General features: G+C 74.7%; 40 protein-coding genes, 2 tRNA genes, 1 other RNA gene and 1 pseudogene (1 of these 44 running past the window's edge). 30 read left to right on the forward strand and 14 right to left on the reverse strand.

The genetic code is table 11. The features are described 5' to 3' along the window. Window positions 1-668, reverse strand: a 668-nt coding sequence (locus tag ASF82_RS02890) for an SDR family oxidoreductase (RefSeq protein ID WP_082514260.1), incomplete at its 3' end; no start/stop codon positions are given. Window positions 669-722: 54 nt separating this feature from the next. On the opposite strand from ASF82_RS02890, the gene ffs reads away from it, so the two are divergent. From ffs to recR, 4 genes are all read left to right on the forward strand, one after another. Continuing rightward, window positions 723-819, forward strand: an RNA gene (ffs, locus tag ASF82_RS15110) — signal recognition particle sRNA small type. A 585-nt stretch (window positions 820-1404) separates the two neighbouring features. After that, a complete protein-coding gene (locus ASF82_RS02895; protein ID WP_156369896.1) occupies window positions 1405-12423 on the forward strand; it encodes a hypothetical protein in 11019 nt (3672 codons plus the stop codon). A 144-nt stretch (window positions 12424-12567) separates the two neighbouring features. Next, the gene (locus tag ASF82_RS02900; RefSeq protein ID WP_056053134.1) at window positions 12568-15000 is read left to right on the forward strand and encodes a DNA polymerase III subunit gamma and tau; all 2433 of its coding nucleotides are present in this window, start codon (window positions 12568-12570) and stop codon (window positions 14998-15000) included. 3 nt (window positions 15001-15003) lie between these two features. Then, window positions 15004-15603 (forward strand): recombination mediator RecR, encoded by a 600-nt coding sequence (gene recR / locus ASF82_RS02905; protein ID WP_056053137.1) that lies wholly within the window; start codon window positions 15004-15006, stop codon window positions 15601-15603. 24 nt (window positions 15604-15627) lie between these two features. On the opposite strand, the gene ASF82_RS02910 is transcribed toward recR, so the two are convergent. Further along, the gene (locus tag ASF82_RS02910; protein WP_056053140.1) at window positions 15628-16434 is read right to left on the reverse strand and encodes a DUF1206 domain-containing protein; all 807 of its coding nucleotides are present in this window, start codon (window positions 16432-16434) and stop codon (window positions 15628-15630) included. Between the two features lie 134 nt (window positions 16435-16568). Between ASF82_RS02910 and ASF82_RS02915 the strand changes: the two genes are divergently transcribed. From ASF82_RS02915 to ASF82_RS02955, 9 genes are all read left to right on the forward strand, one after another. Further along, a complete protein-coding gene (locus ASF82_RS02915; RefSeq protein WP_056053143.1) occupies window positions 16569-17834 on the forward strand; it encodes an aspartate kinase in 1266 nt (421 codons plus the stop codon). Between the two features lie 73 nt (window positions 17835-17907). Continuing rightward, the gene (locus ASF82_RS02920; protein WP_056053146.1) at window positions 17908-18978 is read left to right on the forward strand and encodes an aspartate-semialdehyde dehydrogenase; all 1071 of its coding nucleotides are present in this window, start codon (window positions 17908-17910) and stop codon (window positions 18976-18978) included. 67 nt (window positions 18979-19045) lie between these two features. Then, window positions 19046-19729: an SGNH/GDSL hydrolase family protein gene (locus tag ASF82_RS02925; protein ID WP_056053149.1), complete on the forward strand. Its 684-nt coding sequence runs from the start codon at window positions 19046-19048 to the stop codon at window positions 19727-19729. Between the two features lie 115 nt (window positions 19730-19844). Continuing rightward, on the forward strand, window positions 19845-21326 hold the full coding sequence (locus tag ASF82_RS02930; RefSeq protein WP_082514261.1) for a malate:quinone oxidoreductase: 1482 nt from the start codon (window positions 19845-19847) through the stop codon (window positions 21324-21326). A gap of 49 nt (window positions 21327-21375) precedes the next feature. Next, window positions 21376-22488 carry an Rv2578c family radical SAM protein gene (locus tag ASF82_RS02935; protein WP_056053152.1) on the forward strand — a complete coding sequence of 371 codons (1113 nt, stop codon included), beginning with the start codon at window positions 21376-21378 and terminating at the stop codon, window positions 22486-22488. Between the two features lie 126 nt (window positions 22489-22614). Continuing rightward, window positions 22615-23892, forward strand: coding sequence for a sensor histidine kinase (locus ASF82_RS02940; protein WP_056053155.1), 1278 nt, complete (start codon window positions 22615-22617; stop codon window positions 23890-23892). Further along, a complete protein-coding gene (locus ASF82_RS02945; protein ID WP_056053158.1) occupies window positions 23889-25031 on the forward strand; it encodes a hypothetical protein in 1143 nt (380 codons plus the stop codon). Before ASF82_RS02940 ends, ASF82_RS02945 begins: the two co-directional genes overlap by 4 nt. Then, window positions 25018-25767 (forward strand): response regulator, encoded by a 750-nt coding sequence (locus ASF82_RS02950; protein ID WP_082514262.1) that lies wholly within the window; start codon window positions 25018-25020, stop codon window positions 25765-25767. Before ASF82_RS02945 ends, ASF82_RS02950 begins: the two co-directional genes overlap by 14 nt. Then, window positions 25767-26372, forward strand: a complete 606-nt coding sequence (locus ASF82_RS02955) for a thymidine kinase (protein WP_056053161.1) — start codon at window positions 25767-25769, stop codon at window positions 26370-26372. Before ASF82_RS02950 ends, ASF82_RS02955 begins: the two co-directional genes overlap by 1 nt. A gap of 207 nt (window positions 26373-26579) precedes the next feature. Here the strand turns inward: ASF82_RS02955 and ASF82_RS02960 are convergent. From ASF82_RS02960 to ASF82_RS02970, 3 genes are all read right to left on the reverse strand, one after another. Then, window positions 26580-26653: transfer RNA gene (locus ASF82_RS02960), tRNA-Pro, on the reverse strand. A gap of 106 nt (window positions 26654-26759) precedes the next feature. After that, window positions 26760-27710 (reverse strand): metallophosphoesterase, encoded by a 951-nt coding sequence (locus tag ASF82_RS02965; protein ID WP_056055693.1) that lies wholly within the window; start codon window positions 27708-27710, stop codon window positions 26760-26762. Further along, window positions 27707-30268 (reverse strand): transglycosylase domain-containing protein, encoded by a 2562-nt coding sequence (locus tag ASF82_RS02970; RefSeq protein WP_082514263.1) that lies wholly within the window; start codon window positions 30266-30268, stop codon window positions 27707-27709. The genes ASF82_RS02965 and ASF82_RS02970 overlap by 4 nt, the downstream gene beginning before the upstream one ends. Window positions 30269-30318: 50 nt before the next feature. On the opposite strand from ASF82_RS02970, the gene ASF82_RS15880 reads away from it, so the two are divergent. Both ASF82_RS15880 and ASF82_RS02975 read left to right on the forward strand, forming a co-directional pair. Further along, window positions 30319-30480 carry a hypothetical protein gene (locus ASF82_RS15880; protein WP_185231838.1) on the forward strand — a complete coding sequence of 54 codons (162 nt, stop codon included), beginning with the start codon at window positions 30319-30321 and terminating at the stop codon, window positions 30478-30480. After that, on the forward strand, window positions 30480-30950 hold the full coding sequence (locus ASF82_RS02975) for a RidA family protein (RefSeq protein ID WP_056053167.1): 471 nt from the start codon (window positions 30480-30482) through the stop codon (window positions 30948-30950). Before ASF82_RS15880 ends, ASF82_RS02975 begins: the two co-directional genes overlap by 1 nt. A gap of 48 nt (window positions 30951-30998) precedes the next feature. On the opposite strand, the gene acs is transcribed toward ASF82_RS02975, so the two are convergent. Further along, complete coding sequence (gene acs / locus ASF82_RS02980; RefSeq protein WP_082514264.1) at window positions 30999-32981, reverse strand: acetate--CoA ligase; 1983 nt, start codon at window positions 32979-32981, stop codon at window positions 30999-31001. Window positions 32982-33374: 393 nt separating this feature from the next. Here acs and ASF82_RS02985 point away from each other — a divergent pair, with 393 nt between their 5' ends. From ASF82_RS02985 to ASF82_RS03050, 14 genes are all read left to right on the forward strand, one after another. After that, window positions 33375-34499, forward strand: coding sequence for a TadA family conjugal transfer-associated ATPase (locus ASF82_RS02985; protein WP_082514265.1), 1125 nt, complete (start codon window positions 33375-33377; stop codon window positions 34497-34499). Between the two features lie 59 nt (window positions 34500-34558). Further along, window positions 34559-35503 (forward strand): type II secretion system F family protein, encoded by a 945-nt coding sequence (locus ASF82_RS02990; RefSeq protein ID WP_056053171.1) that lies wholly within the window; start codon window positions 34559-34561, stop codon window positions 35501-35503. Window positions 35504-35629: 126 nt separating this feature from the next. Continuing rightward, the gene (locus ASF82_RS15885; protein ID WP_056053175.1) at window positions 35630-35941 is read left to right on the forward strand and encodes a DUF4244 domain-containing protein; all 312 of its coding nucleotides are present in this window, start codon (window positions 35630-35632) and stop codon (window positions 35939-35941) included. 36 nt (window positions 35942-35977) lie between these two features. Next, window positions 35978-36289: a TadE family type IV pilus minor pilin gene (locus tag ASF82_RS03000; protein WP_235491147.1), complete on the forward strand. Its 312-nt coding sequence runs from the start codon at window positions 35978-35980 to the stop codon at window positions 36287-36289. 25 nt (window positions 36290-36314) lie between these two features. Further along, window positions 36315-36677, forward strand: a complete 363-nt coding sequence (locus ASF82_RS03005) for an Rv3654c family TadE-like protein (protein ID WP_082514266.1) — start codon at window positions 36315-36317, stop codon at window positions 36675-36677. A 155-nt stretch (window positions 36678-36832) separates the two neighbouring features. Next, a complete protein-coding gene (gene topA / locus ASF82_RS03010) occupies window positions 36833-39784 on the forward strand; it encodes a type I DNA topoisomerase (protein WP_056053181.1) in 2952 nt (983 codons plus the stop codon). Then, window positions 39784-40410 carry a dTMP kinase gene (gene tmk, locus ASF82_RS03015; protein ID WP_056053183.1) on the forward strand — a complete coding sequence of 209 codons (627 nt, stop codon included), beginning with the start codon at window positions 39784-39786 and terminating at the stop codon, window positions 40408-40410. The genes topA and tmk overlap by 1 nt, the downstream gene beginning before the upstream one ends. Beyond that, complete coding sequence (locus ASF82_RS03020; protein ID WP_056053187.1) at window positions 40407-41549, forward strand: DNA polymerase III subunit delta'; 1143 nt, start codon at window positions 40407-40409, stop codon at window positions 41547-41549. The genes tmk and ASF82_RS03020 overlap by 4 nt, the downstream gene beginning before the upstream one ends. Window positions 41550-41563: 14 nt before the next feature. Continuing rightward, on the forward strand, window positions 41564-42241 hold the full coding sequence (locus ASF82_RS03025) for a TetR family transcriptional regulator (RefSeq protein ID WP_056053190.1): 678 nt from the start codon (window positions 41564-41566) through the stop codon (window positions 42239-42241). Between the two features lie 60 nt (window positions 42242-42301). Then, window positions 42302-42374 (forward strand) — tRNA-Thr (locus ASF82_RS03030). Between the two features lie 111 nt (window positions 42375-42485). Then, window positions 42486-43490 (forward strand): Gfo/Idh/MocA family protein, encoded by a 1005-nt coding sequence (locus tag ASF82_RS03035; RefSeq protein WP_056053192.1) that lies wholly within the window; start codon window positions 42486-42488, stop codon window positions 43488-43490. Between the two features lie 10 nt (window positions 43491-43500). Further along, window positions 43501-45069 (forward strand): D-alanyl-D-alanine carboxypeptidase/D-alanyl-D-alanine-endopeptidase, encoded by a 1569-nt coding sequence (locus ASF82_RS03040; RefSeq protein ID WP_082514428.1) that lies wholly within the window; start codon window positions 43501-43503, stop codon window positions 45067-45069. Window positions 45070-45141: 72 nt separating this feature from the next. Next, the gene (locus ASF82_RS03045) at window positions 45142-45729 is read left to right on the forward strand and encodes an isochorismatase family protein (protein ID WP_056053195.1); all 588 of its coding nucleotides are present in this window, start codon (window positions 45142-45144) and stop codon (window positions 45727-45729) included. Further along, window positions 45726-46793 (forward strand): Gfo/Idh/MocA family oxidoreductase, encoded by a 1068-nt coding sequence (locus ASF82_RS03050; RefSeq protein WP_056053198.1) that lies wholly within the window; start codon window positions 45726-45728, stop codon window positions 46791-46793. The genes ASF82_RS03045 and ASF82_RS03050 overlap by 4 nt, the downstream gene beginning before the upstream one ends. A 68-nt stretch (window positions 46794-46861) precedes the next feature. Here the strand turns inward: ASF82_RS03050 and ASF82_RS03055 are convergent, their stop codons facing one another. The 8 genes and pseudogenes from ASF82_RS03055 to ASF82_RS03090 form a co-directional block, all read right to left on the reverse strand. Further along, a complete protein-coding gene (locus tag ASF82_RS03055) occupies window positions 46862-48805 on the reverse strand; it encodes an ABC transporter ATP-binding protein (RefSeq protein WP_082514267.1) in 1944 nt (647 codons plus the stop codon). 183 nt (window positions 48806-48988) lie between these two features. After that, window positions 48989-50335: an MFS transporter gene (locus tag ASF82_RS03060; protein WP_056053201.1), complete on the reverse strand. Its 1347-nt coding sequence runs from the start codon at window positions 50333-50335 to the stop codon at window positions 48989-48991. Between the two features lie 224 nt (window positions 50336-50559). After that, window positions 50560-51177, reverse strand: a pseudogene (gene ribA, locus ASF82_RS03065) (GTP cyclohydrolase II); the annotation flags it as partial. Between the two features lie 56 nt (window positions 51178-51233). Beyond that, window positions 51234-52235: a bifunctional diaminohydroxyphosphoribosylaminopyrimidine deaminase/5-amino-6-(5-phosphoribosylamino)uracil reductase RibD gene (gene ribD, locus ASF82_RS03070; protein ID WP_082514429.1), complete on the reverse strand. Its 1002-nt coding sequence runs from the start codon at window positions 52233-52235 to the stop codon at window positions 51234-51236. A gap of 29 nt (window positions 52236-52264) precedes the next feature. Beyond that, entirely contained in the window at window positions 52265-52966 is a 702-nt protein-coding gene (locus ASF82_RS03075; protein WP_082514430.1) for a GNAT family N-acetyltransferase, read from the reverse strand. 2 nt (window positions 52967-52968) lie between these two features. Beyond that, entirely contained in the window at window positions 52969-54015 is a 1047-nt protein-coding gene (gene trpS, locus ASF82_RS03080) for a tryptophan--tRNA ligase (RefSeq protein ID WP_082514268.1), read from the reverse strand. Window positions 54016-54040: 25 nt separating this feature from the next. Beyond that, on the reverse strand, window positions 54041-54886 hold the full coding sequence (locus ASF82_RS03085) for an exodeoxyribonuclease III (RefSeq protein ID WP_056053214.1): 846 nt from the start codon (window positions 54884-54886) through the stop codon (window positions 54041-54043). Between the two features lie 10 nt (window positions 54887-54896). Further along, window positions 54897-56015, reverse strand: a complete 1119-nt coding sequence (locus ASF82_RS03090) for a YihY/virulence factor BrkB family protein (RefSeq protein WP_056053217.1) — start codon at window positions 56013-56015, stop codon at window positions 54897-54899. Between the two features lie 131 nt (window positions 56016-56146). Between ASF82_RS03090 and ptsP the strand changes: the two genes are divergently transcribed. Beyond that, window positions 56147-57671, forward strand: partial view of a phosphoenolpyruvate--protein phosphotransferase gene (ptsP, locus tag ASF82_RS03095; RefSeq protein ID WP_082514270.1) — the 5' portion only. The gene runs 125 nt beyond the window's last position; only the first 1525 of its 1650 coding nucleotides appear in the window; its start codon is at window positions 56147-56149; its stop codon lies off the right edge, out of view.

Consider the following 57671-nt stretch of genomic DNA (forward strand, 5'->3'; position numbering starts at 1 on the left):
GTGGCGAGCGCGTCGGAGACGGGCGTCTCGCCGGAGACGAGCTCGAACTGCGTCTTCACCGCCGTGCCCTCGAGGATCGCGGTGGCGATGACCTCGGCGACGTCGGCCCGGGGCACGGTGCCGCGCTCGACCGTCGTACCGACCGTGACCTGGCCGGTGCCGGCGTCGTCGGTGAGGCCGCCGGGGCGCACGATGGTCCAGTCGAGGCCGTCACGGGCGCGGAGGTCGGCGTCGGCCTCGCTCTTCGCGCGCATGTACACCTGGTACACGGCGTCGTCGTCCTCGGCGGGCAGCTGGGCCTTCTCCGGGTCGAAGTCGTCGGTGCCGATGGCCGAGACCATCACGTAGCGCGAGACGCCCGCGGCCTCGGCGGCGTCGGCCAGCAGGACGGCCCCGTCACGGTCGATGGTGAGCTTGCGCTCGGCCCCGCTCCCGCCTCCGCCGCCCGCGGCGAACACGACGGCGTCGGTCCCGTCGAGGTGACCGGCGAGGGTCTGCACGTCGGTCTGCTCGAGGTCGAGCACGAGGGCACGGGCCCCCGCCGCCTCGAGGTCGGCCGTGTGGTCGGGGTTGCGGACGATGCCGACGGGGTCGTGCCCGGCGTCGGCGAGGCGGCGTTCGAGGAGCTGGGCGATCTTGCCGTGCCCTCCGGCGATGACGATTCTCATGCCCCCATCGAACGCCCCGTGTCGCCGGAGCCGCTCAGGAGCCGCTAAACTTCTCGAGGCTCCCCACGTGGCGTCATCCAGGCCAACTCCCCCAGGGCGGAAACGCAGCAAGGGCAACCTGGCTCTGGCGGGTGCGTGGGGAGTCCTTGCTTTTTCACGCGCCGCCGCCCCTGCGGCGCGACGGGGCGCGGTGCGGGGGCGCGACGGGATCAGCGGGTCGCGAACCTGAGGGGGGCGTCGCCGCCCCTGCGGCGCGGCGCGGGGGACATTGCGGGGTGTGCAAAGAGCGCGGAGGGCCGGACGTGGTGGGGCAGACCGCTCGGTCGGGGGACACCTGGCCCCCGGGATGGGGGCAACGGAGGGATGTTCAGCTTCGCGCCGTCTGCATAGGATGACGTCACGACGAGACCCACCACCTCGTCGGCACGGCTCACCACCGTGCCGGTCCGCCCCTCACCAGGGCGGTCCGCCGACCGTGCGGCACCGCAGCCGCCCGACCGTCAGGATCAGGACGATGAGCCCCTCACCACGGCACGTCAGCAGCACCCGCAGGCGAACGACCCCGCGCACCCCGCGCTAGGCCGCTCGCCTCTTCGTCGTGCCCGCAGGGGCTCATCGGCGACGGCCCGGACACCCGAACACCCGAACCACAACTGAACACACGCACCCCTCCCGTCTCACCAGCGGGGGGTCCGGATCAGGCGGCGGGTCAGTCCCGCCAGGAAGAGGCACGCACATGCGACGTCATGTGGCGGAGCGCAGCACCCGCGAGCGCACCCTCAGCAAGGCCCTCGGGCTCAGGATCGCGGCGACCGCGGCCATCGCGGCCGTCGTCGGCGCCCTCGCGGTCGTCCCGGCGCAGGCCGCGACGACCGACGTCAGCGAGGCCGAGGCCTCGCTGCTGAGCGGCTCGGGCATCGTCGGCCTCGACAGCATCGTGCAGCTCCAGGGCGCCTACTCCGCCACCGGTGCGGCCGGCTCGGGCGGGGTGGTGAACAGGGGCCTCTCGGTCGAGGCGCTCAACGCCCTCCAGGTGGGCCTCGGCCCGGTCGACCTCCTCGGGCCGAACGGCATCCTCAAGCTCGGCGTCGCCGGGCAGTACGCGAGCACGACGCCGACCGGCGCCTACGCGAGCGCCGGGGCCGTCGGCGCGAACGGGGCCATCGCCGTCGGCAGCGGCGCTCCCGGCACCGGGGCGTCGCTGAACCTCACGCCCCTGCTCGGTCGCGTGCCGGCCGCGAGCGGCGTCGTCAGCGACGTCACCCTCGGCCTCGGCGCGCTCTCCTCGTCGATCACCGAGACGCGCACCGCCGCCGGCTCCGACGTCAGCACCGCGTACCAGGTCGCGGGCGCCCGCTACACGATGACGAGCCCCGCGGTCTCCGCGCTCACCGGGCAGCTGCAGGCCAGCCTCCGCGGCGTCAGCACGGGCATCAACGGAGCCACGAGCGGCACCGGGCTGGCCGGTGCGACCACCGGTGTGGTGGCCCCGTTGACCTCGGCCCTCAGCACCCTCGGGCTCGGGGGAGCTGTCAGCCTCGACGGCACGGCCGTGACCGCCACCGCGACCGTCGACCTCGACTCCACCGTCGCCGCCGAGCTCGCGAAGCCGCTGACCTCCGGCCCCGTGACGATCACCCCGAGCACCGGCCAGGTGGTCATCGACGTGGGTGCGCTGAACGACCTCGGTCCGAACAGCGAGCTGCTGACGACCCAGCGGGTCACGGCCATCACGAACGGCATCGCCGACATCCTGGACGTCCAGCTGCCGACCAACCTCACGGCGGCCGTCGACCGGGCCGTCAAGGCCACCGCCGTCCGCGTCGGCCTGACCACCGACGTCCTGCTGAAGACCGGGATCCTGCCCCCCGTGCGCGTCGCGGGCCTGACCGCGACCGTCGACACGACCATCGGCCAGCTCCTCGCCGGCACGACCCCCGCCTCCGCGGTCTCGGTCACGGGCACCGGCGCCCTCGACACCGTCCTCGTCCGGCCCCTCCTCCGCGGGGTCGTCGTGCCCGTCGTGACCGGCACGCTGCTGCCCGCCGTCGGCGCGGTCTACTCGCCCCTCGTCACCGGCGCGGGGCTCACGGCCACGACCTCGGCGATCACCACGGTGACCAGCGCGACGCTGCTCGCCCTGTCGCCCCTGACGGCCGTGCTCGGCCAGCTCGCCGGCGTCACGATCAACGCGCAGGACGCCCCCGGCTTCCGCGACCCCCGCGGCACCGACGCCGGCTCGCGCAGCGTCCACGCCGTCCGCCTCACCGTCCTGCCCGCGCTCGCGGGCGGGCTCCGCGTCGACCTCGCGACGTCGACGGCCCGTGCCGCCGCGTTCGTCGGCCTCACCGTGCAGACCCCCGCCCCCGGCCAGCAGTTCGTCGTCGCGGCGACGCCCGGGGCCACCCGCACCGTGACGCTCACCGGCACCGGCGAGCCCGGCGCGACCGTGCGCGTCAGCGTGCCCGCCCTCGTCGCGGGCGCCCCGGCCCTCACCGGCACCGCGCCCGTGGCGGGCGACGGCACCTGGAGCGTGCCCGTCGCCGCCGTGCCCGCCGGCCAGCACCAGGCGACGGTCACCCAGACCGTCGGCGGCACCGTGACCGGCACGCAGACGCGCGCCTTCGTGGTCGTCGCGCAGCAGCCCCTCGTCGTCACCAGCCCGACCGCCGGCCGGGTCTACACGGTGCTCGACGGCGCGTCGACGACGCCCGTCGTCGTGGCGGGCACCGGCACCCCCGGCGCCGCGGTCGCGATCGACCTCGGCGGCGGGCGCACCGCGACCGCCACCGTCGGCCCCGACGGCAGCTGGACGACCACCGTCGACGGCGTCCCCGTCGGCTCGTACACCACCTCCGTCACGCAGTCGCTCGGCGGCGACACCTCCGCCGTCGTCACCCGTGCGTTCAGCGTGCAGGCGGGCACCGCGCTCGCCCTGACCGCCCCGACGCCCGGCACCGTCCTGCGCGTGCCCGGTGCCGACTCCACCCGTGACGTCACCGTGAGCGGCACGGGCCAGCCCGGCGCGACCGTGACGGTCACCCTGCCCGGCGACCGGACGCAGGCCGCGACCGTCGCGGCCGGCGGCACCTGGTCGACGGTCTTCACCGCCCTGCCCGTCGGGGCCTACCCGGTCTCCGCCACGCAGACGGTGGGAGGCGCCACCAGCGCCCCGCTGACCACGGACGTCACGATCGAGGCCGCCGAGGGCGTCGCGATCACCTCGCCCGACGACGGCGCCGTGATCACCCTCGCCGACGCCGGCTCCGTCACCCCGGTGACCGTGACCGGCACCGCCGAGCCCGGCGCCCCCGTCCGCGTCGACCTCGGCGACGGACACCTCGCGACCACGACCGCGGACGCCGACGGCGACTGGACCGTGACGATCCAGAGCGTGCCCGTCGGGCCGCAGCGCACCGTCAGCGTGACGCAGACCGTCGCGGGCGTCGTCTCGAGCCCCGTCACCCGGGCGCTCACCGTCACGGCGGGCGCGCCCCTCGTGGTCGACGCCCCCACGCCCGGCCAGGCGTACCGGGTGCCCGCCGCGGGCTCGGTCACCACCGTGCCCGTCTCCGGCACCGCCGCGGTCGGCGCCACCGTCTCGCTGTCGCTCGGCACCGGACTGCCGACGCAGACCGTCGTCGCCGTCGACGGCACCTGGGCGACCACCTTCGAGGCCGTCCCCGTCGGCGGCCGCACCCTGACGGCGACCCAGTCGATCGGCGGCACGACGTCGCCGGCGCAGACCCGGCCGATCTCCGTGGTCGCGGGCGCCCCGCTCCTGATCGACTCGCCGACCCCCGGCACGGTCGTCGCCGTGGCCGAGGCGGGCGACGTCGCGGACGTCGTCGTCACCGGCCGCGCCGACCCCGGCGCCGCGGTGCAGGTCGGCCTGGGCGCCCTCCTCGCCTCCACCGTCGCCGACCCGACCACGGGAGCGTGGACGGCGACGATCACCGGCGTGCCCGAGGGCACGTACACGCTCGGCGCGACGCAGGTCGTGGGCGGCGTGACGTCGCCCCGCGTGACCCAGCCGCTCACCGTCGAGGTCGGCGAGCCGATCGAGATCACCGGCCCCGCCGACCAGACCGTCTACTACGTGCCGGGCGCCACCGGCACGGCGACCGTCCCGGTCACCGGCACGGCCGAGCCCGGGGCCGCCGTGCTCGTCGACCTCGGCGGCGGACGCACCGCGCCGGTCACCGCCACCGCGGTCGGCACCTGGAGCGTCGACCTGGCCGGCGTGCCGATCGGCAGCTACGAGGTCGCGGCCACGCAGACGGTGAACGGCAGCACGTCGTCGGCGACGACGCGAGTGATCGTGGTGGAGCAGGGCGGCTTCGTCGTCATCACCGCCCCCGCGACCGGCAGCCGCCTCACCGTGGCCGACGCGGCCGGCAGCACCTCGGTCGTCGTCCGCGGCACCGGCGTCGCCGGCGTCCCCGTCACCGTCACGGTGTCGGGCGGGGTCGTCGGGCCCGTCACCCGGGACGGTGCGCTGTGGGAGGCGACCGTCACGGGCCTGGCCGTCGGCACGCACACGGTCGAGGCCCGGCAGGTGCAGGGCGGTCAGACGCTCTCGGCGGCCCCCACCACGTTCCAGGTGGTCGCGGCGGAGCCCCTCGTCGTCGTCTCGCCCGCCGACGGCGACGACCCCGTGCGGATCGTCGGCCCGGGCACCGCGTCGGTGCCCGTCACGGGCACGGCGGCGCCCGGCGCTGTGGTCGCCCTCTCCGTCACCGACGCCGACGGCGAGCCCGTCGGCGACGCCCCCGCCCCGGTCACCGCCGACGGCGCCGGCGCGTGGAGCGCCGTGCTCACCGGGCTGCCGGTGGGGCCGCTCACCGTCAGCGCGACCCAGACCGTCGGCGGCTCGACGTCGACCACCCCGGAGACCGTCGTCGTGCGCATCGAGCGCGCGGACGACCTCGTGATCGACACGCCCCTCGGCGACCCCGACTACGTCGTGCTCGACGCCGCGGGGGTGTCCGACGTCCTCGTGCAGGGCCGCGCCGCGGCCGGGGCGACGGTCGAGGTCAGCCTCGACGGCGCCCTCGTCGGGCGGACCGTCGCGGACGGCGTCGGCGCGTGGAGCCAGCTCCTGCAGGCCGTGCCGGTCGGCGACCACGAGGTCACCGCCACCCAGCTGCTCGGCGGCACGAGCCAGGGCGCCGGCCCGGCGACCTTCTCGGTCGTCGCGTCGCCCCTCGCCGTGACGACGCCCGACGTCGTGACCCTGGCCGACGAGCTCGCCACGACCGACGTCACCGTCCGCGGCACCGCCGCCCCTGGGGCGTCGGTGGCGGTCAGCCTCGACGGCGTCACCGTGACGGTGACCGCCGCCGGCGGAGCCTGGTCGGCCGACTTCGACGACGTGCCCGTGGGCACGCACCAGATCACGGCCGTCCAGTCCCTCGGCGGCCGCACCTCCCTGCCGCAGACGGCGCAGCTGACCGTGCAGGCCGGCGCGCCCGTCACCGTCGACGCGCCCGTCGCCGGCTCCGTGGTCGAGGCGTTCGGCTCGCAGCTGCCGGCCACCGTCACGGTCACCGGCCGGGCCGAGCCCGGCGCGACGGTCGACGTCGCCCTCGGCGGCGTCGTCCGCCAGGTGGTCGCCGACGACGGCACCTGGTCGACGACCTTCCCCGTCGGGGCGGGCAGCGCCACCGTCACCGCCGTGCAGACGGTCGGCGGCACCACGTCGACCGTCCCCGCGACGACGACGTTCCAGGTCGTGGCCCTGGCCGACCTCGACGTCGTCGAGCCCGGCGGCGACCCGATCGTGGTCGTCGACGACGAGGCGACGGTGAGCGTGCCCGTCTCGGGCGCCGCGGCGCCCGGCGCGACCGTCACCGTCGTGCTCGACGGGACGGCCACCGCGACCGTCCAGGCCGACCCCGCGTCGGGCGACTGGTCGACCGTGCTCGAGGGCGTCCGCACCGGAGTCCACGAGGTCGTCGTGACCCAGTCGCTCCGCGACCTGGTCTCGGCCCCCGAGACCGTCGAGTTCACCGTCGAGGCCGGAGCTCCGCTCGTCGTCCTCGACCCGCAGCGCGACGCGACGGTCACCGTCCCCGACGCCGCCGCCCGCGCGGTCGTCACCGTGACCGGCACCGCCCAGCCCGGAGCCCGCGTCCGGGTCGACCTCGGCGACGACCGGGTCGTCTCGACCGACGCCGACGACGCGACCGGCGCCTGGTCGGTCGACGTGGCCGGCGTCCCGGTCGGGGTGCACGTGGTCAGCGTCACCCAGACGGTCGGCGGCACGACCTCCGCCGCCGACGAGCGCACCCTCACGGTCGCGGCCGCCCCGCCCGTCACCATCGCCACCCCGCAGGCCGGCGTCCCCGTCGTCCTGGCCGAGGCCGGCTCGGTGACCGACGTCACCCTCAGCGGCACCTCGGCGCCGGGCGTCGACGTCGTCGTGCAGCTGGGCGACCTGCCCGCCCGCACGGTCACCGCCACCGGCACCGAGGGCGGCCCCGGCACCGGCACCTGGACGCTCCTCGTCGAGGACGTCACCGTGGGCGACCGCGAGATCAGCGTCGTCCAGGTCGTCGGCGGAGCCACGTCGACCCCGGTCACGCAGCTGCTGCAGATCGTGGCCGGGGCCCCCGTCGTCGTCGCCGAGCCCACGGGCGCGGACGACGTCGTCGTGATCGACGCCGACGCCACCGCCTCGGTGGTCGTCTCGGGCACGGCCCAGCCGCAGGCCGTGGTCACGGTGACCCTGGCCGGCACCACGGTGCCGACCCGGGCCGACGGCGAGGGCCGCTGGTCGGTCACCGTGCCGGGCGTGCCCGTCGGCGACCAGGTCGTCAGCGTCGTCCAGACGGTCGGCGGCACGACCTCGACGCCCGTGACCGTCGACCTCACCGTCCGCGCCGCGGGCGACCTGGTCGTCGAGCGGCCGGCCGACGAGCTCGTCGCCACCCTCGTCGACCCCGCCGGCGTCGTCGACGTGCCCGTCTCGGGCACGGCCGAGCGCCTCGCCACGGTGCGGGTCAGCCTCGGGGGCGACCGCGTCGTCGAGGTGCAGGCCGACGACCAGGGCGCGTGGAGCACGGTCGTGCCCGGCGTCCCCGCCGGCCGCTACGAGCTCGTCGTCACGCAGACGGTGGGAGGCGCGACCTCGGCCCCCGAGACCCGCCCCGTCCTCGTCGCGGTCGCCGACGCCCTCGTCCTCGACGAGCCGGTCGACGGCACCGTCGTGCCGCTGATCGCGGCCGGGGACACCACCGACGTCACCGTCTCGGGCTCCGCGGACCCGGGGGCGACGGTCACCGTCGACCTCGGCGTGGCAGGCACCCGGACGGTCGTCGCCGACGACGTCGACGGCTCCTGGTCGACGACCTTCCCGGGCGTCGGCGTCGGCGAGTACGCCGCCACCGTCACCCAGACGGTCGACGGCCGCGTCTCCGCCGCCCTCACCGCCGACGTCTCCGTCGTCGTGGCCGCCCCCGTCGTGGTCACGGTGCCCGACGTCGACGCCTCGTACACCGTCCCGGCGGCCGGCGGCACCGCCGACGTCGTCGTGGTCGGCACCGCCCAGCCCGGCGCCTCGGTCGAGGTCGTCGTGGTCGACGACGACGGCACGAGCCACACCGGCACCGGCACGGTCGGCGTCGACGGCGGCTTCACCGTCACCGTCCCCGGGGTCCCCGTCGGGGAGCACACCGCGAGCGTCGTCCAGACGGTGCCCGCGGGCAGCTCCGACCCCGTGACCCGCGACTTCTCCGTCGTCGTCGCCGACGGCGTCGTCCTGACCGCGCCCGAGGCCGGCACGCCGTTCGTCGTCATCGACGCCGCGGCCACGACCGACGTCGTCGTCAGCGGCACCGCCGAGGGCGACGCCGAGGTCACGGTGACCGTCGGCGGCCTCCCGCCGGTCGTCGTCACCGCCGACGCCGAGGGGGCGTGGACGGCCACCGTGCCCGACGTGCCCGTCGGCACGACCACCATCTCGGTCGTGCAGCGGTTCGGCGGGGTCGTCACGACGCCCGTCACCCAGCCGCTCGTCGTCGCCGCGGCCGCCCCGGTCGTCGTGGCCGCGCCGGCCCCCGCCGAGCAGGTGGCGGTCCTGACCGCCGCCGACCTGGCCGACGTGACGGTGAGCGGCAGCGCTCAGCCGGGCACCGTCGTCCGGGTCGACCTCGGGGGCGGCCGCGTGCTGACCGCCGACCTCGGCCAGTCGACCACCTGGTCGGTCCGGTTCGCGGACCTGCCGGTGGGCGCCTACCGGGCCTCGGTCACGCAGTCGCTCGACGGGGCCGTCTCGGCGCCCGTCACCCGCGACTTCTCCGTGGTGCCCGCAGCGGCCCTCCTGGTCGAGTCGCCGGCCGACGGGGAGGTCGTCACCGTGCCCACGGTCGACGGCACCGCCGACGTGACCGTCTCGGGCCGTGCGCAGGCCGGGGCGACCGTCCGCGTCGACCTCGGCGACGGGCTCGTCCGCACCGTGCGGGCGTCCGGCGACGGCACCTGGTCGGCGATCGTGGCCGGCGTCCCCGCCGGCGACCGCACCGTCTCGGTGACCCAGACGGTCGGCGACCGGACCTCGGCGCCCGACCGGCGACTCCTCAGGGTCGTCGCCCTCGCCCCGGTCGTGGTCTCGGCCCCGGCCGCCGGCGCGGTCGTCACCACCGCCGACCCGTCGGGCACCGCCGACGTCGTGGTGAGCGGGACGGCGGCGCCCGGCGCGACCGTCACCGTCGACCTCGGCGACGGCCTGGCCGAGGTCGTCACGGCCGACCCGACGACGGGCGCGTGGAGCGTCACCGTCGCCGACGTCCCGGCCGGCGACCGCACCGTGACCGTCAGCCAGGTCCGTGACGGGGTCACGAACGCCCCCGTCGCGCAGGCCCTCACCGTGGCGCTCGCCGAGCCCGTCTCGGTCGACCAGCCCGTCGACGGCGACACCGTCGTCGTGCTCGCCCCCGGCGACACGGCACCGGTGACCGTCCGCGGCGAGGCCCAGCCCGGGGCGACGGTCACCGTCGACCTCGGCGACGGCCGCAGGGTCGACCTCCTGGTCGGCGCCGACGGCAGCTGGACCACCGGGCCCGTCGACCTCCCCGTCGGCGGCACGACGGTCACGGTCACGCAGACGATCGACGGCTCGACCTCCGCTCCCGTGGTGGTCGACCTGACGGTCGCCGTCGCGGCGCCGGTCGTCATCGCGACGCCGCCCGCGGGCACGGTCGTGACGGTGCCCACCGCGGGCGCGACCACCACGGTCGTCGTCGCCGGCTCCGCCCAGCCGGGCGCGTCGGTCACGGTCGACCTCGGCGACGGCCTCGTCGGCACGGGGACGGTCGGCGTCGACGGCTCCTTCTCGGTGCCCGTGGCCGGCGTGCCCGTCGGCGACCGCGTGGTCAGCGTCACGCAGACCGTGCCGGCCGGCACGACGGCGCCCGTCGAGCAGCCGCTCACGGTCGTCGTCGCCGCCGCCGTCGTGGTCGAGACGCCGCGGGCCGACCGGCCCGTCGTGGTCGTCGACGACGCCGCGACCACCGACGTGCTGGTCTCCGGCACCGCCGAGCCGGGCGCGAGCGTCGTGGTCGGTCTCGACGGCGACCGGAGCCAGACGGTCTCGGCCGACTCGACGACCGGTCGGTGGGCGACCACCTTCCTCGCGGTCGGCGTCGGCACGCACGTCTTCTCGGTCTCCGAGCGGCTCGACGGGGTGCTCACCGCACCCGTGACCCGCACGCTGGTCGTGCAGGCCGCGACGCCCGTCACGGTGACGGCGCCCCTCGACGGCAGCATCACGACAGTAGCGACGGCCGCCTCCACCGCCGACCTGACCGCCGGAGGCGCGGCGCAGCCGGGTGCACCGGTGCGCGTCTCGCTCGACGGCGGCGACCCCGTCACCGTGACGGCCGGGGCGGACGGCCGGTGGGCCCTCGCCCTCCCGGGCCTCGCGGTCGGGCCCCACGAGCTGACGGTCGTCCAGACCGTCGGCGGGGTCGACTCGCAGCCGGCGACCTCGCAGTTCGAGGTCGTGGTCGCGGCGGTCGTGGTCATCACGTCGCCGACCACCGACGAGCGCTTCGTCGTCGACGGGGCCGGCACGGCGGCCGTGGTCGTGCGCGGCCAGGCCGAGCCGGGCGCGCCCGTGTCGGTCTCGCTCGACGGCGACGACCCGGTGACGGTCACCGCCGACGCGCGCGGCGCCTGGCAGGTGAGCGTCGAGGTCCGCCCCGGCGTGCACGTCGCCTCGGCCAGCCAGGTCGTCGCGGGCGGGGCCACGGCCCCGGTCGAGGTCCGCTTCGTGGTCGACCCGGCGCCCACCGTGCCGGTCGCGCCCCTGGTCGTCACCTCGCCGGCCGCCGGCCAGCTCGTGGTCGACGCCGACGGCGACGGCACCGTCGACCTCGCGGTCACGGGCACCGGCCAGCCGGGCGCGGTCGTGACCGTCGACCTCGGCGCCGGCGTCGGGGCGACCGGCCAGGTGAGCCCGGAGGGCGACTTCACCGTCGTCGTCCCGGGCGTCCCGGTCGGGTCGCAGGTGATCACGGTCGAGCAGTCCGAGGGCGGCGTCGTCGTCGGCAGCGTCACCGTGCCCGTCACGGTGGCCCCGGCCGCCACGGTCGCGCCGCTGCGGATCGGCTCGCCCGCCCAGGGCGACGTCGTGCCGGGAGGCACCGACGGCGTCGCGGACGTGGTCGTCCGGGGCACCGGTCAGCCCGGCGCGGCCCTCTCGCTGGTGCTCGACGGCGGCGACCCCGTCGCCCTCGAGGTCTCCGAGGGCGGCACCTGGGAGCTGCCCCTCGTCGGGCTGGCCTCGGGCCAGCACGCCGTCGCGGTGACCCAGACCGTGGGAGGCGCGACCTCGGCCCCCGAGACCGTCTCGTTCTCGGTGGCCCCGGCCGCCGCGGTCGGCACCCTGACCATCACGGCCCCGGCCCCCGACGAGCTGATCCGCGACGCGGACGGCGACGGGCTCGAGGACGTCGTGGTCTCGGGCACGGGCCAGCCGGGCGCCGTGGTCGTCGTGGAGGTCGCCGGCCGCGACCAGAGCGTCGTGGTCGACGAGGCCGGCCGGTGGACGCTGCCCTTCCGGGCGGTGCCCGTCGGGGCGACCCGGGTGATCGCCACCCAGGTGGTCGACGGGGCGACGAGCGTCGTCTCGCAGGGCCTCGTCATCGCGGCGGTCGCGCCGGTCGTCATCGACGACCCGGCGGCGGGAGCGCAGCTCCCGGCCGGCGCCGCGGGCACCGCCCCGGTGACGGTGTCGGGCTCGGCCGAGCCGGGCGCGCTCGTCACGGTCGTCCTCGACGACGACCGGACGGCGACCGTGACGGCCGACCCGGCCACCGGAGCCTGGACCGTCGCGTTCGCGGACGTGCCGGTCGGCGACCACGTGGTCGCGGCGGCGCAGACCGTCGACGGCGCCACGGGCGACCCCGTGACGACCGGCTTCAGCGTCGTCGCGGCGGACGAGCCGGCACAGCCGGGCACGCCGGGCCAGCCCGGTCAGCCCGGCACGCCGGGGCAGCCCGGGTTCCCGGGCCTGCCCGGGCAGCCGGGCACGCCGGGCACGCCGGGTCAGCCCGGGGCCCCGGGGCAGCCGGGCACGCCCGGCCAGCCCGGCGCCTCGCCCGCGCCGACCGTGGCGGGGTCGTCCGGCCTCGCCTACACCGGACAGGACGCCCTCGGGTGGGCGTCCGCGGGTGCCGGCCTCCTCCTGCTCGGCCTGGGGCTGCTCACCGCAGCCCGGGTGCGCCGGGCCGTCCGGTCGAGGAGGGCGTAGCACCCCGCGTGCCCCGTCCCGTTCGGGTCGGGACGGGGCACGCCCCGACGGCCCCCGTGCAGCCCGCACGGGGGCCGTCGCCGTGCCCGGCGGGCGGTCGCCCGGCCGGGTCGCCCTGTCGGTGGCGGCGGCTACTCTTGGGGGGTGGTCACCGCCCTGTATCGCCGTTACCGGCCAGAGAACTTCGCCGAGCTGATCGGGCAGTCGCAGGTGACGGACCCGCTCCGCACGGCGCTCCGCACCGACCGCGTCAACCACGCGTACCTGTTCAGCGGCCCGCGCGGCTGCGGCAAGACGACGTCCGCCCGCATCCTCGCCCGCTGCCTCAACTGCGCCGAGGGCCCCACCGACACCCCGTGCGGCGTCTGCCCCTCCTGCGTCGAGCTCGCGCGCGACGGCGGCGGATCGCTCGACGTGATCGAGATCGACGCGGCGAGCCACAACGGCGTCGACGACGCCCGCGACATCCGTGACCGCGCCGTCTTCGCTCCGGCCCGCGACCGCTTCAAGATCTTCATCCTCGACGAGGCGCACATGGTGACCCCGCAGGGGTTCAACGCGCTGCTCAAGGTCGTCGAGGAGCCGCCGGAGCACGTCAAGTTCATCTTCGCGACGACGGAGCCCGACAAGGTCATCGGCACGATCCGCTCGCGCACGCACCACTACCCCTTCCGCCTCGTGCCCCCGGCGCAGATGCTCGAGTACGTCCAGGAGCTCAGCGCGAGCGAGCAGGTCGCCGCCGCCCCCGGCGTGCTGCCCCTCGTGGTCCGGGCCGGGGGAGGCTCGGTGCGCGACACCCTGTCGCTGCTCGACCAGCTGATGGCGGGCAGCGACGACGGCGGCATCGACTACGAGCGCGCCGTGGCGCTGCTCGGATACACCCACGCCTCCCTGCTCGACGACGTCGTCGAGGCCCTCGGCGCCCGTGACGGCGCGGCGGCCTTCGCCGCCGTCGACCGGGTCGTGCAGACCGGCCAGGACCCCCGTCGCTTCGTCGAGGACCTCCTCGAGCGCCTCCGCGACCTCATCGTGGTCGGCGCGACCGTCGAGGGGGCCGCCGCCGTGCTGCGCGGAGTCACGCCGGAGGAGCTCGACCGGCTGACGGCCCAGTCGCACGCGTTCGGCGCCGCGGAGCTCTCGCGCTCGGCCGACGTGGTGAACCGCGCCCTCACCGACATGACCGGGGCGACCTCGCCCCGCCTGCACCTCGAGCTGATGATCGCGCGCGTGCTCGTGCCGGAGTCCGACGAGACCACCCGCGGCGCCCTCGCCCGGGTCGAGCGGCTGGAGCGCCGGGTCGGCGTCGACGGGGGAGCGGAGGCCCCGCGGGCCGCGGCGCCCGCGTCGTCGCAGCCCACCGCCCGCGGCACGGCCTCGGCAGCGCCGCGAGCGTCCGCGCCCGGCCAGGTCGAGTCGGCGCCCGCCGCGTCGTCCTCGGCGTCGACGTCCTCGGCGTCGTCGCCCGCCTCGGCGGCCGAGGCCTGGTCGTCGGTGGCACCCGCGGCCGCACCCGCCGCGCGGGAGGGCGCCGGCGCCGCGGCGAGCGAGCCGGCACCGCCGAGCGCTCCGCACTCCGCGGCCTGGGCCCAGGCCCCCGCCGTCGAGAACGCGGTGCCGCCGGAGCCCGAGCGCGCCTCGTCGCCGGTCGGGCCGGTCAGCCTCCAGCAGCTGCGCGACGCCTGGCCGGAGATCGTCGAGGTCGTCGAGAAGTCGAAGCGGACGGCGTGGATGGTCGTCGTCACGGCCACCGTGCAGGCCTTCGCCGACGACGTGCTGACGCTGACCTTCCCGAGCGCGCACGACGTCGAGAGCTTCAAGAAGCCCCAGGGCGCCGGCGACGGCGTGAGCGAGCACCTGCGACGCGCCATCCAGCACGTGCTCGGCGTCAAGGTGAAGTACATCGCCCGGGTCGAGGGCCCGACCGACGCCCCGGGCGCCCCCACGGGTGCGTCGGCGACGCCCGTGGCGTCCGCGCCCGTCGACGCGCCTGCTCCCGCTCCTGCTGCCGCCGCTCCTGCTGCCGCCGCTCCCGCCCCCGCCGCTCCGGTCGAACCTCCGGCTCGCCGCCAGGCGCCCGTCGCCGCGCCCGCGCCGACCCGCTCCGCGGAGCCCGTCGAGGCGCCCGCCGCCCCGGCACCGACGGCTCCGACGGCCGCGGCGGCGCCGCCCCGCCGCCCCGCCGCGGCTCCGACGCGGGCGACGTCGTCCGACCCGGTCACCGGCTGGGACGTCGCCCCGATCCCGCAGTCGGCTCCGCCGGAGCCCGACGAGCCCGAGCACATCACCGAGGAGCCCCCGGGAGGCGTGCCCACCGTCGACGCCGCGCCCCCGCCCGCCGAGGCCGCCGCTGCGCGCACGGCGCCGGCCGCCTCGGGCACCGGGCCGGTCCCCGAGGGCCGACCCGCGACTCCCGCCGGTCCGCCCGCGGCCGCCCGCCGCGCCGCCGCCGGCGACCCGCGCCGCGGCATCCCGAACGGCTCGCGCTACGGCGAGGCCGTCGTGCGCGAGATCCTCGGGGCCCAGTTCATCGAAGAAGAGACGGTCGCCCCCCGCGTCACGCCTCAGAGAAGCGAGTAGCCCGTGTACGAGGGAATCGTCCAGGAGCTGATCGACGAGTTCGGCCGCCTCCCGGGCATCGGGCCGAAGTCGGCCCAGCGCATCGCCTTCCACATCCTGCAGAGCGAGTCGTTCGACACGACGCGGCTCTCCGAGCTGCTGGTGGACGTCAAGACGAAGGTGCGGTTCTGCGAGGTCTGCGGCAACGTGACCGAGCAGGAGACCTGCGTGATCTGCCGCGATCCGCGTCGGTCGCCCGCGACGATCTGCGTCGTCGAGGAGGCGAAGGACGTCCAGGCGATCGAGCGCACCCGCGAGTTCCGCGGGCTGTACCACGTGCTCGGCGGGGCGATCAGCCCCATCGACGGCGTCGGGCCCGACGACCTGCGCATCCGGCAGCTGGTGCAGCGCCTCGCCGACGACACCGTCCAGGAAGTCATCATCGCGACCGACCCGAACCTCGAGGGCGAGGCCACCGCGACGTACCTCTCGCGGATGCTCGCCCCGTTCGGGCTCCGCGTCACCCGGCTCGCCTCGGGCCTGCCCGTGGGCGGCGACCTCGAGTACGCCGACGAGGTCACCCTCGGTCGTGCCTTCGAGGGGCGCCGGGTCGTCGGCGAGTAGCCGGCGGCCGATCGCGCCCGGCGATCAGAGCCGGGCGCGGCGGGCCCGGACGAAGCTGTAGAGGCCGAACGCCACGAGCCCGACCGCGACGGCCGTGAGCACGACCGTGCCGAACGGCAGCTCGGCCAGCGACCGCAGGGCCCCGTCGAGCCCGCTGGCCTCCTCGGGGTCGGAGGTGATCGCCGCCACGGCGAAGAGCACGCCGACGACGGCCAGGGCGACGCCCTTCGCGACGTAGCCGGCCACGCCGAGCCCGACGGTCGCCCGCCCGGCGCTGCCCGACGGCACGACGAGGTCCTGGCGGAACTTCTGCTTGACCCCCTTGACCACGAAGTAGACGCCGACGGCGACGATCGCCAGGGCGAGCACGACGAGGAGCACGACGCCGCCGGGCGTCGCGATCAGGCGTGCGCTCAGCGACTCGGTCTGGTCGGAGCTGTCGGAGGAGCCGCCCCGGGCGAAGGTGAACGCGGTTGCGCCGACGGCCAGGTACGCGACGCCCTTGCCGCCCTCCTTGGCCCGCGCGCCCCACGCCTCCCCGTCCGTCCCGCGCACCAGCGCGGCCTCGAGCAGCTGGAACAGGCCGAGGGCCCAGAGGCCGACGACGATCACCCAGAGCACGACGGCCCCGGCGGGCTGAGCGGCGAGCTGGCCGAGGGCGCCGCCCTGGTCGGCCTCGCCCCCGCCGCCGAAGGCGATGCCCACGGCGATGCCGCCGATGAGCACGTGCAGGACGCCGTTCATGGCGAAGCCCACGCGGGCGAGGGTCTGGAGGGCGCGGCTGTCCTGGACCCGCGAGGCGGCTCCGCGGGCGTCGTCGGTGTCGGGCATGCCCCCACCGTACGGGGAGCGCGGCGTCGCGGGCCGCGCGACGTCACACGGCGCCCGCGCCGTTAGGATCGGACCACGCCCGCGCGGGCCCCGCCCGCCGCGAGCGGCCCCTCGTACCCGTCCCTGGAGTCCCCGTGAGCTTGATCGTGCAGAAATTCGGCGGGTCGTCCGTCGCCGACGCCGAGAGCATCAAGCGCGTGGCCAAGCGCATCGTCGAGACCCGCAAGGCGGGCAACGACGTCGTCGTGGCCGTCAGCGCCATGGGCGACACGACCGACGAGCTGCTCGACCTCGCGCACGAGGTCACGCCGATCCCCGGGGGCCGCGAGCTCGACATGCTGCTCACCGCGGGCGAGCGCATCAGCATGGCCCTGCTCGCCATGGCCATCCGCAGCCTCGGCGTCGAGGCCCGCTCGTACACCGGCAGCCAGGCCGGCATGCTCACCGACGCGCAGCACGGCAAGGCCCGCATCGTCGACGTGACGCCCGGCCGCATCCGCGACGCGCTCGACGCCGGGTCGGTCGCGATCGTCGCGGGCTTCCAGGGCTTCAACCGCACGACCGGCGACATCACCACCCTCGGCCGGGGCGGCAGCGACACGACGGCCGTGGCGCTCGCCGCGGCGCTCGACGCCGACGTCTGCGAGATCTACACCGACGTGGACGGCATCTTCACCGCCGACCCCCGCGTCGTGCCCAAGGCCCGCAAGCTCGACCGCATCACCAGCGAGGAGATGCTCGAGCTCGCCGCCGCGGGGTCGAAGGTGCTGTACATCCGGGCCGTCGAGTACGCCCGGCGGCACGGCGTCACCCTGCACGTGCGCTCGTCGTTCCACAACGGCGAGGGCACGCTGGTCGTCAACCCGAAAGAGGGAGAGAACGTGGAAGAGCCCATCATCAGCGGCGTCGCCGGAGACCTCAGCGAGGGCAAGATCACGGTCGTCGGCGTGCCCGACGTGCCCGGCAAGGCCGCGCAGATCTTCCGCACCGTCGCCAAGACCGGCGCCAACATCGACATGATCGTGCAGAACATCTCGGCGGCGTCGACCAGCCGGACCGACATCTCGTTCACGCTGCCGAAGTCCGAGGGCGCGACCGTCCTCCAGGCGCTCGAGTCCGACCGGGCCGAGATCGGCTTCGAGTCGCTGCAGTACGACGACCAGATCGGCAAGCTCGCGCTCGTCGGCGCGGGCATGCGGACGAACGCCGGCGTCTCGGCCCGTCTCTTCACGGCCCTCTTCGAGGCCGGCATCAACATCGAGATGATCTCGACCAGCGAGATCCGCATCTCGGTCGTCACCCGGGCCGACACGCTCGCCGACGCCCTCCGCGTCGTCCACACCGCGTTCGAGCTCGACGGCGACGTCGAGGCCGTCGTCTGGGCCGGCACCGGTCGCTGACCGCGCCGCCCGGCCCAGCCCACGCCTCCGCCCCGCCCCCGTCCCCGCACCACCCGTCACGAAGGAGCACGACATGTCCGACACCCTGAGCGAGCGGGGGCTGCGCGTCGGCGTGGTCGGTGCCACCGGCCAGGTCGGCAAGGTCATGCGGACGCTGCTCGACGAGCGGGACTTCCCGCTCCGTGAGATCCGCTTCTTCGCGACGGCGCGCTCCGCCGGCACGACGCTGTCGTTCCGCGGCGTCGACGTCGTCGTCGAGGACGTCGAGACCGCCGACCCGACGGGCCTCGACATCGCGCTCTTCTCCGCCGGCGCCACCGGCAGCCGGGCGCACGCCCCGCGCTTCGCCGCCGCGGGCGTGCTCGTCATCGACAACTCGAGCGCCTTCCGGATGGACCCGGAGGTGCCGCTCGTCGTCAGCGAGGTGAACCCGCACGCGATCGACCAGGCCGTCAAGGGCATCATCGCCAACCCGAACTGCACGACGATGGCCGCGATGCCCGTCCTCAAGGTCCTCGACGCGGAGGCGACCCTCGAGCGCCTGATCGTCAGCACCTACCAGGCGGTCAGCGGCAGCGGCCTCGCCGGCGCCGACGAGCTGCTCGGCCAGGTGCGCGCCGCCCTCGAGGGCGACACGGCCGGCCTCGTCCACGACGGAGGCGCGGTGCAGATGCCGGAGCCCGCCGTCTACGTGCGCCCCATCGCCTTCGACGTCATCCCGCTCGCCGGCTCGATCGTCGACGACGGCCTCGACGAGACCGACGAGGAGAAGAAGCTGCGCAACGAGAGCCGCAAGATCCTCGAGCGCCCCGACCTCCGCGTCAGCGGCACCTGCGTGCGCGTGCCGGTCTTCACGGGCCACTCGCTGTCGATCAACGCCGAGTTCGCCGACGCCCTCACGGCGGCCCGCGCAAAGGAGCTCCTCGCCGACGCCCCCGGCGTCGTCCTGACCGACGTGCCGACGCCGCTCCAGGCGGCGGGCTCCGACCCGTCGTACGTGGGCCGCATCCGGCAAGACGAAGGGGTGCCCGGCGACCGCGGCATCGCCCTCTTCATCAGCAACGACAACCTCCGCAAGGGCGCGGCCCTGAACGCGGTGCAGATCGCGGAGATCGTCGCGGCCCGTCGCCTCGCCGCCGCCTGAGCCCGGCAGGGGAGCGCGGGAGGCGCGGGGCACCGAACCCGCGCCTCCTGCGCTCCGAACAGCGAGCGTGACCCGTCTCGCCCGCTCCCTCGTCGCCGTCGCGGCGTCCCTCCTCGTCCTCACCGGCTGCGCGCCCGACCCCGCGGCGCCGTCGGCCGGCGACGGCCGGGCCGGCGTCCCGGAGGGAGACGGGCCGGTCGTCTCCTTCTACGGCGACTCGTACACCCTGGGCACCGGCGCGAGCGATCCGTCGAAGCGGTGGTCGACCGTCGTCAGCGCCGAGCGCGGCTGGCGGGAGCACAACGAGAGCGTGAACGGCCTGGGCTTCGTCAACAACCGGACGTCGTTCGAGGGCGGCGACCTGCCGGGCCAGGTGATCGCGGCCGACCCCGACATCGTGATCGTCACCATGGGGCTCAACGACGCCTTCTCGTACGACAGGAGCGCCGACGAGATCCACGAGCAGATCGGCGTCGACCTGCACCGCCTCGACGACGCCCTGCCCGAGGCGCGCATCGTCGTCGTCGAGCCGTTCTGGTACACCGACGAGCGGCCGGAGAGCGTCGACGTCATCGCCGGGTGGGTGCGGGAGGCAGCCGACGAGATCGACGCCGACCAGGTGCCCGGAGCCTCGCGGTGGCTGACCGGCCACCCGGAGTGGATGGCAGCCGACGGGCTGCACCCGAACGATGACGGCTACGCCGAGCTGGCGCGGCGCATGGACGAGGCGCTGACCGGGCTCGGGCTCTGACCGGGCTCGGGCACCGACCGGCGGGGTCGTCGGCGGTCGTTCGACGTCGAGAGGCCTGCGCTGGCTCCCCGGGGCCGCTCGCCCCGCCGTGCGCGCGTCGGCCTAGACTGACGCCGTGACCGATGCACCGAAGCCAGTCGACGTCGCCCTGATCGGGGCGGGCATCATGAGCGCCACCCTCGGCGCGATGATCAAGCAGCTCGAGCCGACGTGGACGATCCAGATCTACGAGGCCCTCGGCGAGGTGGCCCAGGAGTCGAGCAACCCCTGGAACAACGCGGGCACCGGCCACTCCGCACTCTGCGAGCTGAACTACACGCCCGAGCGCTCCGACGGCACGATCGACATCAGCAGTGCCGTCAAGGTCAACGAGCAGTTCCAGGTCTCGCGGCAGTTCTGGTCGCACCTCGTCGCCGAGGGCGCCCTGCCCGACCCGTCCGCGTTCATCTCGTCGACGCCCCACATGAGCTTCGTCTGGGGCGAGAAGAACGTCGAGTACCTGCGCAAGCGCCACGAGGCCCTGCGCGACCACCCGCTCTTCCGCGGTCTCGAGTTCAGCACCGACGCCTCCGTCATCCGGTCGTGGGCCCCCGTGCTCATCCCCGGCCGCTCGAAGGGGCAGCCGATCGCCGCGACCCGCATCGAGGCCGGCACCGACGTCGACTTCGGGGCGCTGACCCGGCTGCTCATCGAGCACCTCGAGGCGAACGACGCCCGCCTCGAGCTCGACCACCGCGTGACGGGCCTGAAGAAGCTCGGCGACGGCACCTGGCGCATCAAGATGCGCAAGCAGGTCGGCGGCACGCCCACGACGGTCGACGCCCGCTTCGTCTTCGTGGGGGCCGGGGGAGGCGCGCTGCACCTCCTGCAGAAGTCGGGCATCGACGAGATCAAGGGCTTCGGCGGCTTCCCGGTCAGCGGCGAGTTCCTCCGCACCGACGACCCCGAGGTCGTCGCGAAGCACCGGGCGAAGGTCTACGGCAAGGCCGCCGTCGGGTCGCCGCCCATGTCGGTGCCGCACCTCGACACCCGCATCGTCGACGGCGAGGCGAGCCTCATGTTCGGGCCCTACGCCGGCTTCAGCCCGAAGTTCCTCAAGAACGGCTCCGTGCTCGACCTCGTGATGTCGATCCGGCCGCACAACCTCTACCCGATGATCCGGGCGGGCCTCGCCAACCTCGGCCTCGTGAAGTACCTCGTCGGCCAGCTGGCCGCGAGCAAGGAGACCAAGTTCGAGGCGCTGCGCGAGTTCATGCCCGACGCCGACCCGGCCGACTGGTACCGCATCACCGCGGGCCAGCGCGTCCAGGTGATCAAGCGCGACGCACAGAAGGGCGGGGTGCTGCAGTTCGGCACCGAGGTCGTCGCCGCGGCGGACGGCAGCATCGCCGGCCTCCTCGGTGCCTCGCCGGGCGCCTCGACGGCCGTGCCGATCATGCTCGACGTGCTGGAGCGCTGCTTCCCCGACCGCATCGCGGGCTGGACCCCGGTGCTCCGGCGGCTCGTGCCGACCTACGGGGAGTCCGTCGCGACGGACGAGCAGCGGGCCGCCGCCACCCTCGGCGCGACCGCGGAGGCGCTGCGCATCCACGCCTGACCCCGTCGCCGGCGTCCCGGCCCGATCGAACGTGTGTTCTAATGGACGCATGCGGTGGAGCGGGCAGGCGATGGCGACGGAGAGCGACTCGGCCCTGCCCGGGCTCGCCAAGCTGTCGAACCTCGTGGCCTCGGTCACGACGCCGGAGTTCGCGGGCGTCACCTTCCACGAGATCCACGCCAAGAGCGCGCTGAACCGCGTGCCCGGCGGAGACAGCGCCCTGCCCTTCGGCTGGACGGTCAACCCGTACCGGGGCTGCAGCCACGCCTGCGTCTACTGCTTCGCGCGGCCGACCCACGAGTACCTCGACCTCGACGGCGGCGACGACTTCGACCGCCAGATCGTGGTCAAGATCAACGTGGCCGAGGTCCTGGCCCGTGAGCTCGCCCGGCCGTCCTGGCAGCGCCACCCGGTCGCGCTCGGCACGAACACCGACCCGTACCAGCGGGCCGAGGGGCGCTACCGCCTCATGCCGGGCATCATCGCGGCGCTCGCCGACTCGGGCACGCCGTTCAGCATCCTCACGAAGGGCACCCTCCTCCGCCGCGACCTGCCGCTGCTGGCGGAGGCGGCGGAGCACGTGCCGGTCGACATCGCGATGTCCGTCGCCGTCCACGACGACGAGCTGCAGCAGTCGATCGAGCCGGGCACGCCCACGACCGCGGCGCGCCTCGCCACCGTCCGGGCGGCGACCGACGCGGGCCTCCGCTGCTCCGTCTTCATGATGCCGGTGCTGCCGTACCTCACCGACACGCGCGAACACCTCGCCACGGCGCTCGAGGCCGTCCGCGACTCCGGGGCCACCACGGTGCTCTACAGCGCGCTGCACCTCAAGCCCGGGGTCAAGGAGTGGTTCTTCGCCTGGCTCGAGCGCGAGCACCCGGAGCTGCTGAGCAAGTACCGCGAGCTCTACGCGCACGGCACCTACGCGCCCACGGGGTACCGCCGCTGGCTCGCGGGGCGGATGCGGCCCCTGCTGGCCCAGCACGGGCTGCAGCGCGGCGAGGCCGACCCCTCGACCGGCACGACCCGGTCGCGGGCGCTCGACGACGCGGAGCAGTCGCTGCGGCTGATGAACCTCACCCCGACGTCGGCTCCCCGGTCGCTCCTGGCCGAGGAGCTCCCCGGCGGGGCACGCTCCGCGCATCCCCGGCTCTTCTGAGCGACCGGGGCACAGATCACGACCCTCCTCCGAGTCGATCCGGGGGTGGCCCCAGATAACGGGGTACATGAGCTGGTCCGTGTTCTGGCATGATCATCAGGCCAGCCACGGAGCGAAGGAGGCACGGTGCTGCTCGGACTGCCCGCCCACCTCGCTCCCCAGAGCACCGGTCGCGCGCTCGCGCGCTCCTGTCACGTGATCGCGTGCGTCGTCCTCGCCGGCGCGGCCCTCCTGCTGGTGAGCAACCAGGTGGGCATGCCGTCGCTCATCCTGTGGCCCGCCCTGGTCGCGGTCGTGACGATGGCGGCGCTCGTGCTCGTCGTCGCCACCTACCGCAGCGCCACGAGCTACGCCGCCTACCTTGTCCTCGGCTCGGCCTGCCTCTACTGGTACGCGCTCACCCTCTTCGCCCAGGTCCCGTCGATCCAGGCCTCCGACGCCTTCTCGCTCTCGCTCCCCAAGATCGCCCTGGTCATGGTGGGGGCGAGCGGGGTGCGCCCGCGTCACAGCATCGCCTGGGCGACGGGCGGCCTCGTGCTCGGCGAGGTGGCCACCCAGCTCGCGACCTGGCAGACCGGGTCCGCCCCGAAGGTCGACGTGACGACGGTGGTGGCCTGGGCCGTCGTGGTCGCCACCCTCGGCTACGCCCTCGTCGCCCGCGACCGGGCTCGGCGGGCCCAGCCGAGCATCCACCGCGCCGCCGTCGACCAGCAGCTCCAGAGCATCCGTCACGACATGGAGCAGCAGGCCGCGGCGCTCGTCCACGACACCGTCCTCAACCACCTCGCCGCCGTCGCGACCGCGGGCCCCGGCAGGCTCGACCCGTCGCTCGCCTCGTCGATGGCGGCGGACCTCGAGACGCTCGTCGGCCAGGAGTGGCTGCGTGACCCCGCCCCGCCCGGGGTCGACGCCGCGACGGCCGAGTGGGACGACAGCCAGCTCGCCCGCGCTGTCGAGCAGGGGCGCGCCCGGGGGCTGGAGATCGGCGTCACGGGCGACGTCGCGGCCGTGGCCCGCCTGGCGCCCGTGGTGGGCCAGGCGCTCGGCCTGGCCGTGACCCAGTGCCTGACGAACGTCGAGAAGCACAGCGGGGTGCGCCGCGCGGAGGTCGTCGTCTACGGCGACGGCGGCGAGCTCTCGGTCATGGTCATCGACGACGGTGCGGGCTTCGACCAGGACGCGGTGCCCCGTGACCGGCTCGGCCTCAGCAACTCGGTCCGGGCGCGCATGGAGCGCGTCGGGGGCTCGGCGCAGGTCTGGTCGTCGCCCGGCAGCGGCACCTCCGTCGTCATCCGCGTCCCGGCCACCGGCCCCGACGAGCCGGGCGACACGGTCCCGGTGCCCGGCGCCGAGGGCGCGTCGGACGTCGCGCGCTCGGACGACCGGACGGGCGACGCCGCATGAGCGACCGCGAGCGGACCCCGCAGCAGGTCGACCCCGTGGGGGCCCTGGCCTCCCGTCCCGTGTCGCTGATCACCGTCGTCGCGGCGCTCGCCGTGGCCGTGTCGGCGACCCTGAGCGGTCGTGACGAGATCGTCGACCCGGCCGCGTCCGTGGGCGCGGTCGCGGCCCTGGCGGCGGCCGGCCTCGTGCTCGTGCTCTCCGCCAGCCCGCTCCGGGCGCCGTTCCGGCGTCGCTCCCTGGTGGCCGTGGTCGTGCTCTCCTGTGCCGCCGTCGCCCTCGAGGCGCTCGGTCTCCTCGGGCAGAACGAGCTCGTGCGCGACGACTGGTCGTCGCTCGCGGTCGGCGTCCTGCTGCTCGGCGTCGCCCCCTACCGACCCGCCGCCGAGATCCTCGTCGCCGGCCTCGTCGTCGCGGTCGTCGTGGCCGTGGTCGTGCTGCTCGAACGGCCCTGGTTCGTGACGGCCGTGCCGACCACGACGTTCGTCGTCGTCGCCGTCGTGCCGGTCGTGGCGCTCTCCGCGGCCGCCGCCTCCTTCTCCCGCACCTTCACGCTGCTGGTCGAGCGGTGGATCGACCGCGCGACGACCTTCCGGCGCGCCAGCGCCGACGAGCTGCGGGCGAGCATCGCCCGGTCGGTGCAGCAGGACCGCGTCACCATCCTCAACAGGGACGTCGTGCCGTTCTTCTCGTCGCTCGTCGACCGGGGGGCGGTGACGGCCGCCGATGCGCAGCGGGCCCGTGACATCGCCGACCAGCTCCGGGTGTCGATGGTGGCGGAGGCCGACCGGTCGTGGCTCGAGCACCTCTTCGTCAGCCCGACGAGCGGGGTCTCGGGCATCGTCGTCGACCCCGACTTCGTCGCCTCCGCGATGACCCCGGACCACAGGACGTCGCTGCGCGCCCTGCTCGTCGCCTTCGGCGAGCGGGACGGCGTCCAGGCCGACGACGTGCGGGTCGACCTCCGACGGGTCGACGAGCGCGTCGAGGCCCTCGTGAGCGTCCCGACCACGGTGGGGGAGTTCGTCGTCCGCCGCCGCTTCGCACCGTGGTTCGCCGTGCTCCGCATCGTCTTCGGCGACCTGCAGGTCGACGCCACCTCCCCCCTCCTGACACTAAGGTTTTCTTATGACCAGCACTGAGTCGAGCGGCCGCTCGTCCCTCCGCCCGGGCTTCGGCAGGCCCGCCGCCGCCCCGTCGTGGAGCACGGTCGGCCCCGGCGACGAGACGCCCGCCACCCGCCGGGTGCGCCTCGCCATCCTCGACGACCACGAGGTCCTCCTGGACAGCCTCTCGAGCTGGATCAACGTCAACGCGTACGACTTCGACCTCGTGCTCACGGCGCACACCTGGCTGCAGCTGGTGCACAGCGACAACTTCCCGACCGACCTCGTCTTCCTCGACTTCCAGCTCAAGGAGCCCGTCTCGATCGAGGCCCGGGTCCGCACCTGCCGGGCCGCCGGCGCCAAGGTCGTCGTGCTGTCGAGCCTCGACACGCGGGAGTCGCGGGAGCGCGCCCTCGACGCCGGGGCCAGCGCGTTCCTGTCGAAGTCGCTGCCCATGCGTGAGGTCATGGACGCCGCGCGCCAGGTGATGGGCGTCGCCCGCGACTCGTCGCCGCAGCGGGACTGGCGGCCGCTGCCGGTCGGCGCGACCAACCAGAGCCGACCCAAGCTGAGCGCCGGCGAGGCCGAGGCCTTCCGGCTCTACGTCTCGGGCTTCAGCACCAACGAGGTCGCCGCCCAGATGAACGTCCAGTACGAGACGGCGAAGACCTACCTGCGCCGGGTGCGCGAGAAGTACGCCAAGGCCAACCGACCGGCGAGCAAGAAGAGCGAGCTGATCCGTCGGGCGGCGGAGGACGGCTACCTCCAGTAGTGGCGAAGCTCTACTTCCGCTACGGGGCCATGAACAGCGGCAAGAGCACGGCCCTGCTCCAGGCGGCCTTCAACTACGAGGAGCGCGGCCAGCGCGTGCTGCTGGCGAAGCCCCGGGTCGACACGAAGGGCGACGACGCGGTCGTGTCACGGCTCGGCGTCACCCGGACCGTCGACGTCACCTTCGCGCCGGGCGACGACGTGCTGTCGGTGTTCTGTGCCGAGCGGGCGCGCGTGCGCGACGAGACCGGCTCCGACCTCGCCTGCCTGCTCGTCGACGAGGTGCAGTTCCTGTCGCCGGGGCAGGTCGACGACCTGCTCCGCATCGCCGTGCTGGAGGACGTGCCCGTGCTGGCCTACGGCATCCGCACCGACTTCCGCACGCTGGCGTTCCCGGGCAGCCGGCGCCTGATGGAGGTCTCGCACAGCCTCGAGGAGCTCAAGACGATCTGCCGCTGCGGACGGAAGGCCGTCTTCAACGCGCGCAAGGTCGGTGACCGGTTCGTCTTCGACGGGGACCAGGTCGCGATCGACGGCGAGCAGGTCACGTACGAGTCGCTCTGCGGCGCCTGCTACCTGGCCGAGAGCAGCGGCCGCCTCGCCTGACCCGGCCCCCGCCTCCCGCTGCCCGTGGAGGGGCACGGCACGCCCGGAGGCTGGACCCGTAGGGCCCAGCCTCCCCTTCAGCGTCGTGAAGAAAGCACAGAACGACAGGAAGGCTGGACCCGTAGGCCCCCGCCTGCCCTTCAGCGTCGTGAAGAAAGCACAGAACGACAAAAAAGCTGGACCCTAGGGTCCAGCTTTTTTGTCGTGTCGGGGTAGCGGGATTCGAACCCACGACCTCCTCGTCCCGAACGAGGCGCGCTACCAAGCTGCGCCACACCCCGTCATCTCGATCGGCATCTCTGCCGGTCGAAGCAACGTGTACAAGGATAGCGGATGAATCGGGCTCCGCGTGCCACCGCGGGGCGGTGGGCACCGAGGGGGAGCGAGTCAGGCGGTCAACGTCACGACGACCGCCTCGGGGCGGCAGTCGAACCGCACGGGGGCGTAGATCGACGTGCCGAGCCCTGCGGAGATCTCGAGGTGCGCGGTGCGCCGTGCGTGGCTCCAGGTCGTCAGCCCGCTCACCTTGCTGCGGGGGATGTCGCAGTTGGTCACGAGTGCGCCGTAGCCGGGCACCCGCACCTGACCGCCGTGCGTGTGGCCGCCGAAGATGACGTCGGCGCCGTTCGTGACGAACGAGTTGAGCACGCGCTGGTAGGGCGCGTGCGTGACGCCGATGCCGATGGGGTCCGGCCCGCCCCGGTCGTCCTGCCAGCCGACGTTCTCGCGGAGGTCGTCGAGGGCACCGGGGAGGCGGTCGAGGCGGTCCCAGCCCCGGTGGGCGTCGTTCACCCCGAAGAGCTCGAGCCGGTTGCCCCGGAGCTCCAGGGCGCGTGCGGTGTTGTTCAGGTCGAGCCAGCCCAGGTCGGCGAAGAAGGCCTCCATGCGGTCGACGTCGAGCGGTGCCGGGGCCCGGTGCGGCCTGCTCGGCCCGGCGAAGTACTGGAGCGGGCTCTTGGGGACGGGACCGTAGTAGTCGTTGGACCCGTTGACCCAGACGCCCGGCACGCCGCGGAAGGGCTCGAGGGTGTACTCGAGCGCGGTGTGGGCGTCGGCGTGCCCCAGGTTGTCGCCCGTGTTCACGATGAGGTCCGGCTCGTACACCGACAGCCCGCGGACCCACTCCTGCTTCTCCGACTGCCACGGGGCGAGGTGGAGGTCGGACAGGTGGAGGACGGTGAGCGAGCGCGACCCCGCCTCGAGGATCGGGAGCACCTCGTGACGCACGGTGAAGCGGTTGCGCTCGACGAGCGCGCCCCACGCGAACGCTCCCAGGCCGACGGCCGCGCCCGCCGCAGCGGTCGCGGCCGTCAGGCGTCCGGCAGAGAGGGGGCTCACGAGCACCCTCCGGGGTCGTTGCCGTCCTTGCCGCCGTAGAGCACGACGGAGACGGCGGTGTCCTTCGCGACGGACGTCCCCGCGGCGGGGTCGCTGCTCGCGACCCGGCACTGGTTCTTGCCGTCCCCGGCGGTGAAGCCTGAGACGCCGAGCGCGGTGGTGAAGCCGGCTCCGGCCACGGTCGCCCCGGCGCCCTTGAGGTCCTGGCCCACGAGGTCGGGGACGGTGGTGGCCAGCGAGCCGTCGGAGGTGAAGACGCGCACCGTGGAACCCTTGGCGACGAGCGTGCCGCCGGCGGGGTCCGACCCGCTGACCTGGCCGGCCGGGAGGGTCGACGCCTGCACACCGCCGTCCTCGTACTTCAGGCCGGTGCTGCGGAGGAGCGTCTGGGCGGCGGCGGGCGTGCTGCCGGCGAGGTCGGGCACGCTGACCCCGGTGCCCCGGAGGACGGCGTTCGAGGGGGCCACGAAGGCGCCGCCCGGGTACGCGGCGTTGTTGACCGTCTGGACCTCACGGAAGAAGGCCGACCGTGCGTTCGCGTAGCTGCCGTTGCGGGGCTGCACGGGCGACGAGTAGGCACGCAGGCTCTTCTTGCCGCCGGTGAAGTCGTAGTTGCCCTGCCAGATGGCCGTGGCGACGCGGGTGGACGCGCCGATGATCCAGATCTGGTCCTTGTCGTCGGTGGTGCCGGTCTTGCCGATCTCGGGGATGCCGTCGCGAGGCAGGCCGCCGACGGCCGTGCCCGACGTCCAGAGGCCCGACATCGCCTTGGCGGCGCCGGCGGCGACGTCAGGGTCCAGCGCCTGGGTGCAGGCCTGGGGCTGACCGCCGATGTCGGCACCCGAGGAGTCCTTGATGTTGTCCACGATGATCGACTCGCAGTACTTGCCGCCGGCCGCGATCGCGGCGTAGGCCGTGGCCATCGTGAGCGGGGCGACCTCGTTCGAGCCGAGGATCGACGACGGGTTCTCGTAGGCCAGCGGGTTCCCGTCGGCGCGGTGCACGCCGAGCTTCTCGGCGACCCCGGCGATGTCGGCGAGGTCGAGCTGGGAGGCCATCGCCGCGTACGCCGTGTTCATCGACTGCGCGGTGGCCGCGGCGACCGTCATGCTCCCGGGCTTCTCGCCCGCGTCGTTCTTCGGCGTCCAGCGCACGGTCGGACGGCCGTCCGCCGTGAGCTGGAAGGTGCGGGGAGTCGCGTTGACGGACTGGTTCACGCCGTTGCCCTGCTCGAGCCAGTCGATCAGGGTGAAGGGCTTGTAGGTCGAGCCGGGCTGGAAGCCGCCCGAGCCGCCGTACTGCTGGTCGGTGCTGAAGTTCACGGAGGTCTGGGTGCGGTCCTCGGACGCCACCTCGGAGAACGTCGTGTTCTGCGCCATGACGAGCACACGGCCCGTGCCGGCCTCCACGGTGTTCACGACCGAGCCGAGCTGGAGCCGGGTCTCGCTCGCCGGGGCGTAGCGGTCGACCTTCTCCTTGGCGCTGGCGGTGAGGTCGAGGTCGAGGGTCGTGTAGACGTTGTAGCCGCCGGTTGCCCAGTTCTTCTCGCGCTCCTCGGGCGAGGAGCCCAGGACGGCGAGGTTCTTGATGTTCTTCTTCACGTAGTCGCAGAAGTACTGGGCTCCGGCTGCCGTGACGGCCGCACAGCCCTGCGTCGGCGTCGTCAGGTGCACGTAGCTCGCGATGTCCGCGGCCAGGGCCGCCTGCATCGTCGGCTCATCGATGAAGCCCTCGGCCTTCATCGACTTGATGATGACGTCGCGTCGAGCCTTGTTGCCCTCGTACTTCTCCGGAGTGGAGAGGTTGCGGGTGTCGGGGTACTGGACGATGGCGATGAGGCTCGCGGCCTCCTCGACGGTCAGGTCGAGCGCCGACTTGTTGTAGTAGTGCTGGGCGGCGGCCTGCACGCCGTAGGTCTGGTCGCCGAAGTACGCGATGTTGAGGTACGCGAGCAGGATGTCGTCCTTGGAGTACTTCTTCTCCAGCCCGATGGCGAACTTCATCTCCTCGAGCTTGCGGTCGAGCGTGGTCGTCGTCGCCTCCTTGTAGGCGGCGTCGCGCTCCTCCTGCGTGTCGAGCTGCTGCGACTGAGCGATGCGGATGTTGCGCACCAGCTGCATGGTCAACGTCGACCCGCCGCCGCTGGCCCCCAGCTCGCCGCCCCCGAGCGACCCCGCCGCGGCGCGCACGAGCGACGTGACGTCCACCCCGCCGTGGTCGTAGAAGCGGCGGTCCTCACCGGCGAGGACGGCGTTCTTCAGGTTGCCCGAGACCTGGTCCCACTTGAGCTCGACGCGGTTCTCGCTGTAGAGGGTCGCGAAGGGGACGTCCTGCCCGCCCTGCTTGGCGTAGAGCGTGTTGCGCTGGGACAGCTTGCCGATCTCGATGTACTCGGGGATCGACTCGAAGACCCCGATCGAGCTCGAGGCGGTCATGCCCGCCACGGCGATCGCCGGCGTCACGCCGATGGTGACGAGGAGGCCGGCCAGCACGCTGAAGCCGACGAATCCGAAGAGCGCCCCGACGACGGACGTGGGCTTCGATTTTTGGGCAGACATAAGATCAGGGTAAGTGACACCGACGACATCCGAGCTGATAGGAACCACAAATGGTCCTTTGGGAGTACATGACCACGCCGCTCATGGTGCACAACAGCACCGCGATCCTGAACAACTGGGGGAGCGAGGGCTGGGAGCTCGTGCAGGTCACGCAGGGGCCGGAGGGCGGCCCCGTCGCCTGGTTCAAGCGCGAGAAGCCGCAGGGCGCCTGATGGCCGACGTCGCCGCTCGCCTCGCCGAGCTCGGCCTCGAGCTCCCCGCCGTGGCCGCCCCCGCGGGCGACTACCTCCCCGCCGTCCGCAGCGGCCAGCTGGTGTTCACGGCCGGCCAGCTCCCGTTCGTCGACGGCGCCCTCCCGGCGACCGGCGTCGTGGGCGAGGCCCCCGGGCTGGTGACGCCGGAGGCCGCCCGTGACCTCGCAGCACGGTCCGCGCTCAACGCCCTGGCCGCCGCGGCGACCGTGCTCGGTTCGCTCGACGAGGTCGTCCGGGTGGTGAAGGTGACGGGCTTCGTCGCGTCAGACCCGGCGTTCACCGGGCAGCCCGGTGTGATCAACGGCGCCTCCGAGCTGCTGGGCCGGGTGTTCGGCGAGGCCGGCCGCCACGCTCGCAGCGCCGTCGGCGTCGCCGCGCTACCGCTCGGCAGCCCGGTCGAGGTCGAGCTCGTGCTCGAGGTCGCCTGACCCCGCCCGGCCGCAGGGCTCCCGACCGGGAGCCCTGCCCGGTGGGCATCAGCGCAGGCCGGCGCTGATCGCGCTCATCACGGTCGCGTCGGCGAGCGTGGTCGTGTCCCCGACCTCCCGGCCCTCCGCGACGTCACGGAGCAGGCGCCGCATGATCTTCCCCGAGCGGGTCTTGGGCAGCTCGTCGACCAGCACGACGGTGCGCGGTCGGGCGATGCTGCCGATCTGGCGCGCGACGTGCTCCCGCAGGGCGACCACCGCCTCCTCGGGGGCCTGGGCGCCGCGGGCGCCGTCGCGCAGCACCACGAAGGCGACGACGGCCTGCCCGGTCGCCTCGTCCGCCGCCCCGACGACGGCCGACTCGGCGACCGAGGGGTGGGCGACGAGCGACGACTCGATCTCGGCGGTCGAGAGCCGGTGCCCCGACACGTTCATCACGTCGTCGACGCGCCCGAGCAGCCAGATGTCGCCGTCGTCGTCGCGACGAGCGCCGTCGCCGGCGAAGTACCGGTCGCCGAAGCGCCCCCAGTAGGTCTCGACGTAGCGCTCGTGGTCGCCCCAGATGCCGCGCAGCATCGACGGCCACGGCTCGGTGACCACGAGCAGCCCGCTGCCGCCGGGGCCGACGGGTGCCCCGTCGTCGTCGACCACGTCGACCACCACGCCCGGCACCGGCGTCTGCGCGGCCCCGGGCTTGGTCGCCGTGACGCCGGGCAGCGGCGAGACCATGATCGCGCCGGTCTCGGTCTGCCACCACGTGTCGACGACGGGGGTCCGGCCCGAGCCGACCACCTCGCGGTACCAGAGCCAGGCCTCGGGGTTGATGGGCTCGCCGACGGAGCCCAGCAGACGCAGCGACGAGAGGTCGCGGGCGAGGGGCAGCTGCCGCCCGGCCTTCATCGCGGCACGGATGGCCGTCGGGGCCGTGTAGAAGAGGGTCACCCCGTACTTCTCGACGATGTCCCACCAGCGCCCGGGAGCGGGGGAGTCGGGGGTCCCCTCGTAGAGGACCTGCGTCGCGCCGTTCGCGAGGGGCCCGTAGACGACGTAGCTGTGGCCGGTGATCCAGCCGACGTCGGCGGTGCACCACCAGACGTCGGTGGCCGGGCGGAGGTCGAAGACCGTCGCGTGGGTCGTCGCGACCTGGGTCAGGTAGCCGCCGGAGGTGTGCAGGATGCCCTTCGGTCGGCCCGTGGTGCCGCTCGTGTAGAGGATGAACAGCGGGTGCTCGGCCGGGAAGGGCTGCGCGACGTGCTCGTCGCCGACGCCGTCGAGGGCCTCGTGCCACCAGAGGTCGCGGCCCTCGACCCAGTCGACGGCCTGGCCGCCGCGGCGCACGACGAGCACAGTCTGGACGGTCGACGGCCCGCCCGTGGCGAGCGCGGCGTCGACGGCGGGCTTCAGGGGCCACACCGTTCCCCGTCGCCAGCCGCCGTCGGCGGTGACGACGACGGTCGCCCCGGCGTCGTCGATGCGGGCACGGAGGCTCTCGGCGCTGAACCCGCCGAAGACGACGGAGTGCACGGCGCCGAGGCGGGCGACGGCGAGCATGACCACCACCGCCTCCGGGATCTGGGGCAGGTAGACGACGACGCGGTCGCCCGCCCCGACGCCGAGCGACGCGAGCAGGTTCGCGGCGCGCTTGACCTCCCGGGTCAGCTCGTCGTAGGTGACGGCACGGCTGTCGCCGGGCTCGCCCTCCCACAGCAGGGCGACGCGGTCGCCGTGGCCGGCCTCGACGTGCCGGTCGAGGCAGTTGTAGGCCACGTTGAGGGTTCCGTCGGCGAACCAGCGGGCGACGGGCGCGTCCGTCCAGTCGAGCGCCTCGGCGGGAGGGCGGTGCCAGGTGAGGCGCTCGTGGGCCTGTCGCAGCCAGAAGCCCTCCCGGTCCGCGGCGGCCGCCGCGGCCAGCTCCGGGCCCGCCGCGGCCTCCTCGACGAACTGCGCGGAGGGCGGGATGACCAGGCCGGGGGAGGCGGCCGCCCCGTGGTCGTCACCGGTGGGGGTGGAGGGGGCGGTGCCGTCGGTCATGTCGGTCCTCTCGCGTCGTCGCGGTGCGGCGGCCGGGGCCGTCGCGCCGACCCTACTCCGGCGGCCGGACGCCGCAGGCGCGCCCGGCACCTCGACCGGCGCTGCGACACACCGAGACGGATCGGCCTCACCCGTGGCGTCCGAGCGGGTAGCTGGGGTACAGTGATGCACGTCGGGATTCGTCCTGGCAGGCAGTGCGAGCGATTCCCCCCGATCCAGCACTGCCGTGGCGGCACCCGTTCCCCCCGACTGGTGCCGCCCCTCTCGTTTAACCCGGTCGTCGCCCCCGGGTGGCCGGGGCGTCGTCCCTCCCCAGGACGCTCCGAACGAAGTCGTTCCGGGGTCGGCGTGCACTGATCTGTCTGGGTGGCCGCCGCTGGCTAGCGTCGGCGGATGGACGAGACCGATCGTGGAGCAGCCCGGAGTCACCCCGACCTCACCCGCGGGTGGCCGCCGGGGCGGTACGTCCCCGACGTGCCCGGGAAGCGGGGTCGTGATCGGGGTACGTCGGGCCGTTCCGGGGTACAGGTCGAGGCCGCCCGGGGAGCCTCCGCGCACCGCGAGGCAGACGTAAGCGCGGTCGGCCACGACCTGGGGCCGCTCAGCGCGCTGCTCGACGACGACGTCACCGACGTGTTCGTGAACGGAGGCGCGGGCACCTGGGTCGACCGGGGCGCGGGGGCCCGCCCCGACCCTCGCGTGCACCTCTCCGAGGGGGACGTGCGCTCACTGGCCGCCCGGCTCGTCGCCCGGGGCGGGCGGCACGTCGACGAGGCGACGCCCTGCGTCGACGTGCGGCTGCCGGGGGGCGTGCGCGTGCACGCCGTGCTGCCGCCCGTCTCGACGACGGGCACCCTCCTCTCCGTCCGGCTGCCTCGCCCCGAGCCGCTCGGCCTCGACGAGCTCGCGGCCGCCGGCTTCTTCGCACCGGGCGACCACGCCGTCGTGCGGGGGCTGGTGGAGACGCGCGCGAACGTCCTCGTGACCGGCGCGGGAGGGGCGGGCAAGACCACCTTCCTGGCGGCCTTCCTCTCTGCGGCCGACCCGGGCGACCGCGTCGTCCTGATCGAGGACCTCGCGGAGCTGCGCCTCCGGCACCCGCACGTGGTCTCGCTCGAGGCCCGACAGCCCAACCTGGAGGGCGTGGGCGGCATCGACACCGCGCGCCTGCTGCGGGAGGCCCTCCGGATGCGTCCCGACCGGCTCGTGGTGGGGGAGTGCCGGGGCGTGGAGGTGCGCGACCTCCTGTCGGCCCTCAACACCGGGCACGACGGCGGAGCCGGGACGCTGCACGCCAACGGGCTCGCCGACGTCCCCGCCCGGCTCGAGGCCCTCGGCGCCGTCGCCGGCCTGGCCCCGTCGGCCCTCGCCCGGCAGGCGGTCAGCGCCGTCGACGCCGTGCTGCACGTCGAGCGCCGGGACGGTGGTCGGCGGCTCGCGCAGATCGGCTCGCTGGCCCTGGGCCCGTCGGGCGAGCTCGTCGCCCGGGCGGGCCTCCGCGCGGCGGGGGAGCCGTGAGGCGGAGGCGGCCCCTGAGGCGGCACGACGGGGCGGTCGCCGTCGAGCCGGGTCGACCGGTGCGGAGGGCACCGCCCACGGCGGTCGCCGTCGTCCTGGAGCGCACCGCCGTGCTGCTCGGGGCGGGAGTGGCCCCCGCGTCGGCCTGGCGGCACCTCGCCGGGTCAGAGCGCCACGCCGTGGTGGCTGCCGTCGCGCAGCGCGTCGGCACGCAGGCAGCCCGCGGCTCACCGGTCTCCGTCGCCCTCCTCGACGCCCTCCGCAGCAGGCCCTTCGCCCGCGTCCCGGACGGGCTCCGCGCGGACAGGGAGTGGCGTCAGGTCGCGTGCGCCTGGCGTGTGGCCGAGCAGAGCGGAGCGCCCCTGGCGGACTGCCTCCGGTCGTTCGCCCGCGCCCTGCGCCAGTCCGAGGAGGTGCGCCACGAGGTGGAGGTGGCGCTCGCCGGCCCCCGCGCCGCCGCGCGGATCGTGCTCGGGCTCCCCGTGGTCGGCCTCCTCTTCTCCCTCGGCTCCGGCGTCGACGCGGGGGCCGTGCTGGTCTCGCCCCTCGGCGGAGCGTGCCTGGCGGGCGGCGGGGCCCTGGTCGCCGCCGCCCGGGCCTGGAACGCCCGTCTCGTCCGCGGAGCGACGCCGCCGGGCGACGTGCCCGGCCTGCGGCTGGAGCTGCTGGCCGTCGCGCTCGCGGGAGGCGGCTCGTGGCAGGGGGCGGTGGCGCTCGTGGCCCGAGCCGTGGAGGAGTGCCTCGTCGACGGGCCGTCCGGCGACGACGACGGCGCCGCCGTCCTGGAGCTGTCCCGGCGGGCGGGCGCGCCGGCGGCCGAGCTCCTCCGGGCCGCCGCCGTGGAGGAGCGGCTGGAGGCCGCCACCACGGCGCGCTCGGCGGCGGCGCGGCTCGGGTCGACCCTGATGCTCCCCCTGGGGGCCTGTGTCCTCCCGGCCTTCCTGCTGGTGGGGGTCGTCCCGCTCGTCGCGGCACTCGTCTCCTCCACCGCCGGCGTCCTGTGATCCCTCTCCCCAGGCCGGCGTCCCCGCCCGAGGGCCGGGCCCGGGGAGGCCGCACACTCGCACCAGGTCGCCGCGGCGGCCCGCCGACCCGGCCGGGTCGGCGAACGACGAGAAGAAGAGGACCTCATGACCACTGCCCAGACATCCGTCACCCGCTGCTCGGCGCCCGGCCGCTGCTCGGCGCCCGCGGGCGGGTCCGCGCCCGCCAGGTCGTCCGCCGCGCTCCGACCGGGCGGGCCTGACGTTCCCCGGGCCGCACCGCGGCTCCGGCGACTCGTCGCGCACCTGCGCTCGGAGGTCGGCGCCGCGACGGCGGAGTACGCCATCGTCATCATGGCCGCGGTCGGCTTCGCCGGCGTGCTGCTCGCCGTGATGCGCAGCGACGAGGTGCGGGCCGTGCTCAGCGACCTCGTGCGGTCGGCCCTGTCGGTGGGCTGACGGGTGCCCCGCGGGCTCCGCGACGACGCGGGGAGCGTGACCGTCGAGTTCGCGGTCGTGCTGCCCGCCGTCCTGCTCCTCCTCGCGCTGGTCGTCGGGGCGTCGGCCGCCGCCGCGCAGTCGATCCGCCTCGCCGACGCGGCGGCGGTCACCGCCCGGCAGACGGCCCGCGGCGACGGCGGGCGGGCCGCGGCGGTGCTCGGGCAGCTCGCGCCCGGCGCCGCGGTGCAGTCGACCGAGGGCGAGGGGCTCGTCTGCGTGGTCCTCCGCCGACCGGTCGACGCGGGCCCGCTCACGGGCGTCGTCGTCCTGACCTCCCGCAGCTGCGCCCCGGCGCTCGGGGGCTGACGTGGGAGGGAGGGCGCCGGGCCCCGTGCCCGGCGACGAGGGGGCCGCCTCCGTCCTGGTCGTGGCCGTCCTCGTGGGGGTCGTCGTGCTCGCCGTCGCCGTCGTGGGCGGCGGGCGCGCCCTGGCGGAGCGCAGCCGGGTCAGCGGAGCCGCCGACGCCGCGGCGCTGGCGGCGGCCGACGTCGCCGCCGGTCTGGTCGCGGGGTCGCCCTGCGACCGGGCCGGGGCCCTCGCGACGGCCAACGGCGTCGTCCTCACGAGCTGCCGCGTCGACGAGCTGGTCGTCACCGTGAGGGTGACGACGAGCCTCGCCGGGGTGGTCGTGGGGGCCTCCGCGACGGCGGGTCCGCCGCCGACCGGCACCGTGCCTCCCGGGCTCCCGCCGTGAGGTGGCCGCCCGCCGCGTGTGTGTATGGTGTGCCTGTCGGCGGCACACGTCAGCGCCGTCGCGCTGGTCGGGGTGCGACGCGAGTCGCCCGCCGCCGACCGTCTGACCGGCCTCCCGGGGCTGGTCCCGTCGTTCCCCCCAATGCAAGGAGTCCCGTGCCAGGCACGAAGAAACTGGTCATCGTCGAGTCGCCCGCGAAGGCCAAGACGATCGCCCAGTACCTCGGCAGCGGCTACGAGGTGCTCGCCTCGGTCGGCCACATCCGCGACCTCGTCGAGCCGAAGAACCTGCCGGCCGAGCTGAAGAAGGGCTCGCTGGGCAAGTTCTCCGTCGACGTCGAGAACGGCTTCGAGCCCTACTACGTCGTCTCCGACGCCAAGAAGAAGACGGTCTCCGACCTCAAGCGCGCCCTCAAGGGCGCCGACGAGCTCTACCTCGCCACTGATGAGGACCGCGAGGGCGAGGCCATCGCGTGGCACCTCCTCCAGGAGCTCAAGCCGAAGGTCCCCGTGAAGCGGATGGTCTTCCACGAGATCACGAAGGACGCCATCCAGCAGGCGCAGGAGAACACGCGCGAGCTCGACACCGCGCTCGTCGACGCCCAGGAGACCCGGCGCATCCTCGACCGGCTGTACGGCTACGAGGTCTCGCCGGTCCTCTGGCGCAAGGTCGGCCCCGGCCTCTCCGCCGGTCGGGTTCAGTCCGCCGCCACGCGGCTCGTCGTCGACCGGGAGCGCGAGCGGCTCGCCTTCGTCTCGGCCTCCTACTGGGACCTCACCGCGACCTTCGAGCCCGACGGGGAGGCGCTGCCCTTCTCCTCGAGGCTCGTCCGGGTGAACGGCTCGCGCGTCGCCAGCGGCCGTGACTTCGACGACCGCGGCCGGCTCAAGGGCGAGGCCGTCTCGCTCGACGAGCAGTCGGCCACGGCGCTGACGCGGGCCCTCGAGGCCGAGGGCGTCGACGTCGTCGTCTCGTCGGTCGAGTCGAAGCCCTACACGCGGCGCCCCGCCGCGCCCTTCACCACGTCGACCCTGCAGCAGGAGGCGGCGCGCAAGCTCCGCTTCTCCGCCCGCCAGACGATGAGCGTCGCGCAGTCCCTGTACGAGAACGGGCACATCACCTACATGCGCACCGACTCGCCGTCGCTGTCGCAGCAGGCCACGAACGCCGCCCGGAAGCAGGCGGCCTCCCTCTACGGCGCCGAGACGGTGCCCGAGAAGCCCCGCACGTACGCCGGCAAGAGCAAGAACGCGCAGGAGGCGCACGAGGCGATCCGCCCCTCGGGCGACACGTTCCGCACGCCGAGCGAGATGCAGGGCGCGCTCCGCGGCAACGACTGGAAGCTCTACGACCTCATCTGGAAGCGCACCGTCGCCTCGCAGATGGCCGACGCCAAGGGCTCGACGGCCTCGGTCGTCGTCTCGGCGACGACGCCCGACGACGTCGCGGGCATCACGCCCCGCACCGCCGCCGGGACCCTGGCGGAGTTCGTCGCGACCGGCACCGTCATCACCTTCCGCGGCTTCCTCGCCGCCTACGAGGAGGGTCGGGACGAGGACCGCCACGGCGCCGCCGAGACCGCCGACGCGAAGCTGCCCGTGCTGGCCGAGGGCCAGCACCTCGTCCTCGACGACGTCGAGGCCAAGGGCCACGACACCAGCGCGCCGCCCCGCTACACGGAGGCGAGCCTGGTCAAGACCCTCGAGGAGCTCGGCATCGGGCGGCCGTCGACGTACGCCGCCATCATGTCGACGATCGTCGACCGCGGCTACGTGACCCCGCGCGGCACCGCCCTCGTGCCGAACTGGATCGCCTTCTCGGTCGTCCGGCTGCTCGAGGAGTACTTCGGCGACCTCGTCGAGTACGACTTCACGGCCAGCATGGAGGACGACCTCGACCAGATCGCCGGCGGCGACGCCGACCGGGTCGACTGGCTGAACGGGTTCTACTTCGGCAACGAGACCCACCGCGGCCTGCGCAAGGTCATCGACAACCTCGGCGAGATCGACGCCCGCGACATCAACTCCATCCCGCTGGGCGAGGGCATCACGCTCCGCATCGGCCGCTACGGTCCGTACCTCGAGGCGCCCGGCGACGACCCGGAGACCCCGCGGCGCGTCAACGTGCCCGAGGACCTCGCCCCCGACGAGCTCACGCCCGCCAAGGCGCGCGAGCTGATCGAGGCGCCCGTCGTGGGCGACCGCGTGGTCGGGACGAACCCGGAGTCGGGCAAGGAGGTCGTCGCGAAGGACGGCCGATTCGGCCCGTACGTCACCGAGCGCACGCCGGAGGAGGTCGAGGCCGACCCGGCGACCGGTGAGGTCGTCGAGGCTCCCGCCGCGGCGCCCGCGACCGGGGCCGCGGCCCCGGCCAAGAAGCCCGCCGCGAAGAAGGCCGCCCCGAAGGAGCGCACGGCGTCGCTCTTCAAGAGCATGAGCGTCGACACGATCGACCTGCAGACCGCCCTCGCGCTGCTCGACCTGCCCCGCACCGTCGGCCTCGACCCCGAGAGCGGCGACGAGATCCAGGCCCAGAACGGCCGCTACGGCCCGTACCTGAAGAAGGGGACGGACACCCGGTCGCTCACCTCGGAGGACCAGATCTTCGAGATCGACCTCGCCGGCGCCCTCGAGGCGTTCGCGCAGCCCAAGTACGGCGCCCGCCGAGCCAGCAGCGCGCTCGCCGAGTTCGCGGCCGACCCGGTCAGCGGCAAGCCCATCAAGGTCAAGGACGGCCGCTTCGGGCCCTACGTGACCGACGGCGAGACGAACGCCACCATCCCCCGCGGAGAGACGGTGGAGGAGGTCGACTTCGACCGCGCCGTCGAGCTGCTCGCCGACAAGCGCGCCAAGGGCCCGGCGAAGCCGAAGGCCAAGGCCCCCGCCAAGAAGGCACCGGCCAAGAAGGCCCCCGCCAAGAAGGCGCCCGTGAAGAAGGCCGCGACGACGAAGGCCGCCACGACCGGGGCCGCGACCGCGAAGGCCGCGACCACGAAGGCCGCCACGACGAAGGCCGCGACCGCGAAGGCCGCGACCGCGAAGGCCGCGGCCGCGAAGGCGGCGGCGACCGAGGCCGCGTCGTCGACGACCGACTCGACTGGCGAGTAGTGGCGGGCCTCTTCGTCACGTTCGAGGGCGGCGACGGCTCGGGCAAGACCACGCAGGCGGGCCTGCTCGAGTCGTGGCTGACCGAGCAGGGTCGTCGGGTCGTGCGCACCCGAGAGCCGGGCGGCACCGACCTGGGGCTGGAGCTGCGCGAGATCGTGCTGCACCGCCGTGGCCACATCGCCCCGCGCGCCGAGGCGCTCCTCTACGCGGCCGACCGGGCCCAGCACGTCGACACCCTCGTCCGCCCCGCGCTGGAGCACGGCGACGTCGTCGTGCAGGACCGCTACATCGACTCCTCGGTCGCCTACCAGGGCGCCGGTCGCGTGCTGGGCGGCGACGAGGTGCGCGACCTCTCGCGCTGGGCCGTGGAGGGCCTCGCCCCCGACCTGACCGTCCTGCTAGACCTCGACGAGGCCGCGGCCCGGTCGCGCCTCGACGCGTCGCGCACCACCTACGACCGCCTCGAGGCCGAGGCCCAGGACTTCCACGCGAGGGTCAGGGCCGCCTTCCTCGCGATCGCCGACGCCGAGCCCGAGCGCTTCCTCGTCGTCGACGCGACCCTGCCCGTCGACGCGATCGCCGCCTCCGTCCGGTCCCGCGTCGAGACCCTCCTCGACCGCCCGTGACGTTCTGGGACGACCTCACCGGCCAGGCCGACGCCATCGACTCCCTGAAGGCGGCGGCCTCGGCCGACCCGGCGAACTCGTCGATGACGCACTCCTGGCTGATCACCGGCCCGCCCGGCTCGGGCCGCTCGAACCTGGCCTACGCTTTCGCCGGGGCGCTGCTCGCCCGGGGCGACGACGACGAGGCGACCGCGCGCCAGGTGGCGGCACGGTCGCACCCCGACCTCGCGGTGCTGAGCACGGAGCGCATCATCATCACCATCGACGAGGTCCGGTCGCTCGTCGCGGCCTCGCAGTTCTCGCCCTCCGTCGGGCGGTACCGCGTCGTCGTCATCGAGGACGCCGACCGGATGACCGAGCGGACCTCCAACCTGCTGCTCAAGGCCCTCGAGGAGCCGCCGCCCCGCACGGTGTGGATCCTCTGCGCGCCGAGCGAGGCCGACCTCATCCCGACGATCCGGTCCCGCGTGCGGAGCGTGCGCCTCCGCGTCCCGTCCGTGCACGACGTCGCCGCCCTGCTCGAGCGCCGGGGGGTCGAGCCCGCCACCGCCCTGGTCGCCGCCCGCGAGGCGCAGAGCCACATCGGGATGGCCCAGCGGCTCGCGACCAACCCCGAGGCGCGCGCCCGACGGCGGACGACCCTCGAGACCGCCCTCGGCATCCGCTCGGTCTCCGACGCGGTGATCGCTGCCTCCACCATGCTCGCCGTGGCGGGGGACGACGCCAAGGCCATCACCGAGGAGCGCGACGCGGAGGAGCGCGCGAGCGCCCTGCGCTCCCTGGGCGTCGAGCCCGGCGGCACCGTCCCGCCCGCGCTGCGGAGCCAGCTGCGCGCCCTCGACGACGACCAGAAGCGCCGCGCGACGCGCAGCCTCCGCGACGGCATCGACCGCATCATGGTCGACCTGCTGTCGCTCTACCGGGACGTCCTCCTGCTGCACCTCGGCGTCGGCGACGACCTCGTCAACGAGAGCATCCGGCCGCAGCTCGAGCAGGCGGTGACGGCCTCGACGCCGGCCACCACCCTCGCCGTGATGGACGCGGTCAGCGTGGCCCGGCGGCGCATCGAGTCGAACGTCGCCCCCGCCCTCGCGCTGGAGGCGATGCTGGTCGCCGTCAGCAGGCACGCGGTCCGGTGAGGCAGGATGTGCCCATGACCGACCCCACAGCGACAGCCCCTCCCGGACTGCGTGAGCGCAAGAGGCTGGCCACCCGACGAGCGATCCAGGTCGCCGTCCTCGACCTCATCGCCGAGAACGGCTTCGACGCCGTCACCGTCGAGATGATCAGTCGCCGCGCCGACGTCTCGCCCCGCACCTTCTTCAACTACTTCACGTCGAAGGAGGAGGCCGTCGTCGGCGACCCGCCCGAGCTGCCCGACGGCGCCGCCATCGACCAGTTCGTGGACGGGCACGACGAGCCCATCCTCGACGGCCTCGTCGCCCTCCTCGACCAGGCCGTCGTGACGGCCACGGTCGACCGTGAGCTCGTGCAGCGCCGTCGCATCGTGCTGCGCGCCCACCCCGACCTGTTCGCGAAGCGGATCGCGTCGATGCGCGACTTCGAGGAGCGCCTCTCCGAGATCGTCGCGCGTCGCTTCACCGCCGACCCGCGCCTGTCCGCCGCCGTCTCCGACGGGGGAGGGCGTGCGCTGCTCGAGAGCCGCGCGCACCTCGTCACGCTCGTCGTCATCGCGGCGCTCCGGCACGCCTGGGCCGAGTGGATCGACGACGACGACGCCGACCACGCGGCCGACCACCGCTTCAGCCTGCGGGCCCGCATGGAGGACTCGTTCGCCGACCTCCGCCGGGTCGTGACGCGAGAGCTCTGAGAATCCGCTACAGTTGGTGATCGTGCCGAGAGGCACGGGTTCTCGATCTGATCGAGATCCGCCGCTTTAGCTCAGTCGGTAGAGCGTCTCACTCGTAATGAGAAGGTCTGGAGTTCGATTCTCCAAAGCGGCTCCCCCAGAGGCCCGGATCCCCACGGATCCGGGCCTCTCCTCGTCTCGGCCGGGCGGCCGGGTCCCGCCGGCGGAGGCGTCCGACCGCCGTGGTGCCTGGTAGACAGGTCGCATGACGACTCGATGGGGCATCCTCGGCGCCGGCGGCATCGCCGACGCGTTCACGGCCGACCTGCTCGGCGCCGGGCTGACGGTCACGGCCGTGGGCTCGCGCCGGCTCGACAAGGCGCGGGAGTTCGCCGACCGCCACGGCGTGGCCGGTGCGCACGGCAGCTACGAGGAGCTCGTCGCCGACCCCGAGGTCGACGCGGTCTACGTCGCCACGCCCCACCCCTTCCACCGCGACGCGGCCCTGCTCGCGATCCGCGCGGGGAAGCACGTCCTCGTCGAGAAGCCGTTCACGGTGAACCAGGCCGAGGCCGCCGAGGTGCTCGACGCGGCCCGTGAGGCCGACGTGGTGGCGCTCGAGGCGATGTGGACGCGCTTCCTGCCGCAGCAGGTGCGGCTCCGCGAGGTGGTGCGGGCCGGGGTCGTCGGCGAACCGCGACTCCTCACGGCCCACCACCTCCAGGCGCTGCCGACCGACCCGCGTCACCGCATCAACGACCCCGCCCTCGGCGGCGGCGCGCTGCTCGACCTCGGCGTCTACCCGGTCTCGTTCGCCGCCGACCTGCTCGGGCCGGTCGAGACGGTCGCCGCCACCGGCGTGCTCAGCGACCAGGGCGTCGACCGGCGCATCGGCGCGTCGCTGCTGCACGCCTCCGGCGCCACCTCGACGGTCTTCGCCGCCCTCGACACGGCCGGCGCGAACACCGCCGTCCTGTACGGCAGCGAGGGTCGCATCGAGGTCGACGCCACCTTCTACGCCCCGGGCGGCTTCACCGTCCTCGACGCGGAGGGCGCCGTGGTCGAGCGCTACGACGCCGTCGACGACGGGCTGCGCGGCATGCACCACCAGGCGGTCGAGCTCGAGCGCCTCGTCGCCGCCGGCGAGCGGGAGAGCCCCGCCCTGACCCACGCCGACATGCTCGAGGTGATGCGCGTGATGGACGAGATGCGTCGCCAGGTGGGCGTCCGCTACCCCGGAGAGGCCGGAGGCGCGGTCCGCGTTCCGTAGGATGACCCCGATGAACGATCAGGGCGACCTCACCGACCACCCCGACGTGCCCGCCGACGGCCAGGCCCCGACGGGCGCCCCGTCGACGAGCACCGGGTCGACGGGCACCGCGTCGACGACCGCCCCGCCCGCCCGTGCGGGCCTCGGGCGCCTCGTCCGCGAGCACCCGCGCGCCGCCCTGGTGACGGCCGCCGTGACCGCCTTCGCCCTCCTCGGCGGCGGGGCCGTGGCCGCCGGCGCCGCGACCGCTCCGTCGTCTCGCGGCACCGCGTCGTCCGCGTCGCCTTCGTCGAGCGATCCGGCCGCCGCCGTGACCGTGACGCCGACGCCGACCGCCGAGGCCGACCCCGTCCGGTCCGTCCCGGGGGAGATCCCGGCCCCCACGCGCCTCCGCACCTGCTCGGTCTCCGGCCCGGCCGCCGACTCCCGCCTGGCCCAGTTCGAGGGCACCGTCGTGAACGCCGCGACCGGCGAGGTCCTGCTCGACCGGGACGGCTCGACGCCCGCCCGCACGGGGAGCGTGCTCAAGACGCTGACGAGCGCGGTCGCCCTCTCGGTGCTGGGGGCCGACCACCGCCTCCGCACGCAGGTCACCGGCGACCCCGGCACGGGCTCGATCGCCCTCGTCGGCGGCGGCGACGCGACGCTCAGCGCGACGGGCCGCAGCGTCTACTCGGGTGCTCCCACGCTCGCCGACCTCGCCGGCCAGGTCAAGGCCTCGCTCGGCGACCAGCCCGTGAGCCAGATCACGCTCGACGCGACCTGGTGGAGCGCCGCCGACAAGTGGGACCCGTCGTGGAAGCGCACCGAGCAGACGATCGGCTACCACAGCGAGGTGACGGCGCTCATGGTCGACGGCGACCGCGCCGACCCCGCCGCCCAGACCAGCCCGCGCAGCACAGACCCGGTCGCCCGTGCCGGCGACGCCTTCCGCGCCGCCCTCGTCGCGGCCGGCGTGGCCGGTGCCGACAGCGCGACCATGGCCCCGGGCTCGGCGACGAGCGCCACCGTGCTCGGCACCGTGTCGTCGCAGCCCGTCTCGACGCTCATCTCGCAGATGCTCCCCGTCTCCGACAACACCCTCGCCGAGATGCTGGCCCGCGCGTCGTCGAAGGAGTCGGGGGCCGACGGCTCTGCGGCCTCGCTCACGACGCTCTACCGCTCGGTGCTGACCAGCGCGTACGGGCTCGACGCGTCGACGGTGACCATCGTCGACGGCTCCGGGCTGAGCGAGGGGAACGCCGTGCCCTCGACCTTCGTGGCGCGCCTCATGGTGAAGGTGCTCGACCGCGAGGGCGGCCTCGGCGTGGTCTACGACGCCCTCCCGATCTCGGGCCGCACGGGCACGCTGGCCTCGCGCTTCACGGGCTCCAACGCCGTCGCCCGCGGTGCGGTGCACGCCAAGACCGGCTGGATCGACACGGCCTACACGCTCGCCGGCACCGTCGCGGCGGCCGACGGCACCCCTCTCGCCTTCGCCTTCTACGCGATCGGCGACGTCCGCGACGACGCTCGGGTCGCCCTCGACACGCTCACGGCGGCCGTCTACAGCTGCGGGGACTCGCTCTCCAACACGTGACCCGACGCGCCGCCGTCCCCGGGCGCCGCCGCCCGGCGTGCGCCTCGCGGCCCGGCGCGCGAAGATGGTGCCATGAGCAGAGCCCTGATCGTCGTCGACGTCCAGAACGACTTCACCGAGGGAGGCGCGTTGGCCGTCACCGGCGGCGCCCGCGTCGCCGAGGCGGTCACCGAGCACCTCCGCCACTCCCGCGGTCGGTACGACCTCGTGGTCGCGAGCCGGGACTGGCACGCCGCCCACGGCGACAACGGCGGCCACTTCAGCGCCGAGCCCGACTGGGTCGACTCGTGGCCGGAGCACTGCGTGGCGGGCACGCTCGGGGCCGACTACCACCCCGCCCTCGACGCGACGCTCGTCGACGTGCACGTGACCAAGGGCGCCGGGTCGCCGGCGTACTCGGTGTTCGAGGGCGTGACGGGCGACGGGTCCTCCGCGGCGGAGGTCCTCGCGTCGCGAGGCGTCGACGAGGTCGACGTGGTGGGCCTGGCCACGGACCACTGCGTGCGGGCCTCGGCGCTCGACGCGGCCCGGGCGGGCCTCCGGGTCCGCGTGCTGACCGACCTCGTCGCGGGGGTCGGGGCGGAGTCGTCGGCGGCCGCGCTCGACGAGCTGCGCGCCGCCGGGGTCGAGACCGTCCCGTCGACCGAGGTCGCCGCGTGACCGGGCCCGGCCCGGAGCGGGGCGACGAGCGCGCCCCGCTCCGCGTCGGCGTCGTGGGCTACGGCCTCGCCGGCCGCGTCTTCCACGCCTCCCTCCTCGCGGTCGACCCGGCCTACGACCTCGTCGCCGTCGTGACGCGCGACCCGGCCAAGGCCGACGCGGCCCGGGCCGCCCACCCGGGCGTGGAGGTGGTCGACGCCGTCGACGGCCTCTGGCCGCTCGCGCTGGACCTCGTCGTCGTCGCGACCCCCAACGACACCCACGTCGAGGTGGCCGCGGAGGCCCTGCGGCGCGGGGCGGCGGTCGTCGTCGACAAGCCGCTGGCCACCAGCGCCGAGGAGGCCCGCGCGCTCGTGGAGCTCGCGGAGTCGCTCGGGCGGCCCCTGACCGTCTACCAGAACCGCCGGTGGGACGGCGACTTCCTGACCGCGTCGCGCCTCGTGCGCGACGGCGCCCTCGGGGAGGCCCACACCCTCGAGTCGCGCTTCGAGCCCTGGAAGACAGCCAACCGTGCGGGCTGGAAGGCCTCGGCCACGGCCGAGCAGGGCGGGGGGATCCTCCTCGACCTCGGCCCCCACCTCGTCGACCAGGCACTCAGGCTCTTCGGCCCCGCCGAGGAGGTCCACGCCGAGATCGCCGTCCGTCGACCGGGCGCGGTCGCGGACGACGACGTCGTCGTGTCGCTCCGCCACGCGGGCGGCGTCCGCTCGCGGCTCTGGATGAGCCACGTGGCCGCCCAGCCCGGTCCGCGCTTCAGGGTCCTGGGCTCGCAGGGGGCGTACGTCGTGCACGGGCTCGACCCGCAGGAGGCGCAGCTCGCGGCGGGCGTCTCGCCCGCCGACCCGGGGTACGGGCTCTCGGACCCGGCCCGGCCCGGCCTCCTGGGCATCGGCGCCGACGCCCGGCCCGAGCCGACCGACCGCGGAGACTACCCCGCGTTCTACGCCCAGCTCGCCGTGGCGCTGCGGGGGGAGGGGCCGCTGCCCGTCGACCCCCGTGACGCGGTCGCCGCCCTCGAGGTCGTCGAGCGGGCACGCCGGTCGGCCGAGCCCCGGCAGGGCTGACCAGGGCGCTGACCGGCGGCGTCGACGGCAGTGCCGCCGGCGACGGCAGTGCCGCCGGCGACGCCCGCTCAGACCAGGAGCTGGTGCTTCGCGAGGTCGCGGTAGAGCGGCGTGCTGACGACGAGCTCGGAGTGGGTGCCCACGCCGACGACGCGGCCGGCCTCCACGACGACGATCTGGTCGCTGTCGACCACGGTCGACAGCCGGTGCGCGATGACGATGAGCGTCCTGTTCTCGGCCACCGCGTCGATGGCCTCGCGGAGGCGCTGCTCGTTGAGGCCGTCGAGGCTCGAGGTCGACTCGTCGAGGAGCAGCACGGGGGGAGCGTTGAGCAGGGTCCGGGCGATGGCGAGGCGCTGACGCTCGCCGCCGGAGAGCATCACGCCGTCCTCGCCGACCTGGGCGTCGAGGCCCTGCTCGCCGCGCTCGAGCACGCCCGTCAGGTTGACCGCCTCGAGCACGCGGCGGCAGTCGTCGTCCGACGCATCGGGCGACCCCAGGGTCAGGTTGTCGCGGAGGGTGCCGGCCAGCACCGGGGCGTCCTGCTCGACGTACCCGATCTGGGCCCGCAGCTCGGCGCGGTCGAGGGCCCGCACGTCGACGCCGCCGAGGCGCACGACCCCGGCGGTCGGGTCGTAGAAGCGCTCGATGAGCGCGAGGATCGTGCTCTTGCCGGCGCCCGAGGGGCCCACGAGGGCCGTCCGCCGGCCGACGGGCACGGAGAACGAGACTCCGTGGAGGACGGTGAGGTCGTCGGCGGCGGGCCCCTCGCCCTGCGGGTCTCCCGCGGCGGCCGCGGCGACTGCGCCGGGGGAGGTGGCCGATCCCGTGGCGACGGGGGAGTCGGGGTAGCGGAAGTGCACGTCCTCGAAGGTCACGGCGTCGCCGGTCTCGACGCGGGCGTCGGGGCCGAGCGCCCGCGCCGTCTCGGCGTCGTGCTCGGTCTCGCCGGGCAGGTCGAGGATCTCCTGGATCCGGCCCAGGGCGCCCAGCGCCTGGTTGACGCTGAGCACGGCGCCGAGGGCCTGGCCGAGCGGCATGATCATCAGGAACAGGAAGAGGATGAACGAGACGAGCGACGCGATGGTGATCGAGCCGCTCGCGACCCGGTAGCCGCCCACGCCGAGCACGACGAGGAACGACGTCTGCATCGCGACCGAGGCGATGGGCACGACGAGGGCCGAGATGCGCGCCACCTGGAGGCCGCGCTGGTACGCGCCCACGGCGTCCTCCTCGACGCCGGCGATCTCGCGCTCGGTCGCGCCCGAGGCCCGGATGGTGCGGACCGAGCTGATCGCGCGCTCGACCGACGAGGTCAGGTCGCCGACCTTCTCCTGCGCCTGGCGGCTGGCCACGCGGATGCGGCCGCTGAGCAGCACGACGACGGCGACCGAGACGGCCACGACGAGCACGGTGAGCCCGAGCAGCACCGGGTCGATGAGGAACATGCCCACCAGGGCCCCGACGAAGGTGAGCGAGCCGCCGATGGCCTCGACCAGCCCCTGGGTCAGGACGGCGCGGAGGAGCGTCGTGTCGGAGCCCACGCGGCTCACCAGGTCGCCCGTGCGCCGCACGTCGAACTGGCTGATGGGCAGGTTGAGCATGCGGCCGACGAGGCGGCGTCGGCTCGAGAGCACCACGCCCTCGCCGGTGCGCTGCAGCAGGTAGTGCTGGAACCCGCTGATCAGGCCCGCGACGACGACCAGCGCGACGAGCAGCCAGACGAGGCGGCCGAGGGGGTCGCCCGCCTGGACGACCGAGATGACGCGGCTGACCAGCAGGGGCTGGGCGAGCGAGGCGGCGGCGCCCAGCACGCTGAGCACGATGATGAACACCATCACCTTCCGGTGCTCGAACAGGTACGGCACGAGCTGGCGGAAGGTCGCGCGCGGACCCTCCGGCCGGGGGCGTCGACCCAGGCCCCTGCGGGCCGGGGGCGGCGTCGGCGAGCCGACCCGCGCCTCCTCGGCCTGGGTGGCGGCGCGCTTGCGGGTGCTCGTGTCGGAGCTCATGGTGCCTCTCGTGCTCGGTCGTCGCGGCGACGGGTCGCGACCGGTGGGCGCGACGCGACCGGGGTCACGGGCACCGAGTCGAGGGTACTGCCGTGCGGCCGCGAGCCGCCTGTCGGGGGACGCCGACGGCCCGCCCCCCGAGGGGAGCGGGCCGGGGTGGTGCAGGAGGCGCGGTGCGGCCCGTCAGCTCGAGGTCTCGTACTGAACGTCGCGGGTCTCCGAGCTCAGCAGCAGAGCGATCAGCGTCAGCACCGCCATCGACGACAGGTACAGCCCCACCAGCCAGGTGCTGCCCCCGGCGGCCTGCCACAGCGCCACGGCGATGAACGGCGCGACGGCCGCGCCGAGGATGCTGGCGACGTTGTAGCTGATGGCCGAGCCGGTGTAGCGGACGCTGGTCGGGAACAGCTCGGGCAGCACCGCGCCCATCGGCCCGAACGTCAGCCCCATGAGCACGAAGCCGATGATGAGCAGCGCCTGGGCGCCGAGCGCTCCTGCCGCGAAGAGCGGGGCGAAGAGGAAGCCGAAGACGAGGATGCCCGCGGTGACGCAGATCAGCAGGGCGCGCCGGCCGTACTTCTCCGCCAGCGGGCCGGAGACGAGAGTGAACACGCCGAAGAACACGACGCCGAGGATGAGCATCCAGAGGAACTGGTTGCGCGCGATGCCGAGGCCCGGCGCCGCGCCCTCGGCCGGGGCGGTGCCGTAGGTCAGCGTGAACGTCGTCATCAGGTAGAAGAGCGTGTAGGTCGCCAGCATGATGAACGTGCCGAGGATGAGCGGGCGCCAGCTCGTCGAGAACACGCGCGCGAGCGGCAGGGTCGCGACGTTGCCCGAGTCGACGACCTTCTGGAAGGCCGGCGTCTCGATGAGCTTGAAGCGCACGTAGAGCCCGATCACGACGAGCACGGCGCTGGCGAGGAAGGGCAGGCGCCAGCCCCAGCTCAGGAACTGCTCCTCGGTGAGCGTGCTGTTGAGCACGACGAACAGCAGGTTGGCGATGATGAAGCCGATCGGGGCGCCGAGCTGCGGGAAGGTGCCGTAGATCGCCCGGCGCTTCGCGGGGGCGTTCTCGGTCGCCAGCAGGGCGGCGCCGCTCCACTCGCCGCCGAGGCCGAGGCCCTGGCAGAAGCGCAGCACGACGAGGCAGGCCGGGCCGGCGACGGCCCAGCCGGGCGTGGTGCCGGCGGGGATGCAGCCGATCAGCACCGTCGCGACCCCCATCGTGAGCAGGGAGGCGACGAGCGTGCCCTTGCGGCCGATGCGGTCGCCGAAGTGGCCGAAGATCACCGAGCCGACCGGGCGGGCGATGAAGGCGACGCCGAAGACCGCGAAGGAGGCGAGGCGCGCGACGGCGGGGTCGTCGTTCGCGAAGAAGACGGTCGGGAAGACGAGCACGGCGGCCGTCGCGTAGACGTAGAAGTCGTAGAACTCGATGGAGGTGCCGACGAGGCTCGCGACGATGACGCGCGAGCGCTTGTTGGCGGGAGGGGCGGGGGGCGTCGACGAGGCGACGGTGCTGGCAGACATGGAGGCTCCGGAGCGGCAGGCAGGGCGGCGGGTGCGGACGGGCGACGGCCTCGACGACGCCCGGCGCGAGGTGTGCGCTGCAGGTGTCGGAGGCGGCTGGTGCGGTGCTCGGTGGGCGCACGTCGCCGGTGGTGCGGGGCGCTGCTCGTGACAGCGTCCTCCCAGCTTACCTCCGCGACGGCGTCGTGGCGGACGCTGGGCGACGACCGTCGTCGACGCCGGGCTCAGGCTCCGGCGAGGTCGTCCGGCAGCTCGTGGCCCATGCGGTCGCGCTTGGTGTCGAGGTAGCCGGCGTTGAACGTGCCGACGCCGACGACGAGCGGCACCGTCTCGCTGACGGCGATCCCGTGCGCCGCCAGCTGACGGCGCTTCTCCGGGTTGTTGCTCAGCAGCCGGATCGAGGTGACGCCCAGGTCGCGCAGCATGTCGGCCGCCGCTCCGTAGTCGCGGGAGTCGGCCGGGAGCCCCAGGGCGAGGTTGGCGTCGAGGGTGTCGAGGCCGTCCTCCTGGAGCCGGTAGGCACGGAGCTTGGCGACGAGGCCGATGCCCCTGCCTTCGTGGCCGCGCAGGTAGACGACGACGCCGCCGTGGGCGTGGATCGTGTCGAGGGCGGCGTCGAGCTGCGGTCCGCACTCGCACTTCAGCGAGCCGAACGCCTCGCCCGTCAGGCACTCGCTGTGCACGCGCACGAGGGCGCCGTCGCGCGGCGGCGAGCCGTCGGGGGCGGACGCCACGATCGCGATGTGGTCGGCCCCGGTGAGGGTGTCGGCGTAGGCGCGCATGCGGAAGGTGCCGTGGCTGGTCGGGACGGTCGTCTCGACCTCGAACCGCACCTGCGACGAGACGGCGGGGGCGGTCGCGGGCCCTGAGGTGGGGGCGTCGGCGGCGGGGGTATCGGTCACGGGGTCCTCCGGTGCGGGGCGCGGGCCACGACGAGGAGGTCGTCGCCCAGCGCGGCGGTGCTCACGACGGTCAGCCGGCGTTGGTCGTCGATGGTGTCGACGCCGAGGTCGTCGAGCGCCGTCCGGGGCCCGCCGAGCAGCGTCGGGGCGAGGTAGACGAGGTACTCGTCGACGAGCCCGCGCCGGACGAGCTCGCTCGCCACGGTCGGCCCGCCCTCGACGAGGACGCTCCGGACGTCACGCCGCCAGAGGTCGTCGAGCACGGCGGCGAGGTCGTGGGTCGCCGCCCGGACGAGCCCACGCGGGTGCGCGTGCAGGGCCGCCCCGGCCGGCAGCTCGCGGTCGCCGACGACGACGGGCAGGGGCTGCTCGGGCAGCAGTCCGCCGTCGGCGTCGCGGGCGGTGAGCGACGGGTCGTCGGTGAGGGCGGTGCCCGTGCCGACCAGGATCGCGTCGTGCTCGGCCCGTCGGGCGTGGACGTCGAGGCGGGCGGCGTCGCCGGTGACCCAGCGGCTGGAGCCGTCCGCCGCGGCCACGCGGCCGTCGAGGCTCGAGGCCCACTTCAGCGTGACGAAGGGGCGGCGCAGCTCGACGGCCGTGAGCCAGCGGTGCAGGAACTCGCGGCCCTCGGCCTCGAGCACCCCCGGGACGACGTCAACGCCGGAGGCGCGGAGCCGGTCGGCCCCTCCCGAGGAGTCCCGGCCGGGGTCACCGACGGCGTACACGACGCGCTCGACGCCGGCCGCCAGCAGGGCCTCGCTGCAGGGCCCCGTCCGGCCGGTGTGGTCGCAGGGCTCGAGGGTGACGATCGCGGTCGTGCCCCGGGCTTCGCCGGGCGCCAGCTGCGAGAGCGCGTCGACCTCGGCGTGCGCCGTCCCGGCGCCGCGGTGCCAGCCCTCGGCGGCGACGGTGCCGTCCGGTCGGAGCAGCACGCAGCCCACCCGCGGGTTCACGCCGAGGAGCGTGCCGCGGGCCGCCAGCTCGAGGGCGCGGCGCATGGCCGTCTCGAGCACGGCGGGGGCGAGGGTCACGGGGTCTCCGGGGGAGCGGTCGGTGGGGCGGGAGGGGGCGTCGGTGCCGGGGCAGGGGTCGCGACGTGAGGGCGGTCGCCAGGCCCGACGGGAGCGTCGGCCCTCGACCCAACGCTCGCGGCACCGGGGAATTCCCCGGTGAGGGGCGCGGGCCAGCCCGGCGCCGGCTCGCGGTCGTCGTCGGGGCCGAGCCGAGCCGTCCAGCACAGGGGGTGCTCGCCGTCGCGCCCCGGGTGCAGGCCCGGGGCCGCCCCGAGGTACCGGAAGCCCACCCGGCGGGCGACCGCGGCCGACGCGACGTTGCCGACGTGCGCCTCCCAGCGCACCTCGGGCAGGCCGCCCTCGCCGAGGGCCCAGTCGACGACGAGCTGCACGGCCTCGGTCATGAGGCCGCGGCCGCGGGCCGTCGGCGCCGTCCAGAAGCCGACGTCGCGGCCCGCCGTCCGCACGCTGACCACGCCGACGAGCTCGGACGACCCCGGGGCCCGGAGGCCCCAGGTCATCTCGCGGCCCGTGGCCCAGCCGTGGTCGACGATCCGGTCGAGGAAGAACTCGGCGTCGGAGCGGTCGTAGGGCGTGGGCACGGTCGTCCAGCGGACGGTCTCGGGGTCGTGGCAGGCCGCCACGATCGCCTCGACGTCGCTCGTGTCGGGCGCTCGCAGCTCGACGAGCGGCGAGCGGAGCGTGAACGCGCGCACCGTCACGCCCTCGCGAGGAACCCGATGCGCTCGTACACGGTGGCGAGGGTCGCCTCGGCGATCTCGCCGGCCCGGTCGGCGGCGCCGGCCAGCACGCGGTCCAGCTCGGCGGGGTCGTCGAGCAGCTCGAGCGCCCGCGCGCGGATCGGGGTGAACGTCTCCACCACCGCCTCCGCGACGTCCTTCTTGAGGTCGCCGTAGCCGCGGCCCGCGTACTGCTCCTCCAGCGAGGCCACGGGGGTCTCGGTGAAGGCGGAGAGGATGGTCAGCAGGTTCGAGACCCCGGGCTTCGCGCCGCGGTCGAAGCGGATCTCGCGCTCGGCGTCGGTCACGGCCGACTTGATCTTCTTCGCGGTGCGGCTGGGCTCGTCGAGCATCCAGACCACGCCGGCCTCGGTGGCCGCAGACTTGCTCATCTTCGACTCGGGCGACTGCAGGTCGTAGACCCGGGCGCCCTCCGCCTGGACGACCGCCTCGGGCACGACGAGCGTCGGGCCGAAGCGCGAGTTGAAGCGGTTCGCGAGGTCGCGCGTCAGCTCGACGTGCTGGCGCTGGTCGTCGCCGACCGGGACCTCGTGGGCGCCGTAGAGGAGGATGTCGGCGGCCATGAGGGTCGGGTAGGCGAAGAGGCCGAGCGAGGCCGTGTCGGCGCCCTGCTTCGCCGCCTTGTCCTTGAACTGGGTCATGCGGCTGGCCTCGCCGAAGCCGGTGAGGGTGTTCAGCACCCACGCGAGCTGGGCGTGCGCCGGCACGTGCGACTGGATGAAGAGCGTCGAGCGCTCGGGGTCGATGCCGGCCGCGATGTACTGCGCCGCGGTGCGACGCGTCGACTCGCGGAGCGTCGCGGGCTCCTGCGCCACGGTGATGGCGTGCATGTCGACGACGCAGAAGAGCGCCTCGTGCGTCGACTGCATCTCGCGCCACTGCAGCAGGGCGCCCACGTAGTTGCCGATGTGCAGCGAGTCGGCCGACGGCTGCATGCCCGAGAAGAGGCGGGGCTTCTGCCCGGGCGTCGTGGTCGGGGCGGGGGAGGGGGGGAGCGTGGTCATGGTGTCCTCGTGGGGGCGGTGCGGGTCAGATGTCGTAGTCGACGACGACGGGGGCGTGGTCGGACCAGCGCTTGTCGTACGACGCGGCGCGGTCGATCGTGTAGCCCGAGGCGCGCTCGGCGAGGGCCGGGGTCGCCACGTGGTAGTCGATGCGCCAGCCCGTGTCGTTGTCGAAGGCCTGGCCGCGCCACGACCACCACGAGTAGGGCCCCTCGACCTCGCCCGAGAGGCGGCGCCCGACGTCGACCCAGCCGAGGCCGGTGCCGCCGCTGCCGTCGACGGTCTCGACGGGCTGGCCGGCCTCGCCGAAGAAGCGGTCGAAGTAGGCGCGCTCGCGGGGCAGGAAGCCGGCGCGCTTGACGTTGCCCTTCCAGTTCTTGATGTCGAGCTCGCGGTGGCCGACGTTGAGGTCGCCCGTCACGACGGCGAGCTCGGAGTGCGCCGCGAGCTGCGGGAGCCTCTCCGACATCGCGTCGAGGAACCGCCACTTCTCGTCCTGCTTCTCGGTGCCGACCTCGCCCGAGTGCACGTAGGTGCTCACGACGGTGACGATCGTGCCGTCGACGTCGTAGTCGGCCTCGATCCAGCGGCCGGCGCTGTCGAAGTCGTCCGGCCCGAGCTCCACGCGGTGGATCACCGCGGCGCCGCGGGACGCGATGGCGACGCCGGCGCGGCCCTTCGCGGTGGCGGGGTGGTGGATGACGTTCCACTCGGGGCCGAGCAGGCCCTCGAGGTCGTCGGTGGTGGCCCGCACCTCCTGCAGGGTCAGCACGTCGACGTCGCGGTCGGCCAGCCACTCGCCCATGCCCTTGCGGTACGCGGCGCGGATGCCGTTGACGTTGACGGACGCGAGTCGGAGGCGTTGTGACATGCCGACGAGACTACCGGCGGCCGCCGACGTCGCCGCCTCGGCGCCGCACCGACCCGGCGGCCCGGGCGACGTGGGCGGCGAGGCCCCGCACCCGCGACGCCGCGCGCCGGGGGGCGGAGACGACCCGCGCCTCCTGGGCGAGCCGTTCCTCCTCGAGGCGGCGCAGCCGCTCGGCCTCCTCGCGGGGGTCGGCCCGCACGCCGATGTCGTCAAGCCCGACCGCGATCCAGGCGGCGGCGAGCAGCAGCACCTGGCAGAGCAGGTTGATGACGAGCAGCAGGCCGACGATCGCGGCGAAGGAGGCGAGGAGGGGGTTCGACCCCGCGGCCCGCAGCAGCGTGCCGCCGACGAAGGTGATGAGCACGAAGCCGGCCGCGCCGAGCGCCGACCCCGCGAGGAGTCGCCGGCCGGGGATGTGCAGGCCGGCCAGCACCCGGAAGAGCGCGACGAGCACCGCGGTGTCGAACGCGAACACGAGGACGAGCGCCACGACCCGGAGCAGCACGACGGACGCCGGGGAGGCCGTGGAGAGCCCGACGAGGTGCAGGCCCCAGGTGACCGCCGTGGTGCTCAGCAGGGAGATCGACGCCGAGACGAGGACGGCCACGCCGAAGGCCACGGCGAGGGCCAGGTCGCGCAGCACGAGGACGATCAGCGACGGGGCCGGCGTCGGGGCCCGGAAGACCGTGCGGACGGAGTCGCGCATGCTGCCGAACAGGCGGACGGACCCGAACAGCAGGCCGACGAGCGCGACGGTGCCCGTCCAGCCGAACACCGAGGCGTTCATCAGGGCGCCCGGCTCCACGACGCCGGCTCCCGAGTCGTCCTTGATGACGCCGGGCACGGCCGACTGGATGAAGACGACGAGCTCGTCGCGGAGGACGACGTCGCCGGCCACGACGAAGCCCGCCACGCTGAAGCCGACCCAGAGGGCCGAGAAGAGGGCGAAGAGCGCCTGGTAGGTGAGGCCGGCCGCGAGCAGCGGCCCCTTCGAGGCGACGTGTCGCCCGACCACGCGGACGAGGCGCGACCCGAGCAGGCGGGCCGCCGCCGAGGGCCCCGCGGGCGTCGCCGGTGCGGGGGCCGAGGGCGGGGGCGGGGTCGCTTCGTCGTCGGGTCGGCGGCGCATGCCCCCAGCGTAGGTGCCCGCGCGCCGGGGGGCCGCGGACGGACAGGCCCGCTCGCGTACGATGTGGACGACCGTGCGGCGCCGCCCCTCCCGTGTGCGCCGTCCACTCCCGAGCATGAAGAGGTACGACCGTGGCACTACAGGGCGTTGGCGTCGGACGTGGAGTGGCCGTCGGCCCCGTCCTGAGGATGCCCGAGCCGCTGCCGGAACCCGGCACCGAGGCGCGCACCGCCGACGCGTCCGCCGAGCTGGCCCGCGTGCGCGAGTCGCTCGAGGCCGTCGCGGCCGACCTGACCGCCCGCGGCGAGAAGGCCGGCGGCGAGGCGAAGGACGTCCTCGACGCCCAGGCGCTCATGGCCCAGGACCCGACCCTCGTCGACGACGTCGAGCAGCGCATCGACGGCGGCGTCACCGGCGAGCGGGCGGTCTTCGAGGCCTTCGGCGCCTTCCAGGAGATGCTCGTCGGCATGGGCGGCTACATGGCCGAGCGCGCGACCGACCTCGGCGACGTGGCCCAGCGCGTGATCGCGGCCCTCCGCGGCGTGCCCGCCCCGGGCGTGCCCGAGAGCGACACGCCCTTCGTGCTGGTGGCTCCCGACCTGGCCCCGGCCGACACGGCGCTGCTCGACCTCGACAAGGTGCTCGCGCTCGTCACCCGTGACGGCGGCCCCACCTCCCACACCGCGATCCTCGCCCGCTCCAAGTCGATCCCCGCCATCGTCGGCGTGACCGGTGCCCTCGACCTGGTCGACGGCACCGTCGTCGTCGCCGACGCCGTCTCCGGGGTGGTCACCGTCGACCCCTCCGCCGACGAGGTGGCGGCCGCCGAGCAGCGCATCGCCGACCGCCGGGCCGCCGCGGCCGCCCCGCTCACCGACGGCGCGCTCGCCGACGGCCACGCGGTGCCGCTGCTCGCGAACCTCGGCTCGCCCGACGAGGCCGCGGGCGCCGTCGCCCTCGGCGCCGAGGGCGTGGGCCTGTTCCGCACGGAGTTCCTGTTCCTCGGCGCGAGCCAGGCCCCGACGGTCGAGAGCCAGACCGCCAGCTACACGGCCCTCCTCGAGGCCTTCCCCGGCCGCAAGGTCGTCGTCCGTGCCCTCGACGCCGGGGCCGACAAGCCCCTCGCCTTCCTCAACGACGCCCACGAGGAGAACCCCGCCCTCGGCCTCCGCGGCCTGCGGGCGCTGCGGGTCAAGGAGCAGATCCTCCGCGACCAGCTGACGGCGCTCGCCGCGGCCCAGGCCGCCACGACCGCGGACCTCTGGGTCATGGCGCCCATGGTCAGCGACGCGGAGGAGACCGAGTACTTCGTCACCCTCGGCCGTGAGCTCGGCCTCCGCACGGTCGGCGTCATGGCCGAGGTGCCCTCCCTGGCCGTCCTCGCCGACCAGGTGATGCAGACCGCCGACTTCGTGAGCATCGGCACGAACGACCTCACGCAGTACACGCTGGCCGCCGACCGGATGCTCGGCTCGGTCGCCAGCTACCAGGACCCGTGGCACCCGGCGGTGCTCCGCCTGGTCTCGACCCTCGGCGAGGCCGGCCGAGCCGCCGCGAAGCCGGTCGGCATCTGCGGCGAGGCGGCGGCCGACCCGCTGCTCGCCGTCGTGCTCGTCGGGCTCGGGGCGACCACCCTGTCGATGACGCCGGCCGCCC

The organism is Frigoribacterium sp. Leaf164, assembly GCF_001423665.1.
GTDB lineage: Bacteria > Actinomycetota > Actinomycetes > Actinomycetales > Microbacteriaceae > Frigoribacterium > Frigoribacterium endophyticum.

Excerpts from the sequence above, each read along its gene's own strand:
- ASF82_RS02895 (WP_156369896.1), top strand. The coding sequence starts at position 1,405 with ATGCGACGTCATGTGGCGGAGCGCAGCACCCGCGAGCGCACCCTCAGC.
- ASF82_RS02910 (WP_056053140.1), bottom strand. The coding sequence starts at position 16,434 with ATGCCCGACACCGACGACGCCCGCGGAGCCGCCTCGCGGGTCCAGGAC.
- ASF82_RS02920 (WP_056053146.1), top strand. The coding sequence starts at position 17,908 with ATGTCCGACACCCTGAGCGAGCGGGGGCTGCGCGTCGGCGTGGTCGGT.
- ASF82_RS02935 (WP_056053152.1), top strand. The coding sequence starts at position 21,376 with ATGCGGTGGAGCGGGCAGGCGATGGCGACGGAGAGCGACTCGGCCCTG.
- ASF82_RS02945 (WP_056053158.1), top strand. The coding sequence starts at position 23,889 with ATGAGCGACCGCGAGCGGACCCCGCAGCAGGTCGACCCCGTGGGGGCC.
- ASF82_RS02950 (WP_082514262.1), top strand. The coding sequence starts at position 25,018 with ATGACCAGCACTGAGTCGAGCGGCCGCTCGTCCCTCCGCCCGGGCTTC.
- ASF82_RS02970 (WP_082514263.1), bottom strand. The coding sequence starts at position 30,268 with ATGTCTGCCCAAAAATCGAAGCCCACGTCCGTCGTCGGGGCGCTCTTC.
- ASF82_RS15880 (WP_185231838.1), top strand. The coding sequence starts at position 30,319 with ATGGTCCTTTGGGAGTACATGACCACGCCGCTCATGGTGCACAACAGC.
- ASF82_RS02975 (WP_056053167.1), top strand. The coding sequence starts at position 30,480 with ATGGCCGACGTCGCCGCTCGCCTCGCCGAGCTCGGCCTCGAGCTCCCC.
- acs (WP_082514264.1), bottom strand. The coding sequence starts at position 32,981 with ATGACCGACGGCACCGCCCCCTCCACCCCCACCGGTGACGACCACGGG.
- ASF82_RS02985 (WP_082514265.1), top strand. The coding sequence starts at position 33,375 with ATGGACGAGACCGATCGTGGAGCAGCCCGGAGTCACCCCGACCTCACC.
- ASF82_RS15885 (WP_056053175.1), top strand. The coding sequence starts at position 35,630 with ATGACCACTGCCCAGACATCCGTCACCCGCTGCTCGGCGCCCGGCCGC.
- ASF82_RS03025 (WP_056053190.1), top strand. The coding sequence starts at position 41,564 with ATGACCGACCCCACAGCGACAGCCCCTCCCGGACTGCGTGAGCGCAAG.
- ASF82_RS03035 (WP_056053192.1), top strand. The coding sequence starts at position 42,486 with ATGACGACTCGATGGGGCATCCTCGGCGCCGGCGGCATCGCCGACGCG.
- ASF82_RS03040 (WP_082514428.1), top strand. The coding sequence starts at position 43,501 with ATGAACGATCAGGGCGACCTCACCGACCACCCCGACGTGCCCGCCGAC.
- ASF82_RS03045 (WP_056053195.1), top strand. The coding sequence starts at position 45,142 with ATGAGCAGAGCCCTGATCGTCGTCGACGTCCAGAACGACTTCACCGAG.
- ASF82_RS03055 (WP_082514267.1), bottom strand. The coding sequence starts at position 48,805 with ATGAGCTCCGACACGAGCACCCGCAAGCGCGCCGCCACCCAGGCCGAG.
- ASF82_RS03060 (WP_056053201.1), bottom strand. The coding sequence starts at position 50,335 with ATGTCTGCCAGCACCGTCGCCTCGTCGACGCCCCCCGCCCCTCCCGCC.
- ribD (WP_082514429.1), bottom strand. The coding sequence starts at position 52,235 with ATGCGCCGCGCCCTCGAGCTGGCGGCCCGCGGCACGCTCCTCGGCGTG.
- trpS (WP_082514268.1), bottom strand. The coding sequence starts at position 54,015 with ATGACCACGCTCCCCCCCTCCCCCGCCCCGACCACGACGCCCGGGCAG.
- ASF82_RS03085 (WP_056053214.1), bottom strand. The coding sequence starts at position 54,886 with ATGTCACAACGCCTCCGACTCGCGTCCGTCAACGTCAACGGCATCCGC.
- ASF82_RS03090 (WP_056053217.1), bottom strand. The coding sequence starts at position 56,015 with ATGCGCCGCCGACCCGACGACGAAGCGACCCCGCCCCCGCCCTCGGCC.